Annotated in this window: 54 protein-coding genes, 1 tRNA gene and 4 pseudogenes (2 of these 59 only partly in view); 24 read left to right on the top strand and 35 right to left on the bottom strand. The window is 66.0% G+C overall.

All coding sequences use genetic code 11. The features are described from left to right. Nucleotides 1–383, top strand: a pseudogene (locus tag QSJ19_RS13430) (AMP-binding protein) (its annotated part extends 353 nt beyond the left edge of the window); the annotation flags it as partial. A 91-nt stretch (nt 384–474) separates the two neighbouring features. Here QSJ19_RS13430 and QSJ19_RS13425 read toward each other — a convergent pair. The 7 genes from QSJ19_RS13425 to QSJ19_RS13395 all read right to left on the bottom strand — a co-directional run bounded on the left by QSJ19_RS13425 (nt 475) and on the right by QSJ19_RS13395 (nt 6,477). Next, on the bottom strand, nt 475–1,128 hold the full coding sequence (locus tag QSJ19_RS13425; RefSeq protein WP_286321055.1) for a pyridine nucleotide-disulfide oxidoreductase: 654 nt from the start codon (nt 1,126–1,128) through the stop codon (nt 475–477). A 243-nt stretch (nt 1,129–1,371) separates the two neighbouring features. Then, nucleotides 1,372–1,938, bottom strand: a complete 567-nt coding sequence (locus tag QSJ19_RS13420) for a hypothetical protein (protein ID WP_286321053.1) — start codon at nt 1,936–1,938, stop codon at nt 1,372–1,374. Nucleotides 1,939–2,049: 111 nt separating this feature from the next. After that, on the bottom strand, nt 2,050–2,988 hold the full coding sequence (locus QSJ19_RS13415) for an NAD-dependent epimerase/dehydratase family protein (RefSeq protein WP_286321094.1): 939 nt from the start codon (nt 2,986–2,988) through the stop codon (nt 2,050–2,052). 148 nt (nt 2,989–3,136) lie between these two features. Continuing rightward, entirely contained in the window at nt 3,137–3,862 is a 726-nt protein-coding gene (locus QSJ19_RS13410) for a cutinase family protein (protein ID WP_286321051.1), read from the bottom strand. 229 nt (nt 3,863–4,091) lie between these two features. Further along, nucleotides 4,092–4,310, bottom strand: coding sequence for a hypothetical protein (locus QSJ19_RS13405; RefSeq protein WP_286321049.1), 219 nt, complete (start codon nt 4,308–4,310; stop codon nt 4,092–4,094). Then, a complete protein-coding gene (locus tag QSJ19_RS13400; RefSeq protein WP_286321047.1) occupies nt 4,311–5,696 on the bottom strand; it encodes an ammonium transporter in 1,386 nt (461 codons plus the stop codon). Nucleotides 5,697–5,880: 184 nt separating this feature from the next. Then, a complete protein-coding gene (locus QSJ19_RS13395; protein WP_286321045.1) occupies nt 5,881–6,477 on the bottom strand; it encodes a pyridoxamine 5'-phosphate oxidase family protein in 597 nt (198 codons plus the stop codon). 166 nt (nt 6,478–6,643) lie between these two features. Between QSJ19_RS13395 and QSJ19_RS13390 the strand changes: the two genes are divergently transcribed. Beyond that, nucleotides 6,644–7,303 carry an NADPH-dependent F420 reductase gene (locus QSJ19_RS13390; RefSeq protein WP_286321044.1) on the top strand — a complete coding sequence of 220 codons (660 nt, stop codon included), beginning with the start codon at nt 6,644–6,646 and terminating at the stop codon, nt 7,301–7,303. A gap of 69 nt (nt 7,304–7,372) precedes the next feature. Here the strand turns inward: QSJ19_RS13390 and QSJ19_RS13385 are convergent, their stop codons facing one another. Further along, nucleotides 7,373–8,119 (bottom strand): LysR family transcriptional regulator substrate-binding protein, encoded by a 747-nt coding sequence (locus QSJ19_RS13385; protein WP_286321042.1) that lies wholly within the window; start codon nt 8,117–8,119, stop codon nt 7,373–7,375. A gap of 47 nt (nt 8,120–8,166) precedes the next feature. On the opposite strand from QSJ19_RS13385, the gene QSJ19_RS13380 reads away from it, so the two are divergent. Beyond that, nucleotides 8,167–8,547: a DUF5997 family protein gene (locus QSJ19_RS13380; protein ID WP_286321092.1), complete on the top strand. Its 381-nt coding sequence runs from the start codon at nt 8,167–8,169 to the stop codon at nt 8,545–8,547. A gap of 101 nt (nt 8,548–8,648) precedes the next feature. On the opposite strand, the gene QSJ19_RS13375 is transcribed toward QSJ19_RS13380, so the two are convergent. Continuing rightward, nucleotides 8,649–8,719: transfer RNA gene (locus tag QSJ19_RS13375), tRNA-Gly, on the bottom strand. A gap of 139 nt (nt 8,720–8,858) precedes the next feature. Here QSJ19_RS13375 and QSJ19_RS13370 point away from each other — a divergent pair. Together QSJ19_RS13370 and QSJ19_RS13365 are read left to right on the top strand one after the other, a co-directional pair. After that, a complete protein-coding gene (locus QSJ19_RS13370; RefSeq protein ID WP_286321040.1) occupies nt 8,859–9,494 on the top strand; it encodes a TetR family transcriptional regulator in 636 nt (211 codons plus the stop codon). A gap of 26 nt (nt 9,495–9,520) precedes the next feature. Next, complete coding sequence (locus tag QSJ19_RS13365; RefSeq protein WP_286321039.1) at nt 9,521–10,306, top strand: SDR family NAD(P)-dependent oxidoreductase; 786 nt, start codon at nt 9,521–9,523, stop codon at nt 10,304–10,306. A gap of 114 nt (nt 10,307–10,420) precedes the next feature. Here QSJ19_RS13365 and QSJ19_RS13360 read toward each other — a convergent pair whose 3' ends face one another. From QSJ19_RS13360 to QSJ19_RS13350, 3 genes are all read right to left on the bottom strand, one after another. After that, nucleotides 10,421–11,362, bottom strand: a complete 942-nt coding sequence (locus tag QSJ19_RS13360; protein WP_286321038.1) for a hypothetical protein — start codon at nt 11,360–11,362, stop codon at nt 10,421–10,423. 21 nt (nt 11,363–11,383) lie between these two features. After that, nucleotides 11,384–11,509 (bottom strand): hypothetical protein, encoded by a 126-nt coding sequence (locus tag QSJ19_RS13355; RefSeq protein WP_286321037.1) that lies wholly within the window; start codon nt 11,507–11,509, stop codon nt 11,384–11,386. A 129-nt stretch (nt 11,510–11,638) separates the two neighbouring features. Further along, nucleotides 11,639–11,809 carry a hypothetical protein gene (locus tag QSJ19_RS13350; protein ID WP_286321035.1) on the bottom strand — a complete coding sequence of 57 codons (171 nt, stop codon included), beginning with the start codon at nt 11,807–11,809 and terminating at the stop codon, nt 11,639–11,641. A 289-nt stretch (nt 11,810–12,098) separates the two neighbouring features. Between QSJ19_RS13350 and dcd the strand changes: the two genes are divergently transcribed. The 3 genes from dcd to QSJ19_RS13335 all read left to right on the top strand — a co-directional run bounded on the left by dcd (nt 12,099) and on the right by QSJ19_RS13335 (nt 15,916). Continuing rightward, complete coding sequence (gene dcd, locus QSJ19_RS13345) at nt 12,099–12,668, top strand: dCTP deaminase (protein WP_187588905.1); 570 nt, start codon at nt 12,099–12,101, stop codon at nt 12,666–12,668. A 131-nt stretch (nt 12,669–12,799) separates the two neighbouring features. Further along, nucleotides 12,800–14,221 (top strand): UDP-glucose dehydrogenase family protein, encoded by a 1,422-nt coding sequence (locus QSJ19_RS13340; RefSeq protein WP_286321034.1) that lies wholly within the window; start codon nt 12,800–12,802, stop codon nt 14,219–14,221. 114 nt (nt 14,222–14,335) lie between these two features. Then, nucleotides 14,336–15,916: a hypothetical protein gene (locus QSJ19_RS13335; RefSeq protein ID WP_286321033.1), complete on the top strand. Its 1,581-nt coding sequence runs from the start codon at nt 14,336–14,338 to the stop codon at nt 15,914–15,916. Between the two features lie 122 nt (nt 15,917–16,038). Here QSJ19_RS13335 and QSJ19_RS13330 read toward each other — a convergent pair whose 3' ends face one another. Both QSJ19_RS13330 and QSJ19_RS13325 read right to left on the bottom strand, forming a co-directional pair. Beyond that, complete coding sequence (locus QSJ19_RS13330) at nt 16,039–16,806, bottom strand: MerR family transcriptional regulator (protein ID WP_286321032.1); 768 nt, start codon at nt 16,804–16,806, stop codon at nt 16,039–16,041. A 35-nt stretch (nt 16,807–16,841) separates the two neighbouring features. After that, complete coding sequence (locus tag QSJ19_RS13325) at nt 16,842–17,417, bottom strand: TetR/AcrR family transcriptional regulator (protein ID WP_286321030.1); 576 nt, start codon at nt 17,415–17,417, stop codon at nt 16,842–16,844. A 97-nt stretch (nt 17,418–17,514) separates the two neighbouring features. Here QSJ19_RS13325 and QSJ19_RS13320 point away from each other — a divergent pair, with 97 nt between their 5' ends. Continuing rightward, nucleotides 17,515–19,101, top strand: coding sequence for a DHA2 family efflux MFS transporter permease subunit (locus QSJ19_RS13320; RefSeq protein ID WP_286321029.1), 1,587 nt, complete (start codon nt 17,515–17,517; stop codon nt 19,099–19,101). On the opposite strand, the gene QSJ19_RS13315 is transcribed toward QSJ19_RS13320, so the two are convergent. The 6 genes from QSJ19_RS13315 to QSJ19_RS13290 all read right to left on the bottom strand — a co-directional run bounded on the left by QSJ19_RS13315 (nt 19,063) and on the right by QSJ19_RS13290 (nt 30,005). After that, nucleotides 19,063–20,223, bottom strand: a complete 1,161-nt coding sequence (locus tag QSJ19_RS13315; RefSeq protein ID WP_286321028.1) for a PDR/VanB family oxidoreductase — start codon at nt 20,221–20,223, stop codon at nt 19,063–19,065. The two genes, QSJ19_RS13320 and QSJ19_RS13315, sit on opposite strands and share 39 nt — an antisense overlap. Before the next feature lie 11 nt (nt 20,224–20,234). After that, nucleotides 20,235–21,170, bottom strand: a complete 936-nt coding sequence (locus tag QSJ19_RS13310) for a metal-dependent hydrolase (protein ID WP_286321027.1) — start codon at nt 21,168–21,170, stop codon at nt 20,235–20,237. Nucleotides 21,171–21,197: 27 nt separating this feature from the next. Further along, nucleotides 21,198–22,979: an SDR family oxidoreductase gene (locus QSJ19_RS13305; protein WP_286321026.1), complete on the bottom strand. Its 1,782-nt coding sequence runs from the start codon at nt 22,977–22,979 to the stop codon at nt 21,198–21,200. A 153-nt stretch (nt 22,980–23,132) separates the two neighbouring features. Further along, nucleotides 23,133–24,383, bottom strand: coding sequence for a pyridoxal phosphate-dependent aminotransferase (locus tag QSJ19_RS13300; protein ID WP_286321025.1), 1,251 nt, complete (start codon nt 24,381–24,383; stop codon nt 23,133–23,135). 190 nt (nt 24,384–24,573) lie between these two features. Further along, entirely contained in the window at nt 24,574–28,365 is a 3,792-nt protein-coding gene (locus QSJ19_RS13295) for a heterodisulfide reductase-related iron-sulfur binding cluster (protein WP_286321024.1), read from the bottom strand. A gap of 263 nt (nt 28,366–28,628) precedes the next feature. Then, nucleotides 28,629–30,005, bottom strand: a complete 1,377-nt coding sequence (locus QSJ19_RS13290) for a WS/DGAT/MGAT family O-acyltransferase (protein WP_286321022.1) — start codon at nt 30,003–30,005, stop codon at nt 28,629–28,631. Between the two features lie 120 nt (nt 30,006–30,125). On the opposite strand from QSJ19_RS13290, the gene QSJ19_RS13285 reads away from it, so the two are divergent. Further along, nucleotides 30,126–30,713 carry a SanA/YdcF family protein gene (locus QSJ19_RS13285; protein ID WP_286321021.1) on the top strand — a complete coding sequence of 196 codons (588 nt, stop codon included), beginning with the start codon at nt 30,126–30,128 and terminating at the stop codon, nt 30,711–30,713. A gap of 1 nt (nt 30,714) precedes the next feature. On the opposite strand, the gene QSJ19_RS13280 is transcribed toward QSJ19_RS13285, so the two are convergent. Together QSJ19_RS13280 and QSJ19_RS13275 are read right to left on the bottom strand one after the other, a co-directional pair. Next, nucleotides 30,715–31,950, bottom strand: coding sequence for an acyltransferase (locus tag QSJ19_RS13280; protein ID WP_286321019.1), 1,236 nt, complete (start codon nt 31,948–31,950; stop codon nt 30,715–30,717). A 219-nt stretch (nt 31,951–32,169) separates the two neighbouring features. After that, nucleotides 32,170–34,311, bottom strand: coding sequence for an acyltransferase family protein (locus tag QSJ19_RS13275; protein WP_286321018.1), 2,142 nt, complete (start codon nt 34,309–34,311; stop codon nt 32,170–32,172). Nucleotides 34,312–34,488: 177 nt separating this feature from the next. Between QSJ19_RS13275 and QSJ19_RS13270 the strand changes: the two genes are divergently transcribed. Further along, a complete protein-coding gene (locus QSJ19_RS13270) occupies nt 34,489–35,871 on the top strand; it encodes a styrene monooxygenase/indole monooxygenase family protein (protein WP_286321017.1) in 1,383 nt (460 codons plus the stop codon). Between the two features lie 299 nt (nt 35,872–36,170). On the opposite strand, the gene QSJ19_RS13265 is transcribed toward QSJ19_RS13270, so the two are convergent. Further along, entirely contained in the window at nt 36,171–37,187 is a 1,017-nt protein-coding gene (locus QSJ19_RS13265) for a zinc-binding dehydrogenase (protein ID WP_286321016.1), read from the bottom strand. A 55-nt stretch (nt 37,188–37,242) separates the two neighbouring features. After that, nucleotides 37,243–38,880 (bottom strand): AMP-binding protein, encoded by a 1,638-nt coding sequence (locus QSJ19_RS13260; protein WP_286321015.1) that lies wholly within the window; start codon nt 38,878–38,880, stop codon nt 37,243–37,245. A 526-nt stretch (nt 38,881–39,406) separates the two neighbouring features. Here QSJ19_RS13260 and QSJ19_RS13255 point away from each other — a divergent pair. The 4 genes and pseudogenes from QSJ19_RS13255 to QSJ19_RS13240 all read left to right on the top strand — a co-directional run bounded on the left by QSJ19_RS13255 (nt 39,407) and on the right by QSJ19_RS13240 (nt 43,458). Further along, a complete protein-coding gene (locus tag QSJ19_RS13255) occupies nt 39,407–41,200 on the top strand; it encodes a flavin-containing monooxygenase (protein ID WP_286321013.1) in 1,794 nt (597 codons plus the stop codon). A gap of 73 nt (nt 41,201–41,273) precedes the next feature. Continuing rightward, the gene (locus tag QSJ19_RS13250; protein ID WP_286321011.1) at nt 41,274–42,158 is read left to right on the top strand and encodes an alpha/beta hydrolase; all 885 of its coding nucleotides are present in this window, start codon (nt 41,274–41,276) and stop codon (nt 42,156–42,158) included. Nucleotides 42,159–42,328: 170 nt separating this feature from the next. After that, nucleotides 42,329–42,611: pseudogene (locus QSJ19_RS13245) on the top strand (IS1380 family transposase); the annotation flags it as partial. A gap of 226 nt (nt 42,612–42,837) precedes the next feature. Beyond that, nucleotides 42,838–43,458 (top strand): TetR/AcrR family transcriptional regulator, encoded by a 621-nt coding sequence (locus QSJ19_RS13240; RefSeq protein ID WP_286321009.1) that lies wholly within the window; start codon nt 42,838–42,840, stop codon nt 43,456–43,458. Between the two features lie 134 nt (nt 43,459–43,592). On the opposite strand, the gene QSJ19_RS26970 is transcribed toward QSJ19_RS13240, so the two are convergent. Continuing rightward, nucleotides 43,593–43,856 (bottom strand): hypothetical protein, encoded by a 264-nt coding sequence (locus tag QSJ19_RS26970; RefSeq protein ID WP_502876163.1) that lies wholly within the window; start codon nt 43,854–43,856, stop codon nt 43,593–43,595. Nucleotides 43,857–44,163: 307 nt separating this feature from the next. Between QSJ19_RS26970 and QSJ19_RS26780 the strand changes: the two genes are divergently transcribed. The 3 genes from QSJ19_RS26780 (at nt 44,164) to QSJ19_RS13225 (ending at nt 45,792) form a co-directional block, all read left to right on the top strand. Beyond that, nucleotides 44,164–44,394, top strand: a complete 231-nt coding sequence (locus QSJ19_RS26780; RefSeq protein ID WP_353507145.1) for a DUF6766 family protein — start codon at nt 44,164–44,166, stop codon at nt 44,392–44,394. A gap of 105 nt (nt 44,395–44,499) precedes the next feature. Further along, nucleotides 44,500–44,703: a hypothetical protein gene (locus QSJ19_RS13230; protein WP_286321008.1), complete on the top strand. Its 204-nt coding sequence runs from the start codon at nt 44,500–44,502 to the stop codon at nt 44,701–44,703. A 90-nt stretch (nt 44,704–44,793) separates the two neighbouring features. After that, on the top strand, nt 44,794–45,792 hold the full coding sequence (locus QSJ19_RS13225; protein WP_286321007.1) for an iron-containing redox enzyme family protein: 999 nt from the start codon (nt 44,794–44,796) through the stop codon (nt 45,790–45,792). Nucleotides 45,793–45,981: 189 nt separating this feature from the next. On the opposite strand, the gene QSJ19_RS13220 is transcribed toward QSJ19_RS13225, so the two are convergent. The 4 genes from QSJ19_RS13220 to QSJ19_RS13205 are packed head-to-tail and all read right to left on the bottom strand — an operon-like array spanning nt 45,982 to nt 47,642. Continuing rightward, nucleotides 45,982–46,185 (bottom strand): CDGSH iron-sulfur domain-containing protein, encoded by a 204-nt coding sequence (locus QSJ19_RS13220; protein WP_286321006.1) that lies wholly within the window; start codon nt 46,183–46,185, stop codon nt 45,982–45,984. Beyond that, nucleotides 46,182–46,931, bottom strand: coding sequence for a methyltransferase (locus tag QSJ19_RS13215; protein WP_286321005.1), 750 nt, complete (start codon nt 46,929–46,931; stop codon nt 46,182–46,184). Before QSJ19_RS13215 ends, QSJ19_RS13220 begins: the two co-directional genes overlap by 4 nt. A gap of 1 nt (nt 46,932) precedes the next feature. Further along, a complete protein-coding gene (locus QSJ19_RS13210) occupies nt 46,933–47,328 on the bottom strand; it encodes a hypothetical protein (protein WP_286321004.1) in 396 nt (131 codons plus the stop codon). Beyond that, complete coding sequence (locus QSJ19_RS13205) at nt 47,325–47,642, bottom strand: metallothionein (RefSeq protein WP_286321003.1); 318 nt, start codon at nt 47,640–47,642, stop codon at nt 47,325–47,327. Before QSJ19_RS13205 ends, QSJ19_RS13210 begins: the two co-directional genes overlap by 4 nt. A 166-nt stretch (nt 47,643–47,808) precedes the next feature. Between QSJ19_RS13205 and QSJ19_RS13200 the strand changes: the two genes are divergently transcribed. Together QSJ19_RS13200 and QSJ19_RS13195 are read left to right on the top strand one after the other, a co-directional pair. Next, nucleotides 47,809–48,870: a hypothetical protein gene (locus QSJ19_RS13200; RefSeq protein ID WP_286321002.1), complete on the top strand. Its 1,062-nt coding sequence runs from the start codon at nt 47,809–47,811 to the stop codon at nt 48,868–48,870. Between the two features lie 78 nt (nt 48,871–48,948). Then, nucleotides 48,949–49,386: an ATP-binding protein gene (locus QSJ19_RS13195; RefSeq protein ID WP_286321001.1), complete on the top strand. Its 438-nt coding sequence runs from the start codon at nt 48,949–48,951 to the stop codon at nt 49,384–49,386. Nucleotides 49,387–49,423: 37 nt separating this feature from the next. Here QSJ19_RS13195 and QSJ19_RS13190 read toward each other — a convergent pair whose 3' ends face one another. Next, a complete protein-coding gene (locus QSJ19_RS13190; RefSeq protein WP_286321000.1) occupies nt 49,424–49,831 on the bottom strand; it encodes an STAS domain-containing protein in 408 nt (135 codons plus the stop codon). A 316-nt stretch (nt 49,832–50,147) separates the two neighbouring features. Here QSJ19_RS13190 and QSJ19_RS13185 point away from each other — a divergent pair, with 316 nt between their 5' ends. After that, the gene (locus tag QSJ19_RS13185; protein ID WP_286321091.1) at nt 50,148–50,873 is read left to right on the top strand and encodes a SigB/SigF/SigG family RNA polymerase sigma factor; all 726 of its coding nucleotides are present in this window, start codon (nt 50,148–50,150) and stop codon (nt 50,871–50,873) included. Between the two features lie 234 nt (nt 50,874–51,107). On the opposite strand, the pseudogene QSJ19_RS13180 reads toward QSJ19_RS13185, so the two are convergent. Then, nucleotides 51,108–51,359: pseudogene (locus QSJ19_RS13180) on the bottom strand (ANTAR domain-containing protein); the annotation flags it as partial. 22 nt (nt 51,360–51,381) lie between these two features. Here QSJ19_RS13180 and QSJ19_RS13175 point away from each other — a divergent pair. Beyond that, a pseudogene (locus tag QSJ19_RS13175) lies at nt 51,382–51,612 on the top strand (Orn/Lys/Arg family decarboxylase); the annotation flags it as partial. Nucleotides 51,613–51,630: 18 nt separating this feature from the next. Here the strand turns inward: QSJ19_RS13175 and QSJ19_RS13170 are convergent. Then, entirely contained in the window at nt 51,631–52,809 is a 1,179-nt protein-coding gene (locus QSJ19_RS13170) for a zinc-dependent alcohol dehydrogenase (protein ID WP_286320999.1), read from the bottom strand. A 175-nt stretch (nt 52,810–52,984) separates the two neighbouring features. Between QSJ19_RS13170 and QSJ19_RS13165 the strand changes: the two genes are divergently transcribed. Next, the gene (locus QSJ19_RS13165; RefSeq protein ID WP_286320998.1) at nt 52,985–53,842 is read left to right on the top strand and encodes an SDR family oxidoreductase; all 858 of its coding nucleotides are present in this window, start codon (nt 52,985–52,987) and stop codon (nt 53,840–53,842) included. 4 nt (nt 53,843–53,846) lie between these two features. Here QSJ19_RS13165 and QSJ19_RS13160 read toward each other — a convergent pair whose 3' ends face one another. From QSJ19_RS13160 to QSJ19_RS13150, 3 genes are read right to left on the bottom strand one after another with little or no spacing between them, the layout of a single operon-like run. Then, nucleotides 53,847–54,452, bottom strand: coding sequence for a flavodoxin family protein (locus tag QSJ19_RS13160; protein ID WP_286320997.1), 606 nt, complete (start codon nt 54,450–54,452; stop codon nt 53,847–53,849). Between the two features lie 36 nt (nt 54,453–54,488). Then, on the bottom strand, nt 54,489–54,923 hold the full coding sequence (locus QSJ19_RS13155) for an SRPBCC family protein (RefSeq protein ID WP_286320996.1): 435 nt from the start codon (nt 54,921–54,923) through the stop codon (nt 54,489–54,491). A 12-nt stretch (nt 54,924–54,935) separates the two neighbouring features. Then, nucleotides 54,936–56,522 carry a phytoene desaturase family protein gene (locus tag QSJ19_RS13150; protein ID WP_286321090.1) on the bottom strand — a complete coding sequence of 529 codons (1,587 nt, stop codon included), beginning with the start codon at nt 56,520–56,522 and terminating at the stop codon, nt 54,936–54,938. A gap of 102 nt (nt 56,523–56,624) precedes the next feature. On the opposite strand from QSJ19_RS13150, the gene QSJ19_RS13145 reads away from it, so the two are divergent. Next, nucleotides 56,625–57,082 carry the 5' portion of an SDR family NAD(P)-dependent oxidoreductase gene (locus QSJ19_RS13145; RefSeq protein WP_353507143.1) on the top strand. It continues 94 nt past the right edge of the window, so 458 of the gene's 552 nt are visible here — the first part of the coding sequence; the start codon lies at nt 56,625–56,627; the stop codon falls past the right edge of the window.

The raw sequence follows: 57,082 nt of genomic DNA, 5'->3' as shown, positions 1-57,082 counted from the left end.
GGCGACATCGGCTACCTCGACGACGACGGTTTCTGTTCGTCGTCGACCGCGCCAAGGACATGATCATCAGCGGCGGATTCAACGTGTACTCGGCAGAGGTGGAGCAGGCCTTGCTCGCCGATCCCGCGGTCAAGGATTCGGCTGTCATGGGACTTCCCGACGACAAGTGGGGCGAACGTGTCACCGCTGCCGTCGAATTGCGTGTCGGACAAGACATCGGGGCCGACGACATCATCGCGTTCGTGAAGGAACGGATCGGCAGTGTCAAGGCGCCCAAGGAGATCGAGATCTGGACGGAACTGCCGCGGTCGAAGGTCGGGAAGATTCTCAAGAACGGGGTCCGGGAGTCGATGCGGGAGCAACGTTCAGGTAGTTCTAGTTGATTCTTTGACCCAGATGTCACCGCAAAGGACCGTCGAGCGGGTCCGGACACTCGACGGTCAGCTGACGTGACATCTGGGTCAACGCTCCGACTCAGGACGCCGTCGCCGATTCCACTGCGCGCAAGCAGTATCCGATCGACTCGGGCTGGGTGAACACCCAGGCGGTCTGGTCGTCGGTGCAGGTGACGGACGCGTCTGACCGGGTGACGGTCTCGGCGATGACGGTGGTCGCGGCCGGCGCCGCGCCGCAATCGGATTTGCGATAGTCGACGAGCTGACCGCCGGGCAGCGGGATCTGATAGCACGCACCGTTGACGAAGTTCGGTGTCATACATAGCTTCTGCGGGTCGTCGGGAAACGACAGGCTGGCGCTGTTCTCGCCTGCGCAATCGCCGTCGGCGGCGACGGTCGACGCGGCGTAGAAGGTGAGTCCGTCGGTGTCGCAGGCGACTTTGGATGCGTGGACCTTGCCGTCGTCGTCGGCCTTCTCGCCAATGTTCAGACACTCGCCGACCGCGATGTCGGACGTCTTCTCGACGGGAGTGTCCGCGGATGTGCCGATCGAGACGCTACATGCCGCCAGCAGCGCGAACACCACGCAGGCGAACAAGAGTCCGACGCCGCGGGCGATCTGCCAGCATCGGCGAGGAGGGGAGTCGGTGGCGCCGTCGGTGATGTAGGTGATGGGCGCGCGAGGGGAGGAGTCCTGAAACGACATCGGAAGAGCCTTTCGGTTGCTGGTCATGTGACGAGCATCTCGATGGGCTCTTGCGGAGGACTTGGGGTCGACTTGGTGGGTGGCGGTCGTCGTCGACCGAATGATCGACGACGGTGATCGCACGAGACAACCCCCGGAGCATGATGGTCACAGCTCCAGGGGTCTGACCGTCCCAGGACTGCCTAGAATTGCCAGGCCGGCTGTCGTGACGGATTCCCGCATTCGGTAGGGATAAACGTATGGCGACCGGCGTGGGTGGGCGAGGTGGCGTCAGCGCCCCTCGGGCGGAAGCGGGTTCCCCTCCGGATTCTGGACGACCCGGGGATCCTGGGCATGGCGGGTATCCTGGGTCTGACGCGGATCGTGAGCCTGCCGTGCGTCCTGGCTCTGATGCGATGTCACGTGACGCGGATCGAGGTCCTGGTTCGGGCCGTTGCCCTGCATCGGTGCGCCGGTGGCGTCGCCGTGCACCGGCCGCCGACGCTCACCGTTGCGGGCGACATCCGGGTCGAGCTTGTCCGCGCGGGCGAACTCCTTCTCGACCTCCTGGCGTGACTCGGCTGCCCGGCCCTGGTGGGTGCGGGCGTGTTCCCCGAGCCGCTTGGCCTCGGCCGCTTTCGCATCGGCCTCCGCCCTGGCCTGACGGGCCCGTGCCTCGGATTCCTCGGCGACGGCCTCCCGCTTGCGCACCTCCGAGGCCTGGTCAGACGCGTTCTCGCGGATCTCCTGGGCTTTGACGCGCTGGTGTTGGCGGCGCTGGCGCATCGACAGCACCAGCACGATCAACAACACGAGTGCGACGACGATGGCGATGATGATCCAGACGGCGCTGTCCATGACCTTCTCCTCTGATTGTCGTCGCCGCGGAGTACCCCGAATGCGGGGAATCAACCGTGACACCGCCACCGCACGTCGGTGGACCACGGTTCTACGCAGACCTGGACTGCGCTACGAGGACGTGGACGACGGTGCCTGGGAGCGCAGGGCCTCGGCCATCTGCGAGTAACCCTCGCGGACATCGGGGTATCTCGGCGCCCACCCCGTCGCTCCGCGGAAGCGTTCATTCCGGACCCGTAGCGAGCGGGTCATCGATGTCGTCCGGTCGCCGAGCAGCGATGCAGCCCGACCCGGCCCGGTGATCCACCCGCGAACGCCGACGGCGTCGGCCATCGCGCGGGCATCATCACGTCTGGTGACCGGCTCGTCGTCGACGATGTGGTAGGTGCCGGTCGGACAATCCAGAGCGGCGACGACCGCGGCGGCGGCGTCGGCAAGGTGGATCGACGACACGTAGGCGCCGGGACGTCCTGCACGGAAACCGATGTGGTGTCGAGCCATTCGCATGATCTGCTCACTGTGTGCGGCGCCGGGGCCGTAGAAGATGCCGAACCGCAGGACCACGCCGGCTGCGTGCTCACGGCCGAAGCGGCGTGCGTTCGCCTCTGCGACATGATTGCCGACGGCCACCGGGAAATGGTCGACCGGGGAGTTCTCGTCCACCCACTCGGCGCCGTTGTCGCGGCAGATCATCACCACCGACTCCTGGAGGAGCCGCGGAACCCCGGCATCCAGCGCGGCGTCCACGACACTCGCCGACCCCTCTGTCCGGATGCGCTGACACTCGCGCCACGCTGACGTGAACATGAACTTCTCTGCCGAGGGCAGGGCCGAAGCGAGATTGACGACGGCGTCGTGACCGCGGAATGCATCCCGTAGCTGCGCGCGGTCGAACAGCGAGATCTCCGCCGGCTGGGCGCCCTGCGCCCGGACGACAGCAGACTTCTGCGGTGAGCGGGTGAGGGCGGTGACGGTGTGTCCGGCGGCTATCAGTGCCGGCACCGTGTATGCGCCGATCGCGCCGGTACCTCCCGCGACGAACACCTTCATCGGTTGCATGGACCGAGTGTCACATACTCATCGATCACGGTCCTTCGACTGCTGGACGTTCGTCCGCTCAGGGGACGTCCCTCAACAAATGCCGGCCCGGGCGACACCTCGCAAGGGTCGTCCGGGCCGGCATATCCGAACTGTGGGATTACACATGGCGTTTCACGTAGTTCGCGGCGTCGAGCGTCATCCCGTTGACGGAGTACAGCACGTGCAGTCCGTTGGGTTGGCCCACCGGCGCCCCGTCACAGATGTTGTCGCCGGGGATGCAGTAACTCTTGGTCTTGGCCTTGTACTCGCGGTCGACCTCGATCGGTGGCGATCCGATGTCGCGCAGGAACCGGTCCGACGGCGGTGCGAAGAGCACCACGGCGGCGATGTTGTCGGCGACGTCGCTGGGCAGCGGCGGCGGCACCTGGCTCGCGTAGCGGCGGTACTCGGCCGGGACGCTGATCCCGGTAGCGGTGGTGAAGCCGGCGACCACCGCGCCCTGCGAATATCCGCCCAGGACGACGCGAGTGCCGGGGCAGTTGGCGGCGAGATACTTGATCCGCGACTGCGCCGAGCGCACGCCGACGGTCACGGAGTTGGCGATGGCGAGGCGGTTGTCGAACCTGTTGCTGGCCGGGTACTTCACGCCGTAGCTGCTGACGGACTTACCGGGCATCTGCGAGCGAATGGCCTCGACGAACGAGACGCCGGTCACGCCCATCGGCGGTACGGGCTCGATCGTGCCGCGAGCGAAGATCACCTCGACATCGCTGCACGGCACAGCCTTGGCCTGGGCATTCGAGAAGATCAGAGAGCCGCTCGCTGCCATGGCCAGACAGGCCACTGACACCAACGTGCGGCGAAGAACGGTCGACACGGTCATGTATTCGAACTCCTCGGGTCAGACGATGTGGGTCGGGTCCTCGTGGTGTTGTTCGCACGGCGGTGCCGATCGGATGAGTCCGTCTGTGATCTGACCATAAACCCCTGCGTCGGCAATCTCGACCGATCGTCCATTCCGGATGATGACCATATGTCCTGACCTGCCTGCACGACGGCGCCGACAGCGCGAGGTCTGAGGCCTCGCGCTGTCGGCACCGGTGGTGTCGTGGTCAGTACACGGGTGGTTCGCCCTCCGCTGCGGGACCCTTCTCGACAGGAGTGTCGTCGATGATCGCCTTGTACGCGTGGTTCTCGTGTCGGATCATCGCGACGAAGAAGGCCACGAAGAGCAGCACCGCCAGGATGAAGACGATCCACACACCCACCGAGAAGCCGCCGAAGGTGAAGACCACGCCGGGGTCGTCGTAGGAATCGATCGGATTGAACATCTACTTCACCTCGATTGTGGACGTGGTTTGCGGGGTTGGAGTGGCGGCTTCGCCAGGGTTGTCGGTCGGCACCGCGACGATGTCGCCGGTGTCGCCGCGCATGATGGTGACCGGGATGCCCTCCGGATACGGGGTCGCGGGAATCTCGGCAAGATCGAGACCCTGCGCCTCGACCTCCGGCGGGATGCGCAGCAGACCGACTTTCTTCAGAGCCAGCGACACCAGGTAGGCGGGAAGGAACCCGAGCACGGCGAACACGGCTGCGCCGACGAGCTGGCCCCACAGCGACACCGAGGGATTGCCGTCGGTGTTGGGGTATCCGGCCAGGAAGATGCCGGCCATGATCACCGAGTAGAGACCGATGCCGCCGTGCACCGACACCGCACCCACCACATCGTCGATTCTGAACTTCTCCAACAACTTTCCGATGAACGGTATCAGTGCGCCGGCGCCCAGGGCGATGATGAACGCCAACGCCGGGTGATAGAGATCCATGCCGGCAGCGACGCCGATGACTCCGGCGAGACCGCCCGAGATCGTCCAGAACGGCTCGCCGCGCGACGTCAGATATGCGCCGATGATGCCGCCGGCCAGACCCATCAACGTGTTGAATGCGAAGGCAGACAATGTGGTCGGGCTGCCGTAGATCGTGGCGTAGCCCTCGGGGCTGTAGATGACGCACCCCATCAGGAAGCCGAAGAAGCCGGTGAAGATCAGCATCAGGCCGAGCATCGTGAGGGGCAGGTTGTGCGGGCGGATCGTGACCGGCGTGCCGTCGGCGCGGAAGCGGCCGATCCGCGGGCCCAGGTTGAGCAGGATGCCGAGCGTGGCGAATCCCGCGATCATGTGCACACACCCTGCGGCTCCGACATCGTGGAACCCGAGTTTGGTCAGCATCCATCCGGAGCCGTGCCAGCCCCAGGCCGCCGCGATGATCCAGACGACCGAACCGACGAGCACCGTGAGCACCAGGAATGCGCTGGTTCTGATCCGCTCCAGCACTGCGCCGGACATGATCGACCCGGTGGTCGCCGCGAACAGGGCGAAGGCGCCCCAGAAGATACCACTCGCGGGGTCGGCAGTATTCGGGCCCATGTTGTCGCTCCACGGCAACGCGGCCCGCGCGGCGTCGGTCATCTCGACGAACCCGCTGGGCATCGCGTTGTAGAGGAACCAGCCGACGAAGAAGAACGAGGCGATGATCGTCGCGAACGCGAGCAGGTTCTTCATCGCCGTCGCGAGCACGTTCTTCGAGCGGGACGCGCCGACCTCGTAGGCGAGGAACCCCGCGTGGATCAGCATCATCAGGGCGATGGACACCCAGTAGAAGAACTCGTTGTTGACGGATCCCATCGTGGTGATGGCGTCCTCGACGTCTGGTGGCACGGGTTACCTCCGTTGGGCAACAGCGGATTTCGCTGGATCTCGCTGGGTTTCGCACGAGTGTGCATTGCGCACCGACGGTGTACGCATGGAAGACGATAGGCCTGCCGACGTCTCGTTCTCGTGCCTCGGAGGTAAAGGACAGGTAAATCGATACCGCGGTTGGGTTGGGGAGGGGTCGTGGGCGCTATACGAACGTGAAGCGGGTGCAGTCCGTCGGGAACGACGCCCACGCGAGGGCGCGGCGGGGGGTGATCGCCCGTAGGCCTCCGCCATCGGTCGGTGACTGCCACGACTGGGGGCCGGGTCGGTAGTCCTGGTCGGCGTACTTGGTGAAGGCTTCGGCCAATCGAGCGCCGAGCCCCTCCGGTAGTGCGCGCACCGCCGTCGAGTACCCGCCGATGATCACCACGTCGGTCCCGCTCTCCAGATTGAGGGTGCACGCCGGATTGGCCTCGACGTTGCGTGCGTGCCGCGTCGTCGGCGCACCGTCGTAGAAGAAGCGGCCGTCGACCCAGACTCCCCAGCGAGGCACCACGTGCGGAGTGCCGTCGGCGCGGACCGACGTCAGCCAATAGTGTGTCGATGCCACGAGACGCTCCTCGACAGATGCCCACGAGCGTGTGCCCGCCAGACCTTCGCCGACGCCGTAGCCGTCCGGGAACACCGGGCGGTCGACGGCAGGCGGCGACACGGCGGGTAGGTCGTCGGCGACGGGCAGTCCGTGCGGGCGGCCGGCGGTGCTCGGGGCGGAGGCGGTGTGCTCGGCGGGAGATTCGGTCACGGTTCAACTCTACGAATGAGCGCCCCGTCGGGCTTGACCGTTCTTGCTCGGTTTCCGATGCGCACGCGGCCGCGCTGGAGTGTCGTCGGTCACTCTGCGAATAACCAGGCGGAGTCGTGTCGTTGCACCACAGGTCACTGTCGTCGACCACCACAGAGGTGTTGTTGTGAAAATCGGGATCATCGGTGCCGGATTCATTGGCGGGACGCTGACGCGTCGACTCGCCACGCTGGGTCACGAGGTGCGCGTGGCCAATTCGCGGGCTCCCGAGACGCTTGCTGAGCTCGCCCAGGAGACCGGAGCCACCGCCGTATGGGCCGCAGATGCCGCGGAGGACGCCGACCTCGTCATCGTCAGCATCCCGCAGAAGAACACCCCCGATCTCGCCCCGGGAATCCTCGACGGCCGCAAGGTCGGAGCGCCGGTGATCGAGACCAACAACTACTATCCGCAGCAGCGCGACGGGAAGATCGACGCGATCGAGAACGGCACGCCGGAGAGTGTCTGGGTATCCGAACAGCTCGGTGCGCCCGTCTACAAGGTGTTCAACGGAATCTACTGGAAACACTTGCTGAACAAGGGTGTGCCGGCCGGCACCGAGGGCCGGATCGCCTTGCCGATCGCCGGCGACGATGTCGACGGCAAGAAGATCGTGTCCGAGCTCGTCGAACAGCTCGGCTTCGACCCGGTCGACGGCGGAACACTTGCCGAATCGTGGCGGCAGCAGCCGGGAACACCTGTGTACGGGAAAGACTTCGGCGTCGACGACACGATCACGGCACTCGCGGATGCGTCGCCCGAACGTACCGCGGAGTGGCGCGCCTGACGGTCGTGCGCGGGGCTGCCCCACCCGGCCCCTGAGGAGCGGAGCGATAGCGCAGCGTCACGAAGGGCATCACCGTCGTTTCGGACGCCCCGCGCCCCGTCGCACACCTTTGCCGGGCACCTTCCCGGCGGCCTCGCGTGCTGCCCTCTTCGCCGCGGCCTTCTCCTTCGCCGAGCGCTTCGCCGTCGGCTCGGAGCGACCGCGGGATGACGTCGACTTGCGTCCACGCACGATACCGATGAACTCGTCGGCGAGATCCGTTGTCGGCGAGGGCCACAGGAGTCCGACGGTCCCCTTTGGTGCGTCCATCACGGGCCGGTAGGTGAGGTCCTTGCGGTGGTGCAACCGCGCCAGTGATTGCGGCACGAGCACCAGCGCCATTCCTGCGGCCACGAGTTCTATTGCGTCACCCGTCTTCTCGGGTCGATGGTCGAGGGTCCGGCCAGGACGTTCAGTGATGATCACGGGTTCGTCGAGCGGCCACAGGAACGGCTCGTCGTCGAGGTCGGCGAGCGTGAGTTCGTCGGCGGCGGTCAGGACGTGGTCCTTCGGTACCACCGCGACCGTTGTCTCGTCGTAGAGGTCGATCGTGTGGTGCTCGCCGGCATCGCCATGACGGAGTGCTCCGGGAAGGCGCGTGATCGCCAACTCCACATGGCCATCGCGGACCGCCTCCGCGCAGCTCTGCACATCGAGCGGGACCAGCTGCAGCGCGACGTCGCGTCGGCGTTCGGCCCAGATCCGAACCCATTTGCCCGGGGTGACACCCGGGACGTACGCCAGACGAAAGGCGGGGACGTCGTCGGGTGTGGTCACCCCCGAAGGCTACCGCCGGATACCCTCAGGACATGAGCTCGCAGTCGATGAAGCCGGCGACGGCCGCCAAGAAGCTGGACGTGTATCTGCCGGCCACGCCCGACGAGTTTCGGAACGGATCCATCACCCGCGACGAGCTCACTGCACTCCAGGCCGACCCACCGGAATGGCTCCGCACTCTTCGCGCCGACGGTCCACACCCGAAGAACCTGGTGGCCGCCAAACTGGGGATCTCCAACTCCGGGCTGATCCGCGGCGGCATCACCGAAGCGCTCACGACGGCGCAGATCGATCAACTGCTGGCTGAGATGCCCGAGTGGCTGGCCGCGGAACGCGCCGCGCGTGTCGAGGGGCGGCGCGAGGAGCGGCGGATCAAGTCGCTTCACGAGGACAAGCGGCGGGATGCGGAGTCGGCTGAGGAGGCGTGAAGTCGCGCGTGATCGTGTGACGTCGCCGCGTCTGCGGCGCGGGATTGTTCTGAGGACCACGAAAGCCCCGGCTGGATGACTCTGACCGGGGCTTTCGACTGAGCCGATGACGGGAATCGAACCCGCGTATTCAGCTTGGGAAGCTGATGTTCTGCCATTGAACTACATCGGCGTGCAAGGCGCTGACCTCGCGATCGACAGCCTAGCAAACCCCGGACGACTCACAGCGTCAGAGGCCGGTTCAGCGAGTCGACGACCAAAACCTACCGGTTGGTTTGTCAAAACATACCGACTGGTTTATTCTGGCGAGCGTGAGTCCAGCGGAACCGTCGACGGCCAAGGGCGCGGCAACCCGCGCGCGACTGCTCGAGGTCGCTGCCCGGGTCTTCGCTGAGAAAGGCTATGGGGCAACCAAATTCAGCGAGCTCATCGCTGAATCGGGGCTGACCAAGGGGGCGTTCTACTTCTACTTCCCGTCGAAGGACGCACTCGCCCGAGCCGTCATCGACGACCAGGAGCATCGCTGGGTCGCCGAGGTTCAGCAGCGCGTGCTCGCGCACGACAGCCCAACCGAACAACTCGCCGACGTCATGCCGGCGATGCTGGAACTCCTCAATCGGGAGCCGGGGGCCTGGAGTGTCGTCCGACTCGTGCGGGAACTGGGCGCGGACGGCACGACCGACGGCGGCGTCGTCAAACCCATGGATGCGTGGATCGCGCTGGTGGCGGGGATCATCCGCGACGGCCAGGCATCGCGGGAGTTCCGGGCCGATCTCGACGCCGACGGATTGGCGGCGGTACTCGTCGGTGCCTTCGACGGCATCAAGGGGCTCGTCGATGCCGCGTCGTCGGATCACCGCGGACAGCGACTCGCGCACTACGCGGACATCCTCGCCGACATCGCGTTCGCCGGTCTCGGCATTCTGTCCCACCCGCACACACGCTGACCGCCACCCAGAACCGAGGAGTCATCATGGAATTCCGACAGCAAACCGCGCTCATCACCGGAGCCAGCGGTGGCATCGGCGCCGAGTTCGCACGCACGCTCGCCTCCCGCGGTGCCGACGTCATCCTCGTCGCCCGCAGTGAAGGCAAACTGACGGCTCTCGCCGACGACCTGCGTACGCGCCACGGGATTCGGGCAGAGGCGATCGCCGCTGACCTCTCGATCCCCGGTGCCGCCGACGGTCTCGTCGCCGACGTCGCGGCGCGTGGACTCGACGTCGACATTCTCATCAACAACGCCGGATTCGGAACGCATGGCGACCTCGTCGACGTCGATCCAGGGCGCATCCGGGAGGAGGTCTCGCTCAACGTCGGCGCACTCACCGACCTCACCACCGTCTATCTGAAGCGGTTGGCGCAGAAACGTTCCGGCGCGATCATCAATGTCGCCAGCACGGCGGGTTTCCAGCCGGTGCCGCACATGGCCGTCTACGCGGCGACCAAGGCCTATGTGTTGTCGCTGAGCGAGGCGCTGTGGTGGGAGGGCAAGCAGAACGGGGTGAAGGTGCTCGCACTGTGTCCGGGTGCGACGGACACCGAGTTCTTCGACGTCGCCGGGTCCGACGATGCCGCCGTCGGCTCACGGCGAACCACCCAGCAGGTCGTCGACACCGCACTCGCTGCGCTCGAGGCGGGGAAGCCGAGCGTGATCGACGGCGCGCAGAATCGGATCAGCGCCATCGCAAGCCGTTTCGCCCCACGGCGTCTCGTGATCGCGATCGCTGAGCGGGCGGTGCGGCCGAAGAAGGGGTGAGGCCCTTCGTGAGCTCGCGGATCCTGAGCGAGCGAGCTTGCGAGCGAGTCGAAGGCGTTCCTCGCGGGCTCCTCAGGGACCGGGGGTGATGATCGCTCGTTCCTCGCGGGCTCCTCAGGGACCGGTGTGTGGCGGTCCGCTCACCACCGCGCGGCGGACACCGGGACGCGTTTCGCCGACGGCGGGGTCGGTGCGGGGCGCTTTGTCCTCGGCGAGGCACATCGACCGAAGGGCGTTGTGGTACACCACGAGTCCATACAGATTCGGTGCGCCGGCGATGCCCGTCGACCGCGGGATCATATCGGCGGTGATGCCGGCACCGGGGAACAGGTCGGCGAGGAGCGGGGCCGACGGATCGGTTCCGCCGTCCTGCCAGGCCAACTCGACGACATGCGCGGCGAGCGCGTACGCGTAGTAGGCGGCGGTGAGCGTCTTGGTGACTGACCGCGATGAGAGCGGGACGGTCCGGCCGAAATCCGCTCCTTGCCCCCGGTTGTGGTTGAGACCTATCGCGATGTCGAGGGGCGCTCCACCGACGTAGGGGATGAGCGCGCCGACCTGTGAGATCGCGTATTCGGGAGTCGAGAAGTCGGCCGGATCGGCGGGGATGAGATTGTCGGTCACCCGGGTGTGTCGCATCCAGTTCTGCACCTGATCGGCGGCGGCACCGATCCGCCGGTCCCTCGCACGGTCGGCCGTGATGGACTGCAGATACGACGACGTGCGGGACACGATGCGCGACAACGGGAGTCCACCGGTCGGCGGACAAGTCCGCGCATCGGCCACATCCACCTGACGGGCGATGTCGCGGACTATGCCGGGCACCGCACCGGCGAATCGCAGGTCTCTGACGGTCTTTCCGGCGTTCTCCTTGTGCGAACGGGTCACGGACACCACGCACGACTCGATGAGCGCGCTGCTGATCGCCTGATACAGCTGGGTCGCTGCGAACGCCCCGAGAAGGATCGGCAGCGTCAGCAGGGTCCCGACGGTGATGGGACCCGCGACGGTCGCGATCGACGGAACCGTGCGCCGGATGACGGTGAGCGGAACCATCACCGTCACATACAGATACAGCTAGACGGTCTCGACGGCCTGGGCGACCGTCAGGTTCTCGACGGGGATCGCCTCGGCGTCGCGACCCTCGCGCACGCCCACCAACTGGGACACGATCCACTGCGTGATGGGGTCCCGGGAGGTCATGATCGGGTCTTTGTCGTCGGCGCCTGCTTCTTGATCTCGTACGGCAACATCGGCAACAGGGAGCCGAACACCGCGTCGTAGACGGCGCCGATCGTGGCGAAGCGGGATCCGACGCACTCCCGCGGCTCGTCACCCGACGCCGTGCTCTCCGCTGAACCACGTCGCAACGGCGAGCACGAGCCCGACGGTGACGATCGTCACCCGCCGACGTCGGCACCGGGCACGCTCGGCGAGATTCTGGACCCGATCGGCGGAAAACTGGGCACGGTCGGCGGGGTTGTCGATCGCGCTCGACTCCACGCCCTGTCGCGCATCCGCTCGACCGCGGACGCTCGGACCACGGCGTGCACCTGACCGTCGTCGTGCATCAGCGCGTCGTCCACCAGCACCCAGATCAGAACAGCCGAATCCCCGCATCCGCCCCGACTTTCCCCGGTCTCCTGCGCGTCACGCCACGATCACGCGCGTATCACGGGGGACACCAGAACACCGTCGGACAGATTGGCCATGGTTCGGCTCAATTCGCATCTGGCTCGACAGACCGCGGTCACCCACTGTTCATCCGGTCCGGTCGATTAACCTCACAGGCGTGCTCCTCTCCGATCGCGACATCCGTTCCGAGATCGCCGACGGGCGATTGGCGCTGGACCCGTTCGACCCGACGCTGGTGCAGCCGTCGAGCGTCGACGTGCGGCTCGACCGCCTGTTCCGCGTCTTCAACAACACGCGCTACACCCACATCGACCCGGCGCAGCGACAGGACGAACTGACCTCCCTCGTCGAACCGACGGAGGGTGAACCGTTCGTGCTGCATCCGGGGGAGTTCGTCCTCGGGTCGACGCTCGAGGTGTGCACACTGCCCGACGACCTGGCCGGACGCCTCGAGGGCAAGTCGTCGTTGGGGCGCCTCGGCCTGCTCACCCACTCGACCGCGGGTTTCATCGATCCCGGGTTCTCCGGCCACATCACCCTGGAACTGTCGAACGTGGCGAATCTGCCGATCACGTTGTGGCCGGGGATGAAGATCGGCCAGCTGTGTCTGATCCGGCTCTCCAGCCCCGCCGAGCACCCCTACGGCAGCGATTCCGTCGGCTCCAAGTACCAGGGGCAACGCGGACCGACGCCGTCGAAGGCGTACCTGAACTTCATCCGGCCGTAGTCTGACCTGCGCCGAGCCGATCCGGGTTCGCGCCGCGTTCACGTTCTCCAGGCCGGTGTTCACCCGATCGATCGGGACGTGACACGTCGTCGTTGACCGGTGGCAGCAATGCGCGCGTACTCACTTCAGACATGAAGCTCACTGTGATCGGATGCGGATACCTCGGCGCGACCCACGCCGCGTGCATGGCCGAACTCGGTCATGACGTTGTCGGTGTCGACGTCGATGGGGACAAGGTCGCCCGGCTGCAAGTCGGCGAGGTGCCGTTCTTCGAGCCGGGACTGTCCGACGTGCTGCGCCGCAACCTCGCCGCCGGACGGTTGCGCTTCACGACCGACCACCGCGACGCCGCCGACTTCGCGTCGGTGCACTTTCTCGGCGTGGGCACACCGCAGCAAAGACGCGGCTACGCGGTGGATCTGTCGCATGTGGAATCCGCGGTCGACGCCTTGACGCCGCTGCTGCGTGGCGAGCACCTGATCATCGGGAAGTCGACCGTGCCGGTGGGCACCGCCGCCGCTCTCGCCCAGCGGATGGCCGTGCTCACCGCCCCCGGCGCCCGCGTCACGCTGGCGTGGAGCCCCGAGTTCTTGCGCGAGGGTTTCGCCGTCGAGGACACGCTCGAACCCGACCGGCTGGTCGTCGGCACCGATCCGGACGCCGACGATTCCGCCGCCGACGAGGTGATCGCTGAGATTTATCGCGAGATCCTCGAGACCGGAGTGCCTTTCGTGCGGACCGACTGGGCCACAGCCGAGTTGGTCAAGGTGTCGGCGAATGCCTTTCTCGCCACCAAGATCTCGTTCATCAATGCGATCAGCGAGATCTGCGAGAACGTCGGCGCCGACGTGTCGACCCTGGCCGATGCCATCGGCTACGACGGACGAATCGGACGCCGATTCCTCAACGCCGGACTGGGTTTCGGTGGCGGATGCCTGCCGAAGGACATCCGCGGATTCATGGCCCGCGCCGACGAGGTGGGCGCCACCCAGGCGCTTCGCTTCCTGCGCGAGGTCGACTCGATCAACACCCGGCGCCGCGGCGCGATGGTCGACCTGGTGACCGACGCGGTCGGTGGGGATGTCCTCGGCACCAACATCGCCGTCCTGGGTGCCGCCTTCAAACCCGAGAGCGACGACGTGCGTGACTCTCCCGCACTCAACGTCGCCGGGCAGCTGGCGCTACGCGGTGCATCGGTCACCGTCTTCGACCCCAAGGCGTCGCTGAACTCACGTCGCATGTTCCCGATGCTGAGCTACGCGCAGAGTGCGCGTGAGGCCTGCGGAGCGGCCGACGCCGTCGTCGTGGCCACCGAGTGGGCCGAGTTCGTCCACATGGCCCCGGAGGAGCTGGCTGATGTGGTGCGCGCGCGGGTGATCGTCGACGGTCGGCGCTGCCTCGACGCCACCGCGTGGCGGGCGGCGGGGTGGGACTTCCACGCCATCGGCGGACCGATGCGGGATCGGCCGAACGTCGGCCCGTCGTCGCGTCCGGCCCGACGAGAGATCGCGTTGCCGCAGGTGGAGGCGGTCGTCACGCCCCCGTCCCGCTGACGTCGTGTTAGTGTCGTTCGTCCGGCTTTCGCAAGACGAACAGCTGGGCGGGGGACGCACTCGGGGGAGTGGCGAGAGACGCAGACGCAGGCCAGGCGCAGGACACCGAATCGGATGACAGAGGACGCGACGGATCGCGGTCGCTCGGCGGAGCCCACGACCGACGTTGATGCACGCCTGATCGATGCCTCCTTCCTGGGGGATGTTGCGGCCCGGCAGCTGGCCCGAGGGATTCCCGCCGACCGTCCGTTCCTGTTGCTGGAACTCGCCGACGACGCCCTGCGGGTGAGCATCGTCGACCCGCGGTTCGAGGCGATGATGGGGATCAGGAGCGACCCCGGAATCCGACCGGCCGTGCTCGACCGGCTCCTCGCCGATCACCTCGCCCGCACGGGCCGCGTCGAACAACCGACGAGCGAGGCGTGGGCGGCCGAACTGCTCGACCTCGCCTCGCGTGGCCGCCGACGTCTCGCCACCTCCGACGGCACCTTCATCATGGGCCGCGACCACGTGAAGTTCTTCCGAGTCGCCCAGCGCGACCTCGACGAGGCGACATCGGCCATCGCGGCCGGGCTCGTCCGGCAGTGCCGGGAGGTGGTAGCCGAGGCATCCGGTCCGATCAGCTCGCTGGTTCTGGCCCCCGGCCACGACGTCTGGCCCGGATTGGCTCCGACACTCGGACGGAGCGCATTCCTTCCGGTCGTCGCCGTGGATGCACCCGCGGCACCCGTCGACGACGAGAAGGTACCGAACCGACACGACTCCGGTGTCGAACCGCCCATCGTCGAACCAGGAGCTGTCGAACCAGGCGCCGTCGAACCCGCCGCTGTCGTGCCACCGCCCGTCGTCGACCGCGACATCACGACGCCGGGAACCGAGACCTTCGGCGAGGTTTCGCAATCCAGCCACTCGGGTGATTTCCCTGCCGCGCAACCTGATTCGTCGCCGTTGCCGACCCTCGGATCGTCAAGCGTGCATGCCTCGACGCCGGTCGAGCTGATCCCCCCGCTTGATCTCATCCCGCCGATGGCTCCCGACTGGCCCGTCGACGACGCGCCGACCGAAAGCACCCCGCCGCATCTGTACGAGCCCACCTATGCTGCGGCACCGGTGAATCCGGTCGAGCCGCCGTCCGATCTCGTCGAGCAACCGACGCCGTTCGGTACGTTCGCCGACGACGGCGGACCCGTCGACACCGCCACCGAGGGCGGGTCGAGATCCCTTGTCGTGGGCGCCATGCCGGCTGCGGCGCCGACCACCCGGCGTGCGTACGAACCCCGAGAGTGGGAACTCGATCCGGTGTTCACGCCGACGACTCATTCTCGATCATCGACGCGGACGCGGCGGATCGTCGGGGTGACCGTCGGGGCCTGCGCGATCATCCTCATCGGCGTCGCGACGGCCGTGGCCGTCACCGGGAACGATGAACCCGCACGCACCGCCGATGTCGCGGCCGGCGAGACGAGCACCCAGGCGCGGCCGTCCTATGCCGACCCCGCAGACTTCGCCGAGGCGCGGGTGCCCGCCGCGCGATACGTGCCGCCACCGCCGCCGCCGCCCCCGCCGCCGACGTCGGAGGAATCCGCCGACGAGCCGACGCAGCAGCAGAATCGGCCGCGGCCACGACCCCGGCCGCGCCAGCGGACGATCCCGAACCCGATCCCGGGGCTGCCGCCGATCGTCCTGCCCGGCTGAGGCCATGAGGGTCCGTCGGTCTGCGGCCCTTCGTGACACTCCGCTATCGCTTCGTTCCTCAGCTCAGGGGTCGGGTGACACTGCGCTGTCGCTTCGTTCCTCAGGGGTCGGGTGGCGCTTCGTCAGCCGTCGGGCTTCTCGGCCGCCGAGTGCCGGGCCCGGCCGAGATACTCGCTCAGCTGCCGGGCCAGGTCTCGGTCCAGCGCGCGGTCGAGTGCATTGTGTGCCGACACCGATCCCGCCCGCCGGAGTTCGCCGAGCAGCTCAGTGGCCCACTCGGATTCGGCCGGGGTCTGCGGAATCCACCCGTCCTCGTGGCCTTCGGTGATGGCGCGACGCCCCGCCGAGATGACGACCTCGGCCACGGCGGCCATCTCGCGGTTGAACCGCCCGTGCACATCCAGGATGCCGCTCAACGGAAGTCCCAACTTCACGAGCCGCCCGTAGGCCGACACTGTCTCCTGATCGAGGACCGTGTAGGTGTCGGGATTGTCGGACGAGCCCTTCGGCTCGATCAGTCCGAACTCGATGAGCCGTTCGAAGTGAGCGGGATTCCCGGAGTTCAGCAGTCCCTTCAGATCGTCGGCCGAGATCGTCGTCGACGTCGCGGTCGACCACGGCTCCGAGACGATCTCTTCCAGCCCCAGCACCTCGGCGAGGTTGTCACCCCGCTGGATTCCCGAGAGGAACTCGCCGATGTGGCGGATGGTGAAGCCGCGTTTGAGCAGATCGTTGATGACCTTGAGGCGTGCGAGATGCGTGTCGGTGTAGATCGCGATGCGTCCACGGCGGACCGGGCGGGGGAGCAGCCCGCGGTCCTGATAGCCACGCACGTTACGGGTCGTCGTGCCCGCTGCCCGTGCCAGATCGTCGATCCGGTATTCGGTCACCGCGACATTGTCCCAGATCGCCCCCGTCCGCCGGATCAGGCCGCGATTCCCCGTTCGATCAGGGTGAGCAACGCCTCGTAGTTGTCGGCGGGATCGACCGTCGGTGGGTGGGGGGCGAGAAGTTCCAGGCTGACGGCCCCGTGCACGCACGCCCAGACCTGTCCGGCCAGCGCATACGGTTCGCCGTCCATGATGTGCCGCGCGGCCTGGCCGTACCGGATGATGTCGACGAGGATCTCGAACGCGCCGGCCGCCACCTCGTCGTCGGGGTGGCATTCGGTCGAGAACATCAGCTCGTACATCGTCGGGCTCGAGACGGCGAAACGCCGATACTGTCGACCACTGTTGAGCAGGCGCGCCGACGCGTCGGCGTCGGTGGCCGCGATCCGGGTGGCGAGTTCCCGGAATCCGTCCGTGACGACGGCGTTGAGCAGGCCATCCTTGCCGTCGAAGTGGTTGTAGACCCCCATCGGGGCGACGCCCGCCTCGGTGGCGACAGCGCGGACCGTCAGTGCTGCGGCACCCTTCGCCTCGAGGAGTCGACGACCCGCGGCGACGAGGTTCGCGCGGACCTCGGTCGCGGGTGTTCGAGTGATCTTTGCCGGTGACACGTTGACAACTGTACTGGCACGGCGTTCTACTTGGGTAGAACAACGTACTACAACGGTGTGACGACGTTCCACGAACAATCACTCGAAGGAGAAGGTCATGAGAAACCGTTGGCTTGCGCTCGCGGCGCTGTGCTTCGCCGAACTGCTCGTCATGGTCGACAATACGATCGTCAACGTCGCGCTGCCCACGATGGCGCGCGACCTCGGGGCCGGGACCTCCGGCCTGCAGTGGATCGTCGATGCGTACACGCTCGTGTTCGCCGGACTGCTCCTCACCGGCGGATACCTCGGCGACCGGTTCGGTCACCGACGGATGCTGCTCGGCGGCATCGTCGGATTCGCGGCGGTGTCCGTGCTGGCCGCATCGTCGGGGACGCTGGGGCAGCTGATCGCCGCCCGCGGTGGCCTCGGATTGTTCGCGGCCCTGGTCTTCCCGGCGACCCTGGCGATCATCACCGCCGTCTTCACCGAACCGAAGCAGCGCGCCGCCGCTGTCGGTGTCTGGGCCGCGACATCGGGCGTCGCAGTGGCGATCGGTCCGGTGCTCGGCGGCTGGCTGCTCGAGCATTACTCGTGGTCCTCGGTGTTCTGGGTCAATCTGCCGATGGCAGTGATCGCCGTCGTCGCGATCGTGCTGGTCGTGCCGGGCACGCGACCGGAAGCGGTGTCGCGCTTCGACTCCGTGGGGTTGGTGCTGTCGGTGATCGGCCTCGGCCTGCTGACGTACTCGGTGATCGAGGGACCGCATTTCGGCTGGACCGATCCCCGCACGCTGGGCGGACTGGCCGTCGCGCTCGTCGCGCTGGGACTGTTCGCATGGCGCGAGCTGACCATCGAACACCCGATCCTCGACATCCGGCTGTTCGCGAACCGGCACTTCGCGGCGGCCGCCGGGATGATCAGCGTCGCGTTCTTCGCCCTCTTCGGATTCATCTTCCTGATCACACAGTTCTTCCAGGCGGTCAAGGGCTACGGCCCCCTGGAGGCAGGACTGCGGACGCTGCCGTTCGCCGTCGTGATGGCTGCTTTCTCGCCGGTGGCGATGGCGCTGTCGCACCGATTCGGTGCACGTTTCGTCGCCGTGTTCGGTGCGCTTCTCATGTCCGGTGGATTCGCCCTGGTCGAGGTGTCATCGCGGATGTCGGGGTACTGGGAACTGATCATCTGGTCGATGTCGCTGATGGCGATGGGACTCGCCTTCATCTCCGGGCCGTGCACCCAGCTGATCATGGACGCCCTGCGTCCCGAGCAGGCCGGCGCCGGGTCCGCCGTGAACGACACCACCCGTGAGATCGGCGGAACCCTCGGTGTTGCCGTGCTCGGTTCGGTGCTGACATCGGTCTACACGGCGGGCGTCGCGGACCGGCTCGCCGGACTCGGTGTCCCACCGTCGGCGACGGGCATCGCCGAGGACTCGGTCATGGCCGGGGTCGAGGTGGCGCAACGTGCACCCGCGGCCGTGTCGGATCAGTTGCGGGTGGCGGTGCAGGAGGTCTTCGTCGACGGACTCCACAGCGCGGTCTGGGTGGCGGTCGCCGTCACCGGCGTGGCCGCGCTGGCAGCCGCCTACTTCCTACGCGGCACCGTCGGCGGCCGCGGATCCGCGGAGGCGACCGTGGTCGATGACACCGTCGCCGACGACGACCTAGAGGTCGATGGTGAGGTGGTCGCCGTCCGCCCGTGAGACGCACGTGAGGAATGTGCCGGCAGCCCGTTCCGGCTCGGTGAGGATGTTGTCGCGGTGGTCGATGTCGCCCGACAGCGTCCTCACCTTGCACGTGCCACAGAAACCCTGTTGGCAGGAATACGGCACGGAGGGAAGAACTTTCCGGATCGCGGCGAGCGCCGTCTCGTCGGCTGCCACGTCGATCTGTTGCCCGGTCGATGCCAGCGTGACGGTGAACGGGAAGCCGTTCTCGACCGGCGGCGGGCTGAACCGTTCGTAGTGCAGTTCGATGTCGGGGCGATCCGACAGATGTCGACGCAGTCGTTCCAGCATCGGCACAGGTCCGCAACAGTAGACGGCCAGACCTGCAGGCGCACGACCGGTTTCGGGATCGACAGGGCCGAGCAGCTCCTCCATCGTCGGCAGGCCCACGGGACCGCCGGAGGTGTCGTCGGCGTCGTCGGTGCGGATCGTCACCTTGTCGCCGAACCGTGCGACCTCGTCGCGGAACGGGATCGAGTCCGCGGACCGGCCGGTGTAGATCATCGACCAGTCCAGGCCGAACCGTTTGGCGGCGGCGAGCATCGGCAGTATCGGTGTGATGCCGATGCCGGCGGCGATGAACCGGACAGATCGCGCGGGAGAACCGTGTCCGGGCACTGCCAGCGGAAAGGCGTTGCGCGGACCCTTGATCGACACGAGGTCGCCGACCTCGAGCGTGTCGTGCACCTCGACGGAGCCGCCGCCCCCATCGGGTATCCGACGGACCGCGATGCGATAGGTGAGCCGGTCGGCCGGGTCTCCGCACAGCGAGTACTCGCGCATGCGACCCGATGGCAGGAGGAGATCGAGGTGAGCGCCCGGATGCCACCGAGCGAGTATTCCGCCGTCCGGTGCGGCGAACGTCAGCGCGACGACATTCTCGTCCGCGGCCACGACCTCACGTCCGACGAGCCGCACGGTCGTCACGCCGTCGTCGAGGGCGGGGTCGTGCAACGGGGCCAGGGGTCGCCAGAACGGCCACCACATCTTGGCGATCGCGGTGCCGACGGTCAGGAATGGGTCATGTCGCCATCGGCCGTGCAGATGTGGTGGTGGAGAGATCATCTCCGTGGTGTGCGGATGTGCGCGCTGATTCATCGACCGGCCTGTCAGTTCGCGTTGCGGGCCGCCGGCGACGCCGCGAGGTAGGCGACGGCCTGGGCGGTGCTGCCGATCTCGTTCGGGTGGAAGCCGGGACGGAAGTAGCTGAATGTCGCGAACACGATGTGCCGCATCTTCGGCAACACCCCGGCGCGCACTCCGCGGAAGTAGTGGTACTGCTGCGCAAACCAGTTGTGCCGTACCGAGGAATCCTGCGCCATGATGAAACGGAAGCCCCGGTTGATGAGGAACAGCAGAATCGGCAGCACCACGAGCATCGCCCGACCGCGCCGGAGGTAGCTGTCCCCGAAGTAGACCGCGACCTCATGGGCAACCGCTCGATGTTCGACCTCCTCAGCGCCGTGCCAGGTGAACAGGTCGGTCATCGTCGGGTCGGCGCCGGACTCCACCCACGTGTTGTTCAGAGCGAAATCGCCCAGGATCGCCGTGTAATGCTCGAGCGCCGCGATCAGCCACAGGCGTTCGACGAGGTGCTTCTGACGGGCCGCCGGCGTGCCCGTCTCCATCGGGCCCAACACCTTGCGGAAGATCCATTCCATCTGCCGCAGATACGGATTCGGATCGATCCCGTGGTGCTCGAGGAACTCCCACAGCACGTGGTCGTGTGCCTCGGCATGCATGGCCTCCTGGCCGATGAAACCACGCATCGTCGCAGCGAGCTCGTCGTCGCGGACCAGTGGCAGTGCCTCGTTGTAGGTCTGCACAAACCATCGTTCACCCTCGGGCAGCAGGAGGTTCAGCACGCTGATGAAGTTCGACGGCACGGGGTGACCCGGAATCCAGTGCAGCGGGACATCGCTCCAGTCGAAGGCGACATTGCGGGCGTGTAGCTCCACGGGCCCGGGATCGGAACCGTCGAGATCCCGGGGTTCCCGTGCGTCGTTGATCGGGTGGCCGTGATCGGGATGGGCGGTCGCGGACATTCCTCAACTCCTTTCAGTGACACTCCACTAACGGGTGACCTTCTGGCGTGCCGCGAACCGCGACAGCCAGGGGGTGAATCGGTAGATGCGGTAGCCCACCTTGGCTTCGGGGGTCACCGGGACGACGGCCTTGTTGCGGATGACCGCGCGCACGATGTCGCGGGCGACCCGATCCGGGGTGAAACCCCGGCGCTGATAAAAACGGTTCATCCGATCACGTTGCGATGCCTCGGTTTCGGTGTCGAGACCCGCGATCGGGGTGTTGCCGACGATGTTGGTGTCGACGATCCCCGGGCAGATGGCGCTCACGCCGATGCGGTGCTCGGCCAGCTCGGCGCGCAGCGACTCGGAGAACAGCAGGACACCGGCCTTCGACGCCGAGTAGAGGCCCAACGAGCGCTGCGGGGTGAACGCGGCAGCCGACGCGACGTTGACGATGTGGCCACCGACGCCGCGGTCCACCATCTGCCGTCCGAAGGCACGGCTGCCGGAGATGACACCCCGCAGATTGACGTCGAGCAGGCGGTCGACCTGCTCGTCGGTCGCGTCGAGAGCCCCACCTGCCAAACCGATCCCGGCGTTGTTGACGACGATGTCGGCGACGCCGTGGCGATCGCGGACCGCCTCGGCGAACGCGGTGACCGCGGCGGTGTCGGAGACGTCGACGGCGAAGGTGGACGCCTGGACGCCGAAGGTCTTGCTCTCTCGCGCCGTGTCGTCGGCGGCGGCGAGGTCGATGTCGGCCAACACCAGCTCGCACCCCTGCTCGGCGAGCGCGAGGGCGGTCTCCCGGCCGATTCCACTCCCGGCGCCGGTGATGACGGCGAGCTTGCCCGACAACGGCTTCGGCGTGCCGAAGACACGGGCGCGATCGAACTGGGACGCACTGTCGGCTGTTCCGGTCTGGCCGGCGATGAAGTCACGCGCGGTGCGGGCCAGATAGCCGGGGTTGGTGTACGGCAGCCAGTGCCCGGTCGGCGTGCTGCGGCGCCACAGGCGCTGGGTGTGGCGGTGCGTGTCATCGAAGATGGCCGGGCGCAACGCGATATCGCGTTCGTTGACCACCTCGAGGACCGGCACATGCGTGTCCCTGGTGCTCGGCCGCCGCAGCTTGGCGCGGATGTTGGCGCGGTACAGGCGAAGGCCGGAGATCATGTCGTCGCGCAACGTGTCGCCGACGACCACGTTCTCGCGAGGAGTGCCCTCGACCCGGTACAGGAATTCCCGCCACACCGCGGGCGACCCGGTTGCGCCGAAGAACAGTCGCGGCAGCACCGGCAGCTGGAAGAACACGGTGTAGGCCGACGACGCCACCTGCGACGCAGCACGTCCCACATTGCGCGGCGTCGGCCGGGACAAAGAGCCGCGCGCCCATTCCGCGAGATGATCGAGATTCGGGCCCGACACCGAGACGAACGACGCGATCCGGGTCTCCGCGCCCCGTCGCGTGACGGCCTCCCACGCCTGCACCGATCCCCAGTCATGCGCGACGACATGGACCGGCTGATCGGGGCTGATCGCCTCGGCGACGGCGAAGATGTCGTCGGCGAGCAGATCGAGGCGATACGGGTCGTCGCCGTCGGGCCGATCGCTTTCACCGAAGCCCCGGCAGTCGTAGGCGACGACCCGGAAGTCCTCGGCGAGGACGGGGGCCACGTGAGTCCACAGATGATGGCTGTCCGGCCATCCGTGGATCAACAGGACGGTCGGTCGAGACCCCGCCTCCGGCGCTCCCGAATCGGTCCCCACCTCGAAAACGGCCAGGCGTACCCCACCGTTGCTGACCACACTCTTCTGCCAATCGACCATGCGACTCCCCTTCGAGACGATCGAATGGAGTTAGACGTTACCAAGCGTCACATGAATTGACCAGAGTGTCCGTGACGCGACGTCACGTGTAGTTGGCGTGCGGGAGCGTCCGCGCCTGGATGTCAGCGGATGTCAGGTGGATGTCAGCGGATGTTACTGCCGGTAGGACGACAGGAAGTTTCCGATGCGCTCGACGGCGTTCTCCAGGTCACGGCCCCACGGGAGGGTCACGATCCGGAAATGGTTGTGGTCGGTGAGGTTGAAGCCGGTGCCCTGGACCACCAGTATCTTCTCCTGCAGAAGCAGATCCTGGACGAACAGCTCGTCGTTGTGGATCTCGTGCACGTTGGGGTCGAGCCGTGGGAAGGCGTAGAGCGCGCCCATCGGCTTCACGCAGCTGACACCCGGGATCTCGTTGAGCTTCTCCCAGGTGATGTTGCGTTGTTCGTACAACCGGCCGCCGGGGGCGACGAGGGCGTCGATGCTCTGATAGCCGCCCAGGGCGACCTGGATGGCGTGCTGCCCCGGCACGTTGGCGCACAGTCGCGTCGAGGCCAGGATGCCGAGACCTTCGATGAAGCCCTTCGCGTGATCTTTGGGTCCGGTGAGGACCAGCCAACCCGCGCGGTACCCGCACACGCGGTACGCCTTGGACAGGCCGTTGAAGGTGATGCAGAGGAGATCCGGGGCCAGCGAGGCGACGCTGGTGTGCACGGCGTCGTCGTAGAGGATCTTGTCGTAGATCTCGTCGGCCAGGATCAGCAGCGAATGCTGCCGGGCGAGTTCGACGAGTTGTTCGAGCACCTCACGTGAGTAGACGGCGCCCGTCGGATTGTTCGGATTGATGATGACGATCGCCTTGGTGCGGTCGGTGATCTTCGACGCGATGTCGGCGATGTCGGGGTTCCAGTCGTTGTCCTCGTCGCAGCGATAGTGCACCGCACGCCCGCCCGACAGTGCGGTCATCGCCGTCCAGAGCGGGTAGTCGGGGGCCGGGATCAGCACCTCGTCACCGTCGTTCAGCAACGACTGCATGGTCATCGTGATCAACTCGGACACCCCGTTTCCGAGGATCACGTCGTCGACGTCGAAGTAGGGGAAGTCGATCAGCTCGTACCGTGTGACCACCGCACGTCGCGCCGACAGCACGCCCGCCGACTCCGAATAGCCCTGCGAGTAGGGCAGCGCGTGGATCATGTCCCGCATGATCACGTCGGGCGCCTCGAAACCGAACAGCGCGGGATTGCCGATGTTGAGCTTCATGATCCGGTGGCCCTCGGCCTCCAGTCTCGCCGCGTGGGCGTGCACCGGCCCCCTGATCTCGTAGCACACGTTCTGCAGCTTCTGCGACTGCTCGAGTGGCTTGAGGTTCTGGTTCAGGTGCGATACGTACGGTCTACTCACGAGTTCAATTGTGACAGCACACGGCAAGCCGGTTTTGGTGACACCGCCGACCGATGACAGGGCACGATCCACACACCCTCGAACGACAACACCACCTCGGTTCCAAACCGAGGTGGTGTTGTGAAGCGAGGGTGAGGGTTTGATCGGTCGGTCCGTGCACCGGAGGTCGGCGCGCGCACGGACCGACCGATCAGGAGTGCCCAGGCCGCTTCTTGCCGGCCGCGATGCCGAATCCCTTCGCCTTCGAGGCGCCTGCCTCCGAGATCGTCTTCGCCGACGACCCGTTGGCCGACGACCCGTTCGGCGACGGCGCGGGTGCGTCGTCGGCGGGCGGGGTGGCGTCGGTCTCCGTCGTCGACTCTGCCTCTGCGGCCGGCTTGGACTGCTCGCTCGACGTCGTCTCCGTCGCTTCCGGAGCTGTCTCCGACGTGGCCTCGGCAGCGGTCTGCGACGAATCCGCCGCCGACGAATTCACTGCTGACGAATCCTCCGCCGACGACGCCTCGGGCTCGTCCGCAGGTGCCGCGGTCTCACTCGGGGCCGCAGTGGTCGGCGCAGTGGTGGCCGTCGCCGCTGCGGCCTTGCCGATCCCGCCCGGGCGCTTCTTGCCGGCCGACATACCGAAGCCCTTGGCCTCGCCGGGCTTGGCTTCCGTCGATGCCGCGTCGGCGGGCGTCCCCTCGGTGGCGCCCTCCGTCGGCTCCGTCGTGGAGACCGAACCGCCGTCGGCGAGGGACTCCTGTGTCGCCGACGACTCGGCGGCAGCGGATGCGGTTGCCTCGGGCCCGGACTCCGCCGGGGCCGAGGCCGCAGACTTCGGCGCCGACGACCCGATACCGCCCGGGCGCTTCTTGCCGGCCGACATACCGAAGCCCTTGGCCTTGCCGGGCTTGGCCTCCGTCGACGCAGCTTCCGTCGACGCAGTTTCCGTCGCCGCTGCAGCCGGCGCGCTCGGGGCGGGCTCGCTCGTCGTCGGCTCGGATTCGCTCGGCGCGGAATCGGATTCGGCAGGCGCCGAGGCGGCCGGTTTGGGCGTCGGCGCTCCGGCGCCACCCGGACGCTTCTTGCCCGCGGCCATGCCGAAGCCCTTGGCCTTACCGGCCTTGGCCTCCGTGGCCGCCGGGGCGGCCGACTCGGTGTCGGCGGTCGGGGCCGCCTCGGGTGCGGACTCGGTCTCGGCGACCTGGTTCTCGGCCGGCGCGGTCACGCCCGCGTCGGATGCGGCCGCATTGGGCTTCCCCCCGGGCTTCTTCGCCTTGCTGCCCATGCCGAATCCCTTGGCGGCGGGCTTCTTCTCGGTGGGAGCGGCGTCGGCGGCGGACTCGACGGCCGCCGACGACTCGGCCTCGGCAGGTGCGGGCGCGGCGGATCCGCCGGACGCGGCGCCTGGCTTCTTGGCCTTGCCCATGCCGAATCCCTTGGCGGCGGGCTTCTTCCCGGCAGGCGCGGACTCCGCCGGCGCAGTCGCGGCGGGCTTCGACTCCGCCGGGGCATCCGCTTTCGCTGTCGAGCCCGGCTTCTTCCCGCCCTTCATGCCCAGGCCGACCTTCGGCTTCGGCTTGGCCTCGGTCGTGGTCGCAGTAGCCGCGGCGGCTGCGGGCTCCGGCTCCTTCTCCTCGGCAGCGGCAGGCTCGGGCTCGCTGACGGCCGGTACCGACGCGGGGCCGAGGAAGCGGCCACCGCGCTGGACCTCGGGAGCGCCACGACGGACCGACTCGAGCAGCAGCTGAGCGACGTCGACGACCTCGATCTTGCCTTCCTGCTCGGTGTTCGCCGTCCGCGCGGTCACGCCGTCGGTCAGCATCACGCGACAGAACGGGCAGCCGGTCGCGACCTTCTGCGGCGTATCGCCCTTCGACGAACCCAGCGTGTCGAGCGCCTCGTCGACGCGGTCGATGTTGATGCGCTTGCCGATCTGCTCTTCCATCCACATGCGGGCGCCACCGGCGCCACAGCACATCGACCGCTCACCGTGACGCGGCATCTCGGTCAGCTGCGAGCCGGACGCCGCCATCAACTCACGCGGGGCGTCGTAGACCTTGTTGTGGCGGCCGAGGTAGCAGGGGTCGTGGTAGGTGACACCCTCGCCCAACGGCGCGACGGGAACGAGACGCTTCTCGCGCACCAGCCGGTTGAGGAGCTGGGTGTGGTGGACGACCTCGTACTTCGCGCCGAGCTGCGGGTACTCGTTGCCGAGCGCGTTGAAGCAGTGCGCGCAGGTGACGACGATCTTCTTCCGCTGCTCGGGTGCGGTGGAGAACACCTCGCCCAGCATCTCGATGTTCTGCTGGGCCAGCATCTGGAACAGGAACTCGTTGCCCGCACGTCGGGCGGAGTCGCCGGTACAGGTCTCGCCCTCGCCGAGGACGAGGAAGTTCACCGCGGCGATGTCGAGCAGCTCGGCGACGGCCTTGGTGGTCTTCTTCGCGCGGTCTTCGTAGGCGCCGGCGCAGCCGACCCAGAAGAGGTATTCGAAGCCCTCGAACGACTCGACGTCCTGACCGAACACCGGGATCTCGATGTCCATCTCGCCGATCCAGTTGGTGCGAGCGGATGCGTTCTGACCCCAGGGATTTCCCTTGTTCTCGAGGTTCTTGAACATGCCGGCCAGTTCGGTCGGGAAGTCCGACTCGATCAGCACCTGGTAGCGGCGCATGTCGAGGATGTGGTCGACATGTTCGATGTCGACCGGGCATTGTTCGACGCACGCGCCGCATGTGGTGCAACTCCACAGGGTCTCGGTGTCGATGACGGCACCGATCTCCTCCGGGTCGTACTGCGCCTCGGTCCCGTGGGCGTCGCTCTTCTGCGCGACGCCACCCTTGCTCTCGCCGACGAGCTTGCGTTCGGCCTCGACGCGAGCGGACTCGGGGATGGCGTTCAGTTTGTCCTCGAGGACGTTGCCGTCGGCGTCGACCAGCCCGACTTCGTCGCCGCCCATGTCCTTGCGTCCGCCGGCCATGAGATATGGCGCCTTCGCGTTGCCGTGATCACGAAGTGAGGTGATCAACAGCTTGGGCGACAGCGGCTTTCCGGTGTTCCAGGCCGGGCACTGCGACTGGCACCGACCACATTCGGTGCACGTGGTGAAGTCGAGCCAGCCCTTCCACGAGAAGTCCTCGATCTTGCCCGCGCCGAATGCGTCGACGTCGGGGTCGGCGGTCTCCATGTCGAGGACCTTGCCCTGGCTCATCATCGGCTTGGCCGCGCCCAGCGCGACGCCACCGTCGGCCTCACGCTTGAGATAGATGTTGAAGAACGCGGCGAACCGGTGCCAGGCCACACCCCAGTTGATGTTGTAGCCGACGACGGCCAGCCACACCATGGCCGAAAGGAGTTTGAGGACGGCCATCGCGGAGACACTCCATTCCGGAACGCCCTCGAACGGCATCGCCAGGTAGTGGAGTGTCGGCGACGCCCAGATCGGAGCGTGCTCGATCCCGGAGGCGATCTTGAATAGCTTCACGCCGAGCATTCCGAGGCCCTCGATGATGACGACGACCTCGACGAAGTACGCGGCGCGGAAGTTGGACCCCGAGAAGCGGGACAGTCGCTCGGGCACACGCGGATGGTTCAACTGGCGGATGACCACCAACGTCACGCCGCCAATGACGGTCGCCCATCCCAGGACTTCTTCCGCGAGAACGTAGGGGCCCCATGTGCCGAGCCACGGCCAGTGAAAGTTCGGATCAAACGCCTGCCCATACGCTTCGAACACGAAGATGAACCCGAGAAGGAAGCCCACCATCACGAGCCAGTGCGCCCAGCCGACTGTGCGGAACTTCGCCATGCGGGTGTGCGCGGCGAACTCTTTGGTCATCGTCATCAGACGCGGGATGACCGGAAAGTACCGGCCGCGGTCGACACTCTGTCCTTGCGCCAGCATCCGCAGCATCCGCCAGATCCCGCGGAAGAAGATGGCCCAGCAGAACAAACTGAGAACAGCTGCGGTGGTACCGATGGCGATCGTCGTGGCTGTCACGGCGCGTACCGGCCTTTCTCTAGGTCGTCGCCGACCCGGTTTGCGCAGGGCTGATGCGCACACGGGCTGACGTGTACTACAGGTAACCGTAGTTCGTCGGGGTGCTGGAACGCTGCCAAGGATGACCTAACTAACGCTCGGTCCCCCGAGGGATGTCATGTCGATGGTACTCATCAGTAACTTACTATCGAGTCAGATAGCCGGGAAGACCGCTTCCTGTGGGAAGCATCACGACAGGCGCTGCTCAGAACGTATCAGGACGCTCATCGCTGGATTCCGGCAACCTTCTCCATCTCCTCGAGTGCGGTGTCGAGATGGGTCAACAGACGCTGCAGGCTCGGCAACTGTGCCCGAGCACCGATCAGACCGAAGTTGACGTGATCGGCGGTACTCGTGACCGTGATGTTGAGTGCCAGGCCCTCCATCGGGATCGAGACGGGGTACACGCCGTCGAGGCGGGCGCCATTCCAGTACAGATGCTCCGACGGGCCGGGCACGTTGCTGATGATGATGTTGAACTGCGGCGGGGTGTACTGGACGAATCCGGGCACTGTCGCGAACGCCAGCGGGGCGAAGTTCGCCGCGCCCAGCGCGAGGGCCTGCAAGGGTCTCAGGCCCCGCACCACCTCTTTGCTGCGCCGGGTCGACGCCACGATCGTCGCAAGACGGCGTTCCGGATCGGGTTGGTCGGTGGCCAGATTCACCTTGATGGCGGTGATCGAGTTCCCGACCTTGTCGGAGTCGGTGTGCATGGACACCGGCGCCGAGGCGATCAGCGGTTTGTCGGGGAGGGCGTCCTGGTCGATCAGGTACGAGCGCAGCGCGCCCGCGCACATGGCGACCACCACGTCGTTGAGTGTGATCTGCAACTCGCTGGTCACCGCCCGTAGCCTGTCGATCTCCCACTGCTGAGCCGCGAAACGGCGGGCACTGCCGATCGCGACATCGAGGATGGTCCGGGGTGCACCGTTGCCCGGCCCGACGAAGTCCGGATCGGTGATGCCGCGGAAGGCCACCTTGGCCGCGGCGGGCGCCATGCCGATGACCTGGCTGCCGACGTCGAGCGCGGCGCCGAGGCGCGGTCGCAGGCCACCCGTCGACGTCGACCGCTTCCGTCGGGTGAGGTTCGCGTCCCACGGAGCCGAGCCGGTGCGGTCGTCCGCATCGGTGGTCAGCGTGCGCTGCAACAGCTTGAGGGCGGAGACCCCGTCCACGAGTGAGTGGTGCACCTTCGTATAGAGCGCGACGCGGCCGTCCTCGAGACCTTCGATGACGTGCAGCTCCCACATCGGACGGAAGCGGTCGAGAAGTGCCCCGTGCTGCAACGAGACATAACGTAGGAGCTCTCGGATGCGGCCCGGTCGCGGCAGCACGGTCCGGCGTACGTGGTACTCGAAGTCGATCTCCTCGTCGAACGACCACGCGACGTTGCCGAGGATCGTCACCGGGGAGGCCGGACGCTTCCGGAACAGGGGCGCGACGTCGAGGCACTCCTGGAAGGTGGTGAACATCTCCTCGGCGAGCTCGGTGTCCGTCTGCCTCTCGCGCGGCACGAACAGTTGGAGTCCGCCGGCATGCATCGGCTGTTCGCGGGTCTCGGCGATCAGGAACATGGATTCGGTGATCGGCATGTAGGGCATTCGAGGCGACCTCCGGATCGAGCAACAGGCAGTGCGGTCTCATCAGTATCGGCGCGCGCACCGCGTGGGGCCCGGGAATGCACAAGACCGTCAGAGTCTCCCGTCGCCTACCGTGAAGCCGTGTACCCGGCATCGCGGGCGGTCCTCACCGCACTCGTCGTCGTCGAGCTGATCATCACGGTCGCGGCGACCTGCGTGTATGTGATGTCGGCGGGTCGCGTCCTCGACGCCGACGACGTGCCCGACCGTTCGACTGTCCTGGTGCTGGGTTCCCTCGTCGACGACGACGTGCCCGGCGACTACGTGCGGGGCCGGCTCGACACCGCGCTCGAGCTGTACCGGGCCGGCCGTGCGGAGCGGATCATCAACTCCGGCAATGGGATCACCGGGGAGGAACCCGCCGTGATGCGGCGATATCTGGAGGAGCGGGGCGTCGACGGCCATCTCATCACCGACGATCCGGGCGGCCTGGACACCGTGGCCAGTTGTCGGCGGGCCCGTGACGATTTCGGTGTGCACCGAGCCGTGATCATCACCCAGGACTTCCACCTGTCCCGGGCGATCGCGCTGTGCCGATCCGTGGGCGTCGACGCGACGGGCGTCGAGGCAGGATGCGAGTGTCCGGTTCTGACCGTGGTGCGCAACCACGTGCGCGAGTTGCTGCTCGCGCGGCCGCGGGCTCTGCTGAGCGTGGTGACCGGGCGCTGAGTCAGGCGGAGCGACCCGGCAGTGGCATGCGCGGCCGGCCGGTGAGGTACGACGACCCGGGCAGTCGGCGGAGGATCTCGACGAGCAGCAGCGAGCCGCCGATGGTCCCGACGTAGGCGACGATCGTGCCCCACGGCTGGCCGAACGTGTCGAGAATCCAGGCCTGCCCGCCGGCCTGGGGCTTGAGGATGACGTACAGCACCAGCACGTGTGCGAGGAAGACGCTGAACGAGCGATTCGACGCGTAGGAGACCACGCGGGCGAAACGTGGGGTGAAGTCGCGCCAGTGCGTCGCCCAATGGGCCGCGGCTGCGTACAGGCACGCGATGGCCACGACGAGGAACGGCAACAGATACGGATAGAACGCGGAGTCGTTGTCGTGCACCGGTTGTCCGCGGAACCACACACCGGTCAGATAGGTCCCCGCGGCGATCGTCCCGGTCACCAGCAGTGCCCCGAACAACCACCAGCCCTTGCCTTCCGGCCACCGCGCGATCGCGTCACGGTGCACTGCGGCGACTGCGCCGTAGAGGATGAAGAACTGATAGGGCACGAAGGTGGCGTAGTGGTGCCACCAGTAGTCGGAGATCGGGGCGGGCGGCTGCCAGTAGGTGATGGCCGCGGTGATCGCCACCTGCACGGCGAGCGCCGCCGCCAGCAGGAGACCGTGGTGTCGGGCCGTGGCCCGCACGAGGAACAGGACCAGCGGGAAGAGCAGGTAGACCTGCAACATGACGAACAGGAAATACATCTGGAAGCCGGACAGGCCCCAGCCGATGAGGCCGGCGAACTCACCGAGACTGTGCATCGGGTTCGAGACGACGTCGGTGATCCGACCTTCGGCCCACACCTTTTGGACGAACCAGTAGATCGCCGACCAGATGATGTACGGGAAGATCACCAGCGATATCCGCTTGCGCCAGAACTCGGTGGTGCGGAAGTCGGCCTTCTCGTAGTTCTGGTACATCAGCACGAAGCCGGTCAGCGCGAAGAACGTGTTGCGCGTGAAGTGCAGCAGCAGCGAGGTCGTGTTGACGGGGAGACTGGTGAACTCGTTCGTGGTCTGGGTGAGGCAGTGCACGAAGATGACGAGCGAGAACGTGGTCGCCCGGATCAGGTCGACGTGATGCAGATAGGCCCGTTTGCCCGCGCTGCGAACCGCCTGACCAGTGCACGCGACCGTGCCGGTGCCCGTCGTGGCGGCGGCACTGTCCTGCCCCGGTGCGTACGTGGTCATGCGTGCCTCTTCGCCCCAACCCTTGGATGACTCCCGGTCCGAGGGGTCTCGGCCACGAGTCCTCGGGCGCTCGTCGCATCTCGGTGGCGGTCCGTACCGTGCGGCTCGGACACCCGGGCACGAGCATCGTGAGTCACCCTAACAGTCCAACCTGGGGACAGCCTGAGATGCAGGTCGGGGCCGCTGGATCAGCAGATCCCGATCAGAGTGTGACCGGAATCACCACCAGTGCAAGGTCTTTGCGAGGTCCGCCTCGACCGCGGGGATCAGGCTGCGCACGAAGGTCGCCGATAGGTGGTGATAGTCGTGCCACACCAGGATGTTGCCGACGACGGCGGGGCAGTAGGTCGGGCCGCACATGGCGTCGGAGTAATCCAGGAAGTTCATGTTCGGGAACTGCGGCGCGATGGCGGCGGCGGGATCGGTCGGCGCGAGCGCGAGATCGCGCGACACCCCGCACACCTGTGGCTTGCGACCCTCGGCGAGGCACTCCGGCGGTTTGAGCTTGCCGTGCGCCCAGGGGTTGTCGCGGACCGCGACGACCCGCTGTCCGCGGTCGCGGAACTGTCCGAAGATGTCGGTGTAGTCCTGTGGGACGTAGTCTCCGCGCGCACCGGGGCCCTCCTCGGGGCGGGTGGAGTTGGTGAACACGACGTCGGGTTTGTCGACGGCGAGGCGGTCCATCACGCGCTTCGACCAGTCGTTGCATTGGTAGTACTTCTGGCCGAACCAGATGAAGACGTGGCTGGTGGTCAGGGCGCACCCCACCTTGAGATACGTCGTGACCTTGAAGCCGCGACGTTTGCCGATGTCGTCGAGCGCGGTGATCCAGTACTCGGCATGCGAGCCGCCGACGAGCGCGACGGTGCGGGTGGAGTTCTTGTCGCCGTACACACCGACCTTGATCGACGGGTCCTTCCAGCCGCTGATGACCGAGTCATATGACGTGATCGGCCAATCCTTGTCCACCACTTCGGGACTGGGCTGCGGGTCGACCTTCGGCACCGGCGCGCCGTTCAGGAACGCCCGCGCGCCCGGATAGAGCCGCGGGTCGAGATTCTCCGTGTTCACCGTGGCGTTGGCGGCGTTTCGCTGCCAGATCACCACGGTGCTGCCCGCGACGACCGTGGTGATCAGGATCAGCGCGAGCAGTGACCGACGGTAGCGCGGCCCGAGAACCGTCGACTCGCCGGCACGTATCGGGGCCTCGATGAAACGGGTTGTCGCCCAGGCCAACACCACGGACACGACCAGGATCGCCGTTCCCTCGAGCCAGTTGACGTCGTCCTGGTATCGCCAGCTGAGATAGAAGATCAGCAGCGGCCAGTGCCACAGGTACAGGGCGTACGCGATGGACCCGAGCCACACCAAGCGTGGATGGGCCAGCGCGCTGCTCACCGACGGAGCGTCGACGTTCGACGACGACAACGGGCGGGTCGCGGCCGAGCCGGTCCAGATCAGGATGAGCGTGGCGCCGACCGGCACCAGGGCCATCGCGCCGGGATACTCGGTGACTCCGGCGATCCACCAGCCGCAGGTGACGATCAGCGCAAGCGCGACGACACCGAGACTGTTGCGCACCCACGCCGGCAACGCGACCCGCGGCATCCACACCGCGAGCAGGCCACCCGCCAATGGTTCCCACAGCCGCGCGACGGTGTCGTAGTAGTTGAACGGCTGATTCACGCCGTGCCGGTAGTTCGCCCAGGCGAACGAGACCACTGCGACCGCGAGCAGGGCGGTCCCGACGACGCCGCGGACGACTGCCGGATTCGTCAGGGCCGGGATGCGCCGCGACAGCGCGCGCAGCACGCCGCCCAGCGTCAGTGCGCACACGAGGGTCAGGACGAAGAACTGGCCCTGCATCGACATCGACCAGAGGTGCTGCATCGGACTGTTCGCCGAGTCGGCGGCCTGATAGTCCTGCGAGTCGAATGCGAGATGCCAGTTCTGGTAGTACAGCGCGCTGGCCTGCACCTCGGAGCCGAGGGGCCCCCAGCGCGTCTTCGGCATGACGAGCGCGATCATCGCGGTGATGAAGACGAGAACCACGAGCAGAGCGGGCAGCAGGCGACGGACCAGTCGCCAGAATCGTGGCCACGGATTGACCGCCGCCGACCACGACGTCGACGCCGGTTGCGTCGCGAGGACGTGCTTCAGCAGCGATGCGACGAAGAAGTATCCCGACAATGTCAGGAAGACGTCGACGCCACCGGAGACCCGGCCGAACCAGACATGGAAGATCGCGACCAGTGCGATGGCGATACCGCGCAGGCCGTCCAGATCCAGCCGGTAGCCGGAGGTGTTGCCCGTCGCGGCGTCCTCGTTGGGGGTCGCGGGGGTGGTTACGGCCGTGCTCACAGGCTGCGATGCTACTTGGCCGCCGCCCTGTTTCCGGTGAGCAGCCACCGTGGGGCTCCTTCGAATCGGAGTAATCGGACACGTATTTGTGCGGGCTGCGCCTAACCCTTCAGCGCGGATGCGACCGGCGGCACGCTGACGCCGACACATCACATCGCACAGACAAAGGGGTTCACCATGGCAGGAGAAGGACAGTCGGGAGACGCACGCCGGAAGGTGGCGATCGTCGGCGCCGGACTGGCGGGGACGAGCGCCGCACTCGGATTCGCCGAGGCCGGGTTCGACGTGACGCTCTTCAGCGATCGGGACCGTGAGTCGCTCCGCGACAAGGTTCCGCCGACCGGCGTCGGGGTGTTGTTCGGCAAGCCTCGCGAGTGGGACGCCGAGATCATCGACGATCTCTACGAGGTGGGCAACACGACCGGCATCAGCGTGCGTCTGCACTCGGGCAGTGGGGCGGATCGTGCCGACGTGCTCGAGTTCAACCCGGACTACGGCTATGTCGCCCAGGCGGTGGATCTCCGATTGCGTGCCGACGACCGACTCGGCCGGTTCCTCGATCGGGGCGGACGGTTCGAGGTGACCTCCGTCGACACCGACCGGCTGGACACCATCGCCGGCTCGCACGACCTCACCCTGGTCGCGACCGGCAAGGGTGGGCTGTCGGCGTTGTTCCCGGTCAACGAGTCGCGAACCCACTACCGCGAACCGCAGCGCAAGCTCCTGCAGGTGACCTTGACCGGCCTCGACCACGGACCGGACACGTTCGCCTACCGCAGCAGCGCGGGCGGCGACCATTCGCTGTTCAACCTCGACAGCGAGAACGGTGAGATCTTCGTCGGCCCGTTCCTGCACAAGGACGCCGGGGCGACCTGGTCGTTCATCGTCTTCGCCAAGACCGACGGCGCCTGGGCGGCCAAGGTCGACGAGGTCGAGGACGCGGCCTCGGCGCGACAGACCATCGTCGACATCTTCACCGAGTACTTCCCGCACGACGCCCCGGCGATCGAGAAGCTCCAGGTCATCGAGTCCGATCCGGTCTCATGGCTCAAGGGCGCGGTCACCCCGACGGTGCGCCATGCCGTCGCCACGACGCGCGGGGGGCACACCGTCGCCGCTATCGGTGACACCGCCATCGCGGTCGATCCGGTGGCCGGGCAGGGCGCGGCGAACACCCTCATCCAGGTTGCCGAGCTGGTCAAGGCCGCCAAGGATCACGACGGTCCGTTCAGTACCGACTGGCTCGAGTCCGAGTTCGAGAAGCACTGGGAGCGTCGTGGGCGGGCCGCCGTCGAGGTCACCCGCCTGTACCTCGGTGACCCCGACTACGCGACCCACCTCGAACTGTCGTTCCCGGCCGCGGCCGTCGACACCAACGTCGCCTCGGCGCTGTTCGGCCTGCTGTCCGACCCCAACCCGTTGCTGACTCTCGGGAATCGCGACGACGTGCTCGGGTTCATCACCGCGGTGTCCGGCGAACCCGCCGACGACGTCCTCGGCCGTTTCGAGCCCGCCGGACGGTTCAGTTCGGCGACGGAACCGGCGACCGCCGCGAGCTGAGCTCGGAAGCGGCGGTCGGCCGCCGTGTTTGACGCCGGCCGCCGCGGGCACTCCACAGAGTCATCGGCGACTTTCGCCGAGCACGGTTTCGAGCCGCCCCGTCACGTGGCGGCCGCAGTCCATCACGCGGGCACCGGCATCCAGGGGTCATCGACGACGTCGTATCCGCTCATCTCGGAAAACGTTGGTGGGCAGATGATGACCCCGATCGGGGCACGCCTGGTCCAGATGTGTGCGTGGTGGGGGTCGAGGCAGTCGATGACCCGCCGCGGCCGTCCGTGGATGTGGGTGCGGTGTAGCTAAGGCTCTAGGACGATCCGAATCGGATCGTCCTTCTTCAGGTCGAGTTGCTGCACTGCTTCGGCGGCTTGGTCGAGCGGTAGACGGGCTGAGATGGAGGCGGAGAGATCGATCCTGTTCCATTCGAGAAGTTTGACAAGTTCGTGGACGTGCGGGGGTAGATATCCGTAGTGCCCGCGGATCTGGTGTTGGTAGCAGACCAGGGAGATCGAGTCCGTGATGGTGAGGGGTTGGCCGCTGATGCCGGTGATCGTGAGTCTGCCTCCTGGGTTCAGCAGCGGAAGGATCTGCTCGTCAATGCCGGGAAATCCCGCAAAGTTGAAGGCGGCGTCGATGCCGCGGCCGCCGTTGAGCTCGCGGAGTTTGTCGGCGAATTCGGGGTCGGTGGGGTCGAGTGCTGCATCGGCTCCGCGTGCGAGCGCGTTCTGTCGGGCTCCGGCTAGAGGGTCGATGGCGATGATGGGCGCGGCGCCGATCATTTTCAGCAGTTGAACGGCGTGGATGCCGAGGCCGCCGAGGCCCCACACCGCGGCTGCTTCGCCTGCGCGTGTTTCGGAGGTATGCGAGATCGCTGCCCAAGGAGTGGAGACGGCATCAGGAATGATGCAGGCCTGATCGAACGGGAGGGTGTCGGGTATCGCGACGAGTACCTGTTGGGGTACCACGACGTACTCGGCCCAGCCGCCGTCGTAATCCACGCCCATGGTGTCGAAACCCCATGGCTGGGAGATGAGGGCTTGCAAGGTGACTCGGTCACCTTCGGTCCAGCCGTCGACGTGGTCGCCGAGGGCGTCAATGGTACCGGCAACTTCATGTCCAAGAGTTCGTGTCGCTGTGGCGTTGCGTTGCGGGGTCATCAGTCCGGCGATGAGGTGTACGTCCGACAGGCATACGCCGGCGGCAGCGACCTTGATGCGTACTTCACCAGTGCCCGGAATAGGGATTGGGACGTCGTCGCGAACAGCGAATTCCTTGGTTTCAAAGTTGATTCGCCCGGCTTTCATGGTCTTCTTCATGGGTGTCCTTCGTTGGGGTGTCAGGATCGTCTGGCCCCGGCCAGTCGTCGAGCGTTCAGGGGGTGGGGTTCTGGCTTCGCGGGCCGTCGGCCTCGAGGAGAGCGAGCTCGCGGAGCTCGGTCTTGCGGATCTTCCCTGTGACGGTCATGGGGTAGTTGTCGATAACACGTACGTAGCGGGGGATTTTGTAATGCGCGATTTTGCCGGCGCAGTAGGCTCGGATGTCGTCGACGGTGGGATGGGGTGCGCCGGTCCTGATGCGTAGCCACGCCACGAGTTCTTCTCCGTATTTGTCGTCGGGAACTCCGACGACTTGCGCGTCGAGTACATCGGGGTGGGTGTAGAGGAACTCTTCTATTTCGCGGGGGTAGATGTTCTCGCCGCCGCGGATGATCATGTCCTTGATGCGGCCGGTGATCTGGATGTAGCCGTCGCCGTCCATGATTGCCAGGTCCCCGGTGTGCATCCATGCATCGGCATCAATGGCTTCGGCAGTCTTGTCAGGGTCGTTCCAGTAACCGGCCATAACGCTGTAGCCGCGGGTGCAGAGCCCTCCGGGTATGCCGCGGGCGACGGTGTCGGCGGTCTCGGGATCAATGACTTTGATTTCGAGGTGTGGTCCGACTCGTCCGACGGTTCCTACACGCTGGGCAAGGGTGTCACTTGTGGTGGTCTGGGTGGAAACCGGTGAGGTCTCGGTCATGCCGTAGCAGATCGTCACATCGCGCATGTGCATCTTGTCGATGACTCTTCGCATGATCGGCTCGGGGCACGGCGATCCCGCCATGATGCCGGTACGCAAGCTGGTCAGGTCGAACGACTCGAGGTGCTCGAGGCCGAGCTCTGCGATGAACATCGTGGGAACGCCGTATAGAGAGGTGCACCGTTCGACCTCGACAGCGTGGAGTGTCGCGGCAGGATCGAAGCCAGGTGCGGGAATGACCATTGTCGCACCGTGTGTGGTGCAAGCGAGGTTGCCCATCACCATCCCAAAACAGTGATAGAACGGCACCGGGATGCACACCCGGTCCTGTTCGGTGTAGTGCAGGTTCTCTCCGACGAAGTAGCCGTTGTTGACGATGTTGGTGTGCGTAAGTGTGGCGCCTTTGGGGAAACCTGTTGTCCCCGAGGTGTATTGAATATTAATTGGATCGGTGGGAGTCAGGGCTGAGGCGACCTCCTCGAGGGTGGCGGCGGCGATGGCGGTGGTTGCGAGCTCGCGCCAGGGCTGTGTTCCGACGATGATCACATCGTGGAGGTGGGTGCAACGGTCGCGGACGTCGTTGAGCATCGTGACGTAGTCAGACGTCTTGTAGGAGGTCGCAGCGATGACCGTTCCGACTTGAGCCTGGTTGAGGACATACTCGAGTTCCTCGGCCTGATACGCAGGGTTGATCGTGACCAGAATCGCGCCGAGGCGTGCGGTCGCGTACTGCACGAGCGTCCATTCGGCGGAATTCGGGGACCAGATCCCGACCCGATCGCCGGGTCGGACACCGAGGCCCAAGAGTCCAGTGGCGAGTCTGTCTACGTCTGCGGCGAACTGGCGGTACGTCCATCGGCGTCCGGTGGTGACCTCGACAAGCGCGTCACGGTCGGGGTGCGCGGCGACGGTGCGCGTCAGATTCTGGGCGATCGTCTCGTGTAGCAGTCCGGGCGCAGATGTGCCCTGGGCGTAGGACGGAATGGTCATGAAACCTCCTTGAGTCATAGCAATACGGCTGTGACCACCGCAGACGCGGTGCACAGTGAGTCGGGCGTGACGTCTCGTCGAGTGGTCACGTTCGACACAGGATTTGTCGGCCCGGAAGTACCCGTAGCCGACGACGATGTGCGCCCCGCGGCTGTCCGAGAAACTCCGCCATCAACCGCGGTGGTTCTGGTGCCGCAGCTTCGGCATGCGCGTGGCGCTGTGGACAGGGCGGAGCGGTCGCTGGATGCGGCTCTCCTGCCCGTCTGTGATCATTCATGACCATCCTGCCCCTTGTGATCTGTGCCTCAATATGACACAGTGTTCTCAGAAATTGACCACCTGTCAACTATTGCTCTGGTGGTAGGCGCGGCGCGGCCCCGTTAGTGCAGCTGCCCAGACGGGCGGCCGAAGAGCCAAGGGCCGCCGTGACCTACCTCCGAGGAAGATCCGCCCACGTCATCCGTATCGACCAGAAGGAATTCGTACAATGACCGTTACACTCCCCGTTTCCGGAACTACTGTGGCTGTGGAGTTCGATCCGGTAGAAGTTGGTCAGCGCTATGTCAGTGAGCGCGCCAAACGCATTCGCAAGGAGAATCTGGGCCAGTTCCAGGGGTTAACCGATGTAGTCGAACTCGACGATAGTGATCCGTGGACCCCTCGTAGCGAGCGCCAGTCAGTGACAGAGACCCTCGAGGTGGCGATTCTCGGTGGTGGATTCGGCGGATTGCTGGCCGGTGCTCACCTGATGCGCAACGGGGTGACTGACTTCCGAATCATCGAGCAGGGAGGTGATTTCGGTGGCACGTGGTACTGGAATCGTTACCCAGGAGTGCAGTGCGACGTCGAGTCCCATGTGTATCTGCCTCTCTTGGAGGAGACCGGATACGTGCCGACCAAACGGTATGCCGACGGTGCCGAGATCTTCGAACACGCCCAGCGTATCGGCGCACACTACGAGCTGTACCCGGCTACGTTGTTTCAGACCAACGTGACCTCGGTGGTCTGGATCGAGGATCAGCAACGGTGGGAAATCCGTACTGACCGCGATGATCTGTTGCACGCCCGTTTCGTGCTGCGCGCCAACGGCCCCTTGAATAAGCCGCAAGTACCCCGAGTGCCCGGAATCGCCGAGTTCACCGGGCGAATCTTCCACACCAGCCGCTGGGACTACGACTACACCGGGGGCAGTCCAGCGGGTGATCTTGTGGGCCTTCATGACAAGCGCGTCGCGATTGTCGGGACCGGCGCGACCGGCGTTCAGGCGGTGCCCTTCTTGGCCGAAGATGCCAAGGAACTGTTCGTGGTGCAGCGCACCCCGAGCGTTGTTGGTGCCCGCAACAACTGGCTCACCGATCCGCAGTGGGCTGCCAACCTCGGCCCGGGCTGGCAATACGACCGGCACCACAACTTCTTGAGCGTCCTCAACGGGCATCACCAGGACGAAAACCTCGTCGATGACATCTGGACGCATCTGATGCCGGCGTTGAGTGGGCAGCATCTGATCGATGTACCTATCGAGACACTTCCGGTCGAGGACCAGATGGCTCTGGCTGCGATAGCCGACATGCAGCTGATGCGCGAAATCCATGAACGCGTCGACGACGAGGTTGCCGATCCCGCAACCGCAGCCGCCCTGAAGCCCTGGTTCGGGTTCCTTTGTAAACGGCCCACATTCAACGATGAATACCTGGCAGCGTTCAACAAGCCCACGGTGCACCTGGTTGCTGCGCCGGACGGTGTCGAAAGCATTACGCCCACAGGTCTTGTCGTCAACGGTCAACACTACGAGGTCGATTGCATAGTATTCGCGACCGGATTTGAGACGGGCAGTACGCCCACCGACCGGTACGGATACGACATCATCGGGCGTGACGCGCTTTCGCTGCGCACCCATTTCAGCGACGGTGCCAAGACCTTGCATGGATTCTTCACGTATGGTTTTCCGAACTTCATCGAGTTGGGTCTGAGCCAGAATGCCTACGTGGTCAACTACACCTACATGCTTGACCGCAAAGCCCGACACGCCGCTCGGGTTGTCGCCCATGCGCAAGGTGCCGGTATCGGCACCGTCGAGCCAACGCTTGCAGCACAGAACGAATGGGTCGAACTCACACGACAATCTGGCCAACAAAGACTCGCATACCTATCCAACTGCACGCCGGGGTACTACAGCGGGCAAGGCGATGTGAGTCGAGGATTCTTCAACGATGTCCATAATGTCAGTGAAGTGGAGTTCTGGGACATGATCGACACATGGTGGGCCACAGGAGAATTCGAAGGTCTCGTACTCGCGCCCGCCACGACGACGGTTGTTTGAAAGGAATGTGATGACATCTCAGTTTGAGACCGCGCTCGATCCCGACGCTCAGCTGGCTGCCGAGCAGTTCGCCATGGCCGTGCCGGGCGGACTGTCAGGCCTCGGTGTTGCCGGTGTCCGGGAGTTCGGCCGCGTCAGCGACTCTCAGGCCCCGCCAGGACCGGCGGTGCACGAGGTAACCGAGCGCGCAGTCGCCGGGCCGCATGGAGACATCCCCGTGCGAATGTACCGGCCGGAATCGTCGGCCCCGGTGCCGGTTCTGCTGTACATCCATGGGGGCGGATGGACTTTCGGCTCGCTCAATGGTGGGGTCGACCATCTGTGCCGCAGTATCGCCTCGGCGGCCGGTATCGCGGTCGTATCGGTGGATTACCGCATGGCACCCGAGAACAAGTTCCCAGTGCCTGTCGACGAAGTCAACGCGGTTCTGGCCTGGGTTCGGGACCGTGGTCGCGACCTCGGGGTCGATACCACGCGGATCGCGATCGGAGGTGACAGCGCTGGCGGCAACATCTCCGCTGCGATCACCCATCTCGATCGGGGCCACGAATCGCCGCTCAGGGCTCAGGTCTTGCTCTACCCCGCCACCGAATACGCCGTGGAGCGGCCATCCTGGATCGACAATGCGCAGGCACCGGTGTTGACCGTCGTCGACACGCTGTGGTTCTGGGACCAGTATCTCACCAGCACGAAGGATCGCACCGACCCCCGGGCCACGCCCGCGAACGCCGCTTCGTTCGGCGGTCTGCCCCCGGCTCTGGTGGTAGTTGCTGGGCGTGATCCATTACGTGACGACGGCCTGAACTACGCCGCACTGCTCGACAAGGCTGGCACACCCGTCGAGGTGCTGCGCATTGACGGCACGTTTCATGGATTCATGACCATGCCTGGCCTGCACTCATACAACCAAGGGCTCGACGCAGTATCCGGCTTTCTGACGACGGTCCTGGCGAGTTAGCCTCGGGGCTTTCACGCTGATGTCGAGTCGCGAGTGAAGAACCGCCCCTCGACCTGGGGTGATTCGGCTTACCGCAGCGATAATCAGTCCAGGTCGAGGAGCGTCATTCGCAGTGAGTCAAGTCTCCGTCGCCGTACTCGCCGTTGTCGGTATATGGCTTCGGAACCGGGGTGGTGTCGCACGCCGGGCGACGGTCCTGCTGCAGCGGCCGAGAAAGCCGGTCTGAGCGGCCGGTCATCGACCACCTTGGTGCCGTGGCGCAAGCCCTCGCAACCCATGATCCGGGAAAGATGCTGCTCGACCTCGCTACCTGGGTGGCGACTGTCTGGCCGACATCAACCAGGTCCGCGCCATCCGGCGGTGTTCGGTCGCGTTGGTTCTGATCCCAGAGTGTCACGGTCGGTCACTGCGTTGGCCGCCGACGCTGCCGCGGTGCTATCGGCAATCAACGCAGAGACCACGGCCACCGTCATCGATCGCCTCCCGCCGCAGGCGTGGACCCCTGGCCTACGACGCCGGCAGGATCGAACGTGACGGTGCGTGGGCAGCCGAGTTGACTGGTGTTCGACGGCAGGCACATCGCTCAGCGGCGACTCGTGGGGGTCATCGGTGCGTGGTGGTAACCGATATAGTCGACAGTATGTCGAGAAGTCAAGCTCGCGCACATCCCGGTGACGGCGTGCTCCTTGGCGACCGCAGAACTCTGAGCAAGGGCGAGCGCCAACGTCGAGCGATCCTCGATAGCCTCGCCGACCTCCTCGCCACCCGTCCGATCGGTGAACTGACTGTCGGCGAGATTGCTGCCGCCGCGGGGGTCCGCCGATCCGGGTACTACTTCTACTTCGAGTCCAAGTACTCGGCTTTGGCCGTCGCCACTACCGAGATCTGGTCTGAACTGATGGAACGCGTGCAGTCGTTTGCGCGTACGGATAACGAGGTGGTGGCAGATTTTCTGAGCCGTACGGCCGCGAGCACCATCGACGTATGGCACGAGCATGAGGCTGTGCTCATCGCCTCGATCCAGGCAATCCCACTCGATGATCAAATCGCTTCGATGTGGCAGGTGTGGAACCGACGTCTTTCGGGAATCCTGATCGAGCAGATCTTACGCGACATCGCCGACGGTCGTGCCAGCCCTTCCTCGCAGGATGTGCCCAATCTGGTTGAGTCGCTCCTCGAGATGACCTTGCACATGTACTACAAAGACCGTCTCGAGAAGAATACCGTCGAGCAAACGCGCAGAATGCTTGACACCGTCAGATCCATTTGGCTGGCATCTATTTGGGGAGCGGGTAAGTGATCCTCCCTGTTTCTCGTGGCCGACGGGGCGGCTCAGTGACTGGAACTGGCGACGCCGGTGTCACGCTTCCGCCCGCCGGTCCCGGTCGGCACCCGCACTGTCAAGGGCGTTGGTGCGCGGCTGCTGGGCAGTGATCAGTTTTTCGGTTGGCCAGGGGGATCGGCCGCACCCGGCTGCCTTGGCGGTGCTGAAGGTACGGCAGTACGGATGGTGGGCATCGACGTCGCCGGCGGGACGGCCGTGTCGTCGATCACACGTTGTGTCAACCGATCTCGACCTGCGGGTCGTCGGGTGCGACCTCGGCGACCGAGTCGATCGCCAGCTGCGTGACCTTCCCAAGCGACGGGCGCGGCGATGGTCGCCTCCATCTTCATGGCCTCGATGGCGACGACCGCCACGCCGGCAGCGACCTCGTCGCCGGCGCCGATTCCCAACGACGCCACACCGGCAAAGGGCGCATCGACGTGACGTGGGTTGGACCCATCGGCCTCTCCGCGGCGGCACATGGTGTCGACCGAGCGATCACGCACCTGCACCGGCCCCGTAGCTGACTGCTGAGGATGCATGTGCCGGTGCGCATCCCCTTGTCGTCGGGTTTGCTGATCGCCTCGAGCCCGATGAGCAGTTCCACGCCCGGCTCGAGTTCGACGTGATGCTCGCCCGGCACGGACGGACGCGAGGACTGCCTCGATCTCTTCGACCTCGGTGGGAACTCGCTGTCGGCACGCGCGTGGCGGCCTCGCCGTATCGCTGACCGTGGAAAACTGGTTCGCCGACAACGTGTGGTGTCGCCGTGGAGCTCTTGATGGTCGTCGAAGTCCTGGTTGGCGGTGGCGACGGGTTGCCGCCATCGTCCTGCTGTCCATCGTCTTTCGCCAGCGCGGATCGGCCGAGTCGAAACCGGTGGCCGACCCCCATCTCGACACCGGCGCCTGACGACCGAGGTTTGGGTCGACGGGGGCCGGGGAAAACGGTCAGGGCACGCTCAGCCGATGCGGCATGCACATGTGCGTGCCGCATCATCCGACGGAAGGTGCTCCCATGACGTCCGAACCCGACACCACGCAGGAACCGCTGGACCCGGCCGACGGCACGCAGCATCCCGACGACGCGCGCGAGAAGGTCGACGAACTGGAGGACAAGCACGTCAGCACGCCCGATCCGGGAAAGGAACCGGTCGTCGATCCGGCAGCCGACCAGGAGCCGGACGATCAGACGGGCGGCGACGCCGAACCGCCGGATTGATCGTCCGTCGTCTCGTCAGCCCACGTTCGACTCATTCGTGTCGCACACGGCAGGCGTGGCCATCCGCAGCGGACCGGAACAGAGGTACACATGTCCATCACGACCAGCAGAGCGGTCGCGCATCCGACGCTCCCGTCGCCGAGAGGGCCGCTGTCCGGGCGTCTGATCGATTCGCTCCGGCACGGCACTCCGGTGGGACTGCCCGCCGATCTGGAGGGCGCCCGCCCGTATGGCGACGATCTGCAGCTCGCCCTGTACGTGGCGTATGAACTCCACTACATGGGTTTCGTCGATGTCGACGACGATCGCGAGTGGGACCCGGACATCCTGCGTTACCGCCGGGAACTCGAGCACAGGTTCTTCGAGTCCGTGCGAACCGACGTCGGCGATCTGGCGGGGTCGTCGGCGGAGTCGGAGATGGCCGAGTTGAGCATCGAGCCGACGACCGGTGATGGCGTGTCTTTCCGGTTGCGGGACAGCGGGACCTGGGAGCAGTATCGAGAGCTGTTCGCGCTGAGGTCGCTGTACCACCTGAAGGAGGCGGACCCGCACGCCTGGGCCATTCCGCGCCTGCGGGGCGCCACCAAGGCTGCGTTCGTCGCTGTCGAGTTCGACGAATTCGGTGGCGGCCGCGGCGATGCGGTCCACCAGGAGTTGTTCGCGGACCTGTTGGAGGCCGCCGACCTCGACTCGGCCTATCTCGGCTACCTCGACGCCGTGCCGGGCTGGGCGCTGGCCCCGGTCAATCTCATGAGCGGTTTCGGTCTTCATCGTGCGTCGCGGGCGGCCGCGGTGGGCCATCTGGCCGCCACGGAGATCACGTCGCCGCCCGGCTCACAGCGGCTGCTGACGGGCCTCGAAAAGTTGGACGCGCCGGAGGCATGCCGGCACTTCTATCGTGAGCACGTCGAAGCCGATGCGGTACACGAGCAGATCTTGCGCACCGATGTCGTGGGGTCACTGATCCAAGGGGAGCCCGAGCTCGAATCCGATGTCGTGTTCGGTATTCGTGCATTCCTCCTCGTGGAGGATGCGTTCGACGCGAACCTGCAAGCTGTCTGGGACGCGGGAACGCCTGTCCTGAGATGACAAGGGCGAGTCGCAGCTGGGGTTGTCCGCGCCGGTACAGTGCTATCGTGCGGCGTCGGGCGCTTGACAGATGACGTCAAACGTCACGGGTGGCGATACGTTCTCCGTCATCTGATCTCGCAACGCAGCGGCATGTGCGGCGCGCCGGTCTGAGCGGCAGACGGGCGAAGGCCGAGGGTGCAACCGACGTCATCCGTCACGACGTCGACGTCGATGACTGGTGTCGCACAAGGGGTATCGACGACTTCGGCCGCACGCGCACACCGCCACCATGAAGCGATCCGACTGCACGCGCGTGCCGTCGGGCAGTTCGATGTCCACGGGCCCCGGGATGAGCACCGGCCCCCCGCGGATCACCCGAACCGGAAGGCGTTCCGGCTGTCGCTCGCTCATCGGGACTGTGGTCGCGTCGGCACCGGTCGTTTGTGCGCACGGATGACGGCCAGCAGTTCGACGCGCCGCCCCTTCTCCAACCGACCGTTGGCTTCCAGCCACGCGGCATGCGCCGACAGCACGGGCCCGAAGGGTATGTGCCGCTCCACAACGACGTCGGCAACGAGTCCTGATGAGCGCAGAGCTGTTACGGAAGCCTCGATGCCGGCGAATTCGGACTGCACCACATACATATTGCCACCGGGCTTGAGCAGGTCGGCGGCCGCCGAGCACACCACATCGAGCACCGCACGCCCGTTTATACCGGCCTCCCACGCAGCACGCGGTAACCCGGGTTCCTGGATTCGTCCGTCCGGCGGCGACGGAACGTACGGCGGGTTGCAGGTCACGAGGTCGAACGTGCCACGAAACGTCGCCACATCGCCGTGACGTACTGCGACCCGGTCCGCCGAGTCGGTACAGAGTGCCCGTGCCACACGGACAGCATCGTCCGACGCGTCGACGGCGACCACCGATCGAGCACCGAGGTGGGCGATCGCACGAGCTATCACACCGCTACCGGTGCACAAGTCCGCCGCCGCGGCGCCGACGGCGTGATCGCTGTTCTGGACCGCCTCGACCAACAGGTCCGAATCATGTTGTGGCCGATAGACCTTGCCGTGGTCGAGAAGGTCGGAGATCGTCGGCGTTGTGGAGGTGAACAGAGGTGCTGTCGTCGGGTCGTCCCGATCGGCGACCGAGGTCACGTCACCGACCCGGCTCGTCGTCGCGGTACAGCTCCTCGTAGTGCTGCTCCTCCTCGACGGTCACCTCGGGCTGCAGTGGATCCTGTTGAATCCGTGTATCTCCCGGCTGGCGTGCGGAGACATAGCGGCTCGTACCGAGGAGCGCGATCGCGACCACGGCGACGATCGCGGCGCTCAAACCCCACCACGGGGCGGACGAGTGGTCACCCGCCGCCGAGCCGATCGCCAGCACGACGAGGACGACAGCAACGATCACAACGAGATAGCCGGCGAATCCGATCGCCTTGAGCGCCTTGGCATACGGTGCAGGGCGGCGCGCAGTCTCGCCATCGCGCATCTCGCCGGTGTCCTTGTGCGTCGACGCGTCGGTGGCGCGGCCGTTCTTGTTCTGAGTCATCCGGGAGTCCTTCCTTGGCCGTCCTCGACGAGCGTGCCCGAGACGGAGGTCGCGCGCCGCTCACGCACGGCTGCCCCGTGCGCGACGACGACGTCGTCGACCTGTTGTCCACAATGCGCACAGCAATAGAGTGCTGATCCGATCGCAACACCGTGACCCATCACTCGACATCCGCAGTGCGCGCACAGCGGCGCCAGTGCGGTGATCGCGCACTCGAAGCTGTCGAAGGTGCCGTGGACGTCCCTGTCGTCTCGGTTGATCGTGATTGTCATGCTGTGGTCGTCGTCATTCCCGCAGACGTCGCAGATGGCCATGGTCGCTCCGTTCTCCACCGACGGGGATCAGAGCGGTCGGTTACCCGCACGTGTTCGATCCAAACCCAGGGGATCGCGCTGGCCTTCTCTGAGCAAGCAACGTGCGATTGATCTCTGAGCAAGCAACGTGCGATTGATCCACCGCCGCAGTGGGTACCGCCCCATCGTGACCAGAGCACAACGACTTCCGCGCTTCGACGGCGTCCGTCTGGTGGTGGAGCCCGGTCTTCCGGCATCGGCAGCGGATCAGGCCGAGGACACGATCGAGAAGGTTCTCACCGACCGCACCCTTGACTACCGCGGTGTCACGCTCGCCCCGGAAACCACCTTGCAGATGCCTCCCCGAGACGATCTGGCCACCGGGGCCGTCACGGACGCGGTGGAGGACACGGATGCGGTCATCTTCGTCACGGAATCGCCCAGGGTGCTGGGCAAACGCGTCGTCGCCGTGGAGATCGACCACGAGAGATCAGCGGCAGTGATCTCCTCGCCCGCACTGGGGCTGTTCCCGGGTCGGGCGATGCCCCGAATCGTCACCGCCATCGTCGACCGGATGATGGGCGGACAAGCCGACCGCCTGCGGCGAGCACATACCTGGGAGCGGTCGGGCGACGGGGCCACCGAGTTCCTGTTCGATCGCGGTATCTTGAGTCATCTGCGTGTCGTGGCGGGGATGGTGCGCGGCAACCGGCCGTGGCGCCTGATACCCACACTGACCGGCCTCACCGCGGCGGCAGCAGCAGCCGCGTCATTCGGTGTGTTCTTCTCCACCATCTGGTCGATGGCGAACGCGCTGAGTCCGTGGCGGCTCGGTCTGATCGCGGTTCTGTCCGTGGTGCTCACCTCTACCTGGCTGATCGTCAACAATCGGCTGTGGGAGCACGGAAACGACAAATCGGCGTGGCGTATCCACATGTACAACACCGTGACCGCCTGCACCGTGGTCTCGAGCGCCGTGGTTCTCTATGCGGGTCTGTTCGTGGCCACGCTTGTCGCCGCGATCGCGGTCATCGACTCCGAGTACATGGCGGGCACTCTCGGTCATCCTGTCGGCATCACGAACTACATGGCCCTCGCCTGGCTGGCGACATCGATGGGCATGTTCGCGGGAGGAATCGGGTCGAGCGCGGACAGTTTCGACGACGTGCTGAGGGCAACGTATGGGTACCGTGAGCGGATGCGGCGTCGCACCGCCGACGAGGACCGCCGACGACTGAACGAGGGATAGACCAACCGAAGGGTTTCGACGAGCCGTCGCACGGGTAAGAATGTCGTGACGCAACGGTCGGGCACACAAGGAGTATCTGTGAGTGAGAACAGCGGAGCCACCGCCGAACGGCAGGTGATCGGGGAGTTGACCCACGCGGCCGAGGCGCCGGTCGAACTGTCGGTGCCGGCTCGTTCCGACCGGTTGCCGATTGTTCGTTCGATGGTGGAGCGGACGTTGTTCATCGATGACTGGTCGGTCGATGACGTCGCCGACGTCAACCTCGGCATCGACGAGATCTGCTCGCAGTTGATCATGGTCGCCGCGTCGGAGAGCAGGCTGTCGATCTCGCTGAACGTCGGCCCGCAGGGTGCGGTGGTGCAGGTCGACGGAGTCGTCAGTCGCGAACTCGGGCTCGACACATCGGGATTCGGTTGGCGCGTCGTGGAGACCGTGACCGACGCGCAGACCGTTTCGTACTCCGATGCCGAAGGCGACCGACAGGTCACCGTGCAGCTGGCCAAACACCGCGCCTGACCTACACGCAACCTGCCGGGTCGCGCTCAGGAAGCTGTCAGTGGTGCACCTGCTCGGCCATGGCTGCGCCCGCCTCGCCTACCGTGTCGAAAACATGGCACGTCCCGGCCAATCCACATGCCTCGATCGGACGTGTCACCGTCCGTCCGCCGACGACAGCCACCGGGATGCCATGGCTCTCGGCGTCCGTGCAGAAGCGCGACAGAATCGCGAGGCCCGACGCGCTCAAGAAGTCCACACCTGACAGATCCAGGACCACACCCTCTGGCCGGCCGGCCAGCACTCGATCGAGAGCGGCGGTGAAGTCGGCGGCCGATTGCATGTCGATGTCACCGGTGAACCGTTGTACGCAGTACATCCTGCCTGCAACGAGGTTGCGTCCGGCCTGTCGGGCGACGGCGGAAACGTCCGCCGATCGAAAAGAAACGTGAGCGTTCAAAGTCATGCGCGTGCCCGTCCTCTGTAGTCATCGAGTCAGACGGGAATAGTGGGCAGAGCAGCCTCGGCTGGTCCCGTCCGCCTGCAGCTGCTGACTGAACCGCTGCCTTTCACCGTACGGCTCAGGCCCTCGGTCTTCAAGAGATGTTTGATGTCGATCGGTGGCGGGTAGAACGTAGTGTCGTTCACGGAACCAGGTCGTCGAACCCAAGCCGTCTTGTCACCCATTCCTCGGGAGGTGCTGATTGTCGTCTTCGTCGCCGCAGAAGCCACATGGCTCCCGAGATGATGACTACGCAGACGTCGTGGGCACCGTGCAGGCCATGCGCGACGAGGCGGATCCGGCAGTCAAGGCTGAGATCAGGGACGCAGCGGTCGAGCGGTGCCTGCCGCTTGCCGAGCATGTGGCGCGGCGATTCAGCGATCGTGGTGAGGCCTTCGACGACCTGTTGCAGGTCGCGCGCATCGGGGTGGTCAACGCGGTGGATCGGTTCGATCCGGAGCGCGGAGCAGGCTTTTTGTCGTTCGCTGTTCCGACGGTGATGGGTGAGGTGCGTCGGCACTTCCGCGACACCATGTGGTCGATGCGAGTGCCTCGTCGCGCCAAGGAGACGTCCCTGAGCATCGGGAAGGCCAGTGACGAGTTGGTGCAGCGTCTCGGTCGCTCGCCGCGGCCGAGTGAACTCGCCGAGTACCTGGATCTGCCGGTGAGTGAGGTGATCGACGGCCTCATGGCGCGGTCGGCGTACAACGCCAAGTCGATCGACGCCGAGCCTGACGACGACGAAGGCCGCTCGATACGGGAGACCCTCGGCGACGATGACGAACATCTGTCACGTGTCGATGAATTCGTCACGCTGCGACCGGCTTTGGAGCGCCTTCCGGATCGTGAACGGCGAATACTGTCGCTGCGATTCTTTCACGCCATGTCGCAGAGCGAGATCGCCGCTGAGGTAGGCATCTCGCAGATGCACGTCTCCCGTCTGCTGTCGCGGACGTTGACCGCCCTGCGTGAGGAGCTGAGCACCGAGTCCGACGAGCGGGTGTGATGACGTCCCACGAGGACAGGCACACTGCGCGCCGAATCATTCTCGGGCAGAAGGGCTTCCTCGGGCGATACACGGGTCGCGCGTCATCGGTTCGCTTGATCGAGACCGCCAGTTGGCGTTCGGTGACGCACGACGAGTTCGATCGTCGGCCGGCGCCGGCGATGGCCGCTGGCGAGGGTGCCGTACCTGCACTGTCTACCCGTTGGCCGGCCGGATAAACGTGGTGGCGACGAGTCAGGAGGATGACGGATGGTCGGTGGACACGAGCTGCTCGGCCAGCTCGGCGATCGGGGTATTGGTTTCTTGCGACAGTCGCCGCAGCAGGTCGAACGCGGCGATGGCGTCGACGTCGAATCGTTCCATCAGGATGCCTTTGGCCTGCCCGATGATGTCGCGACTCGCCAGGGCGCTGCGAAACTGCTCGCTGCGACGTGCCCCGGACAGGGCGATCGCAGCATGGGTCGCCAGGTTGGTGGCCGAGTCCTCGACCGCGATGGTGAAGCTCTGGCTTCCTCGCGACGCCTTCTTCGGTGACACCGAGTTCGTGCCGGTGCGCGAGACCGCAGGCCGGATCGCCGGTGAACTCGTCACGCCCTACCCGCCGGGAATTCCCGTCGTGGTGCCGGGAGAGGTACTGAACGACGCTGTGCTCGACTACCTGCGGACCGGCAAGCACGCGGGCATGAACCTGCCGGATGTGGCAGACCCGCGTTTCGACACCATCAAGGTCGTCTGCTGAGCGGCGTGCACAGCTCAGTCACGGCTTGAGGACGACTTTCACGGCCCCGTCGACCTTCTTCTGGAAGATGTCGTAGGCGTGCGGCGCATCGTCAAGCGGGAGTTCGTGCGTGGCAAACGAATCCACACCGAGTGGATCGTCGTCGTGCAGCAGGGGCATGATCGACGGAACCCACTTCTTCACGTTGGCCTGTCCCATGCGCAACTGGATCTGCTTGTCGAAGAGTGTCAGCATGGGAATCGGGTCGGCAGTGCCACCGTAAACCCCGCTCAGGGAGATCGTGCCGCCGCGTCGCACGATGTCGATCGCGGAATAGAAGGCCGCGAGCCGATCGACGCCCGCTTGCTGCATCAAGGGTTCGGCCACCGCGTCCGGAAGAAGCCCGACGGCCTGTTGCATGAACTTGTTGATCGGTGAGCCGTGAGCCTCCATGCCGACGGCGTCGATCACTGCGTCGGTGCCGCGACCGTTGGTCCGATCGCGGATGACGTCACCCAGGTCGTCGACCTCATCGAAGTTGATCGTCGGAATCCCACGTGCGTCCAGACGCGCGAGTCGCTCCGGTACCCGATCGACGGCGATGACGTCGGCACCGTGATAGGCGGCGATACGGGCCGCCATGTCGCCGATCGGTCCGAGTCCGAGCACTGTCACCGAACCGCCCGGTGGGATGTCGGCATAGGCGACCGCCTGCCACGCCGTCGGCAGGACGTCCGACAGGTAGACATAGCGGGAATCCGGGGCCTCCCCGGGAACCTTGATATGTGTGAACTGGGCCTGGGGCACCCGAAGGTATTCGGCCTGACCGCCGGGCACCGACCCGTACAGCTTCGAATAGCCGAACAGCGCTGCACCCATGCCCTGCTCGCGGACCTGGGTGGTCTCGCACTGGGTATAGAGCTCCTGACCGCACATATGGCATGCGCCGCACGAGATCTGGAAGGGGATCACCACGCGGTCACCGACAGCCAGATGCCCGGCGTCACTGCCCACTTCCTCGACGACGCCCATGGGTTCGTGACCGAGAATGTCGCCGGGTTGCATGAACGCGCCCAACACCTCGTACAGATGCAGATCCGAGCCGCAGATGTTGGTCGACGTCACCTTGATGATCGCGTCCGTCGGTTCCTCGATTTTCGGGTCGGGAACGTTCTCGACCGTCACATCTCGTTTGCCCTGCCAGGTGACTGCGCGCATGTGGTCCTCCTCGGATGGTGTACCCGCCGATCGTGACGGCAGCGTGCCCGATGGACATCGACGTCAAACCTCGACCACAGTCGTGTCGCCGACCGGGCCCCGGGGTGGCAAACTCGAAGCGCGGCGTCAGACCCGTCGCGTTTGCCGGGTGTGAGGCCCGGGTAGTCCCGGCCTCATGAGCGACGAGCAGCAGCATGCGCCCGAGACCATCGAGTACCCCGGCCGCACTGCGGAGATGCCCGACGAACCCCGTGACGAAATGCGCGACTATCGCGGCCGAGACCTGTTGGCGGGGAAGGTGGCACTGGTGACCGGAGGCGATTCCGGGATCGGGCGCGCGGTCGCCGTCGCCTTCGCCAAGGAAGGGGCCGACGTCGCCATCGCCTACCTCGAGGAGTCCGACGACGCCCACCGGACCGCTGAGCTCATCGAGGCGCAAGGGCGGAGGGCGAGAACGTATGCCGGCGACCTCGCGGACGCTGCGCACTGCACCGACATCGTCGAGCGAACCGTCTCGGATCTGGGATCGCTCAATGTCCTGGTCAACAACGTGGCGTTCCAGAACCCGGTCGATGACTTCATGGAACTCGAGCCCGAGCAGTGGCGCCGGACGTTCGATGTCAACATCGACAGCTTCTTTCACACCACCAGGGCCGCCGTCCCCCATCTCACCCGCGGGGGAGCGATCGTGAACACCGGATCGATCAACGGATTACGCGGCAACAAGCAACTCATCGACTACTCAGCGACCAAGGGTGCGGTGACCGCCCTGACGTACTCACTCGCACAGGCGTTGCTGGACAGGCAAATCCGGGTCAACTGTGTTGCTCCGGGGCCGGTGTGGACGCCCCTCATCCCGGCGACCATGCCCGCTGACAAAGTGGCCGACTTCGGCGCACAGGTCCCTTACGGCCGGGCGGCACAGCCGGATGAGATCGCGCCGTCCTACGTGTTCTTCGCCGCTGATCAGCTGTCGTCGTACTATTCGGGCGAGGTTCTCGCACCCATCGGCGGCGAGACCCTGCCGGGGTGATCGTTCACTGGTATGCCGGATATGTGTTGTCGGACAACAGGCGTGCGAGGTGAGCGGCGTTGCGTGCGGCGGCATTCGTGGCATCGGCGACCGCGGTGGGGACGGTGTCGAGGTCTTTGAAGTCGCGGCCACCCATCGCCTCGTCGTTCCAGTAGGTGCTGCCCTGGGCCGGCACGCTGAAGCCGATGTCGTTCAGCGCCCCGAAGACGTCCGCAATGATCTTGTGTGCACCGTCCTCGTTGCCGACGACAGCGCACATCGCCACCTTGCCTACCATGCTGGGTCGTCCCGCGTCATCGGTCTGCGAGATCTCGGCATCGAGCCGCTCGAGGACCCGATGGGCGACGCTCGACATCTGTCCCAGCCATGTCGGCGTCGACACGAGCAGGATGTCGGCGTCGAGTACACGGTCCAGAATCTCGGGCCACGCGTCGCCCTCGCCCATGGTCCGCTCGACTCCTGGGAGGATGTCGTGATCGACTGCGCGGATCATGGTTTCGCGAACGCCTTGGGCGGAGAGCGCGTCGAGCGTTTGCCGCGCAATCAGTTCGCTGCTTGACGGTGCGGGTGACGGTTTGAGTGTGCAGGTGATGGCAAGTGCTGAGGGCATGGTGCCCGGGTACCCCGCTGACGTGATGGGAAACGGTCAGGCGGTGTGTCGTTCCGCCAGCATGGTGAGGCGTCGCAGACACTCATCGAGTCGCGGTGCCATTGCCGTCTGCTGGACGATCGGCGGTATCCAGCGCAACGGGGCGGTCTCCACGAATTCCTCCATCGTGACGAGCGTGCCCTCGTCCTCCTTCTCGACGGTCAGCACGATGCGCGCCTTGCCGAACGGCCATGCCGCCGCGGACAGTTCCAGTAGACCGGCCTTGGACTGCAGGGATACCGTCTCGTCGTCGAGCAGCACCGGCCAGATGCCCACCGAATGATGGATTCGGGTGCCGGCCTGCGGCCAGTCCGGATCGACGTCCCGGATACGTGAGCTACCCACGACCCACGATCCGTAGAGCCAGCCATCGGACAACACCGACCAGACCTGAGCCGGTGTCGCGTCGGTACGTCGGGTGGCCTTGTTCATTGCTCTCCTGTCTCACCGCATCAGGTGATGCAGTGTCTTTCGGGTGAGGTATCGGCGCGGTAGTCCCCGGACGCCTGCTGATCCGAGCGCCGCGCGTGCGGCGTTGGTACCGCATGCACCGTGGACACCGCCGCCGGGATGGGCGGCTGCGCTCGCCAGAAAGAGCCCGTCGATGGGTGTGACGGCACCGCCGAGGCCGGGAGTGGGACGAAAGATCAGCTGCTGGAACAGTTGTGCGGTCCCACCGTTGACCGCGCCGCCGAACAGATTGGCATCGGACGCCTGTAGCTCGGTGGGTGTCTGCACCTGTCGGTCGACGATGCTTGCTCCGAATCCCGGTGCGTACTCCTCCATCACGCGATCCATCCGCTCGGCGAGGATCTCAGCGGAGCGGTCGTCGACCAAGCCGCGGGGAAGGTGACTGTAGGACCAGGCACTCTCGGTTCCGTCGGGGGATCGCGTCGGGTCGGCAGTCGTCATCTGTCCGAACAGGAGGAACGGGTGCTCCGGGATCGTCCCGGTCTCGATGTCGGCGGTGGCGCGGGTGACGTCGGCGAAACCCGCACCGACGTGGACGGTCCCCGCGCCGGCGAGATTGCGACTGTTCCAGCCGATCTTGCTGTCGAGCGCGTAGTTGATCTTCACGACCGGCGTGTCCCATTCGAAGGCCTCGAGGTCGGTCAGAAGGCGAGCGGGCACGTCCGACGGCGACAGCAGGCGGGAGTAGAGCGCCGGCGCGGACACATTGGCGAGGACGGCGCGTCGGGCACGCCATCGGCGGCCGTCCCGGGCCGTCACACCCGTCGCGCGTCCGCCCGTCACCTCGATGCGTTCGACCGGACTGTCGACGACCACACGTGCACCGGCGGTTTCACACCGGCGCCGCAGAGCCGCGGACAGTTGACCGGAGCCGCCGACCGGTACCGGGAAGCCCGAATCCTGGGCCAGCATGGTCAGCAGATAGCCCATCACGCCGCTGCCGGGAGCGTCGAGCGGGATGTCGGCGTGCAGTGCATTACCCAGGATCAGCAGTCGCGCCTGATCGCTACGGAACAGTTCCCGGACCATCTGCCCGGCCGGCAGCACGAGGAATCGTGCCAACCGCAACACGGCCGGGGTACCCACGGCACGCAACAGGCCGATGACACTGCGGATGGGCGGAAACGGCCGAAAGAGCAGGCCCAGCAGCGCGGATCGGATCTCATGCCACTGCTCCACGAGTTCGAGCCACGCTTGGCCGTCACGCGGATCGTACGAGGCGAGTTGGTCAGCCGTCGCTGCGACATCGGGATGGACGACCGCGGCATGCCCATCTTCCGGACCGTTCGGGTGTCCGAAAGCCAGCGGCGCTCTGCTCCACCGCAATCCGTGAGAGGTCAGATCGAGATCGTCGAAGCCGGGTGACGCGACAGCCAAGGGGTAGAACGCACTGAAGACGTCGGTGATGTAACCCGGTGTGTGCTCGGTGCTGCGGACCGCGCCGCCGACCTCGGACTGTGCCTCGAGGACGACGACATCCCATCCGGCGTCGGCGAGCCGGGCCGCCGCAATCAGGCCGTGGTGACCTGCTCCGACCACCACGGCATCCGCGGTCTCCATCCCCACCTCTTTCGTCGTCGACAAATCGTCGAGGTCGGGTGTACCCACATACGCGGGTGGTAATCGTGCGTGAACGGGGGTCGTGTCGGGTATCACCGGCCGATGACAGCTGCGCTCTGGCACCCACGCGTCACGGACCGACGACTGCGCGATCTCTGCGCGGAGCGACCGGTGGTCATCACCGGCGCCGGATCGGGGATGGGACGGGAACTGGCGTGCCGGCTCGGCCGCTGCGGGGTTGCGCTGGAGCTCAGTGATGTCGACGGTGCGGGCCTCGAGATGACCGCCGCGCGGTGCCGGCGGGCCGGGGCATCGGTCCGGACTCACCGTGTCGACGTCGTCGATATGCAGGCGGTGCGCGATCATGCCGACGACGTCGTCGCCCGCCGCGGCCCGCCGTCTCTGGTGGTCAACAACGCCGGGATCACCAGGGTTCACCCAGACAGTGCAGGGCGAACTCCGTGCCGCAGAGTCGGGCGTGCGCGTTCACGTCGTCTGCCCGGGGGCCGTCCACACCCCGATCGCCCGCACCGCCCGCTCCATGGATCCCGGTGTCCGCG

Origin of the sequence: Gordonia sp. ABSL11-1, from assembly GCF_030315685.1 — a bacterium.
Taxonomy (GTDB): Bacteria; Actinomycetota; Actinomycetes; order Mycobacteriales; family Mycobacteriaceae; genus Gordonia.
The sequence above is the reverse complement of the archived record's forward strand: the minus strand, read 5'-3'. Positions and strand labels throughout refer to the sequence as shown.

Coding starts and splice junctions, on each gene's coding strand:
- QSJ19_RS13225 (WP_286321007.1), top strand. CDS start 44,794: ATGTCCATCACGACCAGCAGAGCGGTCGCGCATCCGACGCTCCCGTCG.
- QSJ19_RS13425 (WP_286321055.1), bottom strand. CDS start 1,128: ATGACCAGCAACCGAAAGGCTCTTCCGATGTCGTTTCAGGACTCCTCC.
- QSJ19_RS13310 (WP_286321027.1), bottom strand. CDS start 21,170: ATGTCCGCGACCGCCCATCCCGATCACGGCCACCCGATCAACGACGCA.
- QSJ19_RS13220 (WP_286321006.1), bottom strand. CDS start 46,185: ATGAGCGAGCGACAGCCGGAACGCCTTCCGGTTCGGGTGATCCGCGGG.
- QSJ19_RS13315 (WP_286321028.1), bottom strand. CDS start 20,223: ATGAATCAGCGCGCACATCCGCACACCACGGAGATGATCTCTCCACCA.
- QSJ19_RS13280 (WP_286321019.1), bottom strand. CDS start 31,950: ATGACCACGTACGCACCGGGGCAGGACAGTGCCGCCGCCACGACGGGC.
- QSJ19_RS13405 (WP_286321049.1), bottom strand. CDS start 4,310: ATGTTCAATCCGATCGATTCCTACGACGACCCCGGCGTGGTCTTCACC.
- QSJ19_RS13415 (WP_286321094.1), bottom strand. CDS start 2,988: ATGAAGGTGTTCGTCGCGGGAGGTACCGGCGCGATCGGCGCATACACG.
- QSJ19_RS13190 (WP_286321000.1), bottom strand. CDS start 49,831: ATGACTTTGAACGCTCACGTTTCTTTTCGATCGGCGGACGTTTCCGCC.
- QSJ19_RS13320 (WP_286321029.1), top strand. CDS start 17,515: ATGAGAAACCGTTGGCTTGCGCTCGCGGCGCTGTGCTTCGCCGAACTG.
- QSJ19_RS13260 (WP_286321015.1), bottom strand. CDS start 38,880: ATGACCATTCCGTCCTACGCCCAGGGCACATCTGCGCCCGGACTGCTA.
- QSJ19_RS13335 (WP_286321033.1), top strand. CDS start 14,336: ATGACAGAGGACGCGACGGATCGCGGTCGCTCGGCGGAGCCCACGACC.
- QSJ19_RS13380 (WP_286321092.1), top strand. CDS start 8,167: ATGAAGCCGGCGACGGCCGCCAAGAAGCTGGACGTGTATCTGCCGGCC.
- QSJ19_RS13230 (WP_286321008.1), top strand. CDS start 44,500: ATGACGTCCGAACCCGACACCACGCAGGAACCGCTGGACCCGGCCGAC.
- QSJ19_RS13355 (WP_286321037.1), bottom strand. CDS start 11,509: ATGACCTCCCGGGACCCCATCACGCAGTGGATCGTGTCCCAGTTGGTG.
- QSJ19_RS13420 (WP_286321053.1), bottom strand. CDS start 1,938: ATGGACAGCGCCGTCTGGATCATCATCGCCATCGTCGTCGCACTCGTG.
- QSJ19_RS13160 (WP_286320997.1), bottom strand. CDS start 54,452: ATGCCCTCAGCACTTGCCATCACCTGCACACTCAAACCGTCACCCGCA.
- QSJ19_RS13250 (WP_286321011.1), top strand. CDS start 41,274: ATGGCCGTGCCGGGCGGACTGTCAGGCCTCGGTGTTGCCGGTGTCCGG.
- QSJ19_RS13265 (WP_286321016.1), bottom strand. CDS start 37,187: ATGAAGAAGACCATGAAAGCCGGGCGAATCAACTTTGAAACCAAGGAA.
- QSJ19_RS13410 (WP_286321051.1), bottom strand. CDS start 3,862: ATGACCGTGTCGACCGTTCTTCGCCGCACGTTGGTGTCAGTGGCCTGT.
- QSJ19_RS13270 (WP_286321017.1), top strand. CDS start 34,489: ATGGCAGGAGAAGGACAGTCGGGAGACGCACGCCGGAAGGTGGCGATC.
- QSJ19_RS13205 (WP_286321003.1), bottom strand. CDS start 47,642: ATGGCCATCTGCGACGTCTGCGGGAATGACGACGACCACAGCATGACA.
- QSJ19_RS13305 (WP_286321026.1), bottom strand. CDS start 22,979: ATGGTCGATTGGCAGAAGAGTGTGGTCAGCAACGGTGGGGTACGCCTG.
- QSJ19_RS13155 (WP_286320996.1), bottom strand. CDS start 54,923: ATGAACAAGGCCACCCGACGTACCGACGCGACACCGGCTCAGGTCTGG.
- QSJ19_RS13210 (WP_286321004.1), bottom strand. CDS start 47,328: ATGACTCAGAACAAGAACGGCCGCGCCACCGACGCGTCGACGCACAAG.
- QSJ19_RS13365 (WP_286321039.1), top strand. CDS start 9,521: ATGGAATTCCGACAGCAAACCGCGCTCATCACCGGAGCCAGCGGTGGC.
- QSJ19_RS13290 (WP_286321022.1), bottom strand. CDS start 30,005: ATGCCCTACATGCCGATCACCGAATCCATGTTCCTGATCGCCGAGACC.
- QSJ19_RS13360 (WP_286321038.1), bottom strand. CDS start 11,362: ATGGTTCCGCTCACCGTCATCCGGCGCACGGTTCCGTCGATCGCGACC.
- QSJ19_RS13340 (WP_286321034.1), top strand. CDS start 12,800: ATGAAGCTCACTGTGATCGGATGCGGATACCTCGGCGCGACCCACGCC.
- QSJ19_RS13185 (WP_286321091.1), top strand. CDS start 50,148: ATGCGCGACGAGGCGGATCCGGCAGTCAAGGCTGAGATCAGGGACGCA.
- QSJ19_RS13150 (WP_286321090.1), bottom strand. CDS start 56,522: ATGGAGACCGCGGATGCCGTGGTGGTCGGAGCAGGTCACCACGGCCTG.
- QSJ19_RS13165 (WP_286320998.1), top strand. CDS start 52,985: ATGAGCGACGAGCAGCAGCATGCGCCCGAGACCATCGAGTACCCCGGC.
- QSJ19_RS13170 (WP_286320999.1), bottom strand. CDS start 52,809: ATGCGCGCAGTCACCTGGCAGGGCAAACGAGATGTGACGGTCGAGAAC.